This window comes from Pseudomonas sp. NCHU5216 (assembly GCF_052156495.1).
Lineage (GTDB): Bacteria > Pseudomonadota > Gammaproteobacteria > Pseudomonadales > Pseudomonadaceae > Aquipseudomonas.
Genome location: NZ_JBQLIX010000008.1, coordinates 56,483 through 113,619, shown reverse-complemented (window position 1 = coordinate 113,619; position 57,137 = coordinate 56,483). Strand labels below are relative to the sequence as shown.

The 57,137-nt window shown below is 63.3% G+C and carries 52 protein-coding genes (3 of these 52 only partly in view); 34 read left to right on the top strand and 18 right to left on the bottom strand.

What is annotated here, in order from left to right; translation table 11 throughout:
• The 18 genes from ACSVIK_RS08830 to ACSVIK_RS08745 all read left to right on the top strand — a co-directional run.
• On the top strand, window positions 1-93 hold the end of the coding sequence (locus ACSVIK_RS08830; RefSeq protein WP_442443967.1) for a phosphopantetheine-binding protein. The gene continues 168 nt to the left of window position 1, outside the view; 93 of the gene's 261 nt are visible here — the last part of the coding sequence; the start codon falls outside the window, past its left edge; its stop codon occupies window positions 91-93.
• A 12-nt stretch (window positions 94-105) separates the two neighbouring features.
• Entirely contained in the window at window positions 106-372 is a 267-nt protein-coding gene (locus ACSVIK_RS08825) for an acyl carrier protein (RefSeq protein ID WP_442443966.1), read from the top strand.
• Between the two features lie 4 nt (window positions 373-376).
• On the top strand, window positions 377-922 hold the full coding sequence (locus ACSVIK_RS08820) for a hypothetical protein (protein ID WP_442443965.1): 546 nt from the start codon (window positions 377-379) through the stop codon (window positions 920-922).
• Window positions 919-2,583, top strand: coding sequence for an AMP-binding protein (locus ACSVIK_RS08815; protein ID WP_442443964.1), 1,665 nt, complete (start codon window positions 919-921; stop codon window positions 2,581-2,583). The genes ACSVIK_RS08820 and ACSVIK_RS08815 overlap by 4 nt, the downstream gene beginning before the upstream one ends.
• Window positions 2,576-3,322 carry a glycosyltransferase family 2 protein gene (locus tag ACSVIK_RS08810; protein WP_442443963.1) on the top strand — a complete coding sequence of 249 codons (747 nt, stop codon included), beginning with the start codon at window positions 2,576-2,578 and terminating at the stop codon, window positions 3,320-3,322. The genes ACSVIK_RS08815 and ACSVIK_RS08810 overlap by 8 nt, the downstream gene beginning before the upstream one ends.
• Window positions 3,319-4,266: an LpxL/LpxP family acyltransferase gene (locus tag ACSVIK_RS08805; RefSeq protein ID WP_442443962.1), complete on the top strand. Its 948-nt coding sequence runs from the start codon at window positions 3,319-3,321 to the stop codon at window positions 4,264-4,266. The genes ACSVIK_RS08810 and ACSVIK_RS08805 overlap by 4 nt, the downstream gene beginning before the upstream one ends.
• Complete coding sequence (locus ACSVIK_RS08800; RefSeq protein ID WP_442443961.1) at window positions 4,247-5,788, top strand: HAL/PAL/TAL family ammonia-lyase; 1,542 nt, start codon at window positions 4,247-4,249, stop codon at window positions 5,786-5,788. The genes ACSVIK_RS08805 and ACSVIK_RS08800 overlap by 20 nt, the downstream gene beginning before the upstream one ends.
• Complete coding sequence (locus ACSVIK_RS08795; RefSeq protein WP_442443960.1) at window positions 5,781-6,206, top strand: acyl-CoA thioesterase; 426 nt, start codon at window positions 5,781-5,783, stop codon at window positions 6,204-6,206. Before ACSVIK_RS08800 ends, ACSVIK_RS08795 begins: the two co-directional genes overlap by 8 nt.
• A 41-nt stretch (window positions 6,207-6,247) precedes the next feature.
• Complete coding sequence (locus ACSVIK_RS08790; RefSeq protein ID WP_442444016.1) at window positions 6,248-6,805, top strand: outer membrane lipoprotein carrier protein LolA; 558 nt, start codon at window positions 6,248-6,250, stop codon at window positions 6,803-6,805.
• Entirely contained in the window at window positions 6,789-9,116 is a 2,328-nt protein-coding gene (locus tag ACSVIK_RS08785; protein ID WP_442443959.1) for an MMPL family transporter, read from the top strand. Before ACSVIK_RS08790 ends, ACSVIK_RS08785 begins: the two co-directional genes overlap by 17 nt.
• 83 nt (window positions 9,117-9,199) lie before the next feature.
• Window positions 9,200-10,465, top strand: a complete 1,266-nt coding sequence (locus ACSVIK_RS08780; RefSeq protein ID WP_442443958.1) for an NAD(P)/FAD-dependent oxidoreductase — start codon at window positions 9,200-9,202, stop codon at window positions 10,463-10,465.
• The gene (locus tag ACSVIK_RS08775; protein ID WP_442443957.1) at window positions 10,462-11,184 is read left to right on the top strand and encodes a class I SAM-dependent methyltransferase; all 723 of its coding nucleotides are present in this window, start codon (window positions 10,462-10,464) and stop codon (window positions 11,182-11,184) included. Before ACSVIK_RS08780 ends, ACSVIK_RS08775 begins: the two co-directional genes overlap by 4 nt.
• Window positions 11,181-11,678, top strand: a complete 498-nt coding sequence (locus ACSVIK_RS08770; protein ID WP_442443956.1) for a hypothetical protein — start codon at window positions 11,181-11,183, stop codon at window positions 11,676-11,678. Before ACSVIK_RS08775 ends, ACSVIK_RS08770 begins: the two co-directional genes overlap by 4 nt.
• The gene (locus ACSVIK_RS08765; protein WP_442444015.1) at window positions 11,678-12,865 is read left to right on the top strand and encodes a beta-ketoacyl-[acyl-carrier-protein] synthase family protein; all 1,188 of its coding nucleotides are present in this window, start codon (window positions 11,678-11,680) and stop codon (window positions 12,863-12,865) included. Before ACSVIK_RS08770 ends, ACSVIK_RS08765 begins: the two co-directional genes overlap by 1 nt.
• Window positions 12,862-13,326: a hotdog family protein gene (locus ACSVIK_RS08760; RefSeq protein ID WP_442443955.1), complete on the top strand. Its 465-nt coding sequence runs from the start codon at window positions 12,862-12,864 to the stop codon at window positions 13,324-13,326. The genes ACSVIK_RS08765 and ACSVIK_RS08760 overlap by 4 nt, the downstream gene beginning before the upstream one ends.
• Window positions 13,319-14,047 (top strand): 3-oxoacyl-ACP reductase FabG, encoded by a 729-nt coding sequence (fabG, locus tag ACSVIK_RS08755; RefSeq protein WP_442443954.1) that lies wholly within the window; start codon window positions 13,319-13,321, stop codon window positions 14,045-14,047. Before ACSVIK_RS08760 ends, fabG begins: the two co-directional genes overlap by 8 nt.
• Window positions 14,047-15,273: a beta-ketoacyl-ACP synthase gene (locus ACSVIK_RS08750; protein WP_442443953.1), complete on the top strand. Its 1,227-nt coding sequence runs from the start codon at window positions 14,047-14,049 to the stop codon at window positions 15,271-15,273. The genes fabG and ACSVIK_RS08750 overlap by 1 nt, the downstream gene beginning before the upstream one ends.
• A gap of 29 nt (window positions 15,274-15,302) precedes the next feature.
• On the top strand, window positions 15,303-16,106 hold the full coding sequence (locus tag ACSVIK_RS08745) for a hypothetical protein (RefSeq protein ID WP_442443952.1): 804 nt from the start codon (window positions 15,303-15,305) through the stop codon (window positions 16,104-16,106).
• A 50-nt stretch (window positions 16,107-16,156) separates the two neighbouring features.
• Here the strand turns inward: ACSVIK_RS08745 and hemE are convergent, their stop codons facing one another.
• The 11 genes from hemE to ACSVIK_RS08690 form a co-directional block, all read right to left on the bottom strand.
• Window positions 16,157-17,224 (bottom strand): uroporphyrinogen decarboxylase, encoded by a 1,068-nt coding sequence (hemE, locus tag ACSVIK_RS08740; protein ID WP_442443951.1) that lies wholly within the window; start codon window positions 17,222-17,224, stop codon window positions 16,157-16,159.
• Between the two features lie 119 nt (window positions 17,225-17,343).
• Entirely contained in the window at window positions 17,344-18,762 is a 1,419-nt protein-coding gene (locus ACSVIK_RS08735; protein WP_442443950.1) for an FAD-dependent oxidoreductase, read from the bottom strand.
• Window positions 18,763-18,880: 118 nt separating this feature from the next.
• Window positions 18,881-23,329, bottom strand: a complete 4,449-nt coding sequence (gltB, locus tag ACSVIK_RS08730; protein ID WP_442443949.1) for a glutamate synthase large subunit — start codon at window positions 23,327-23,329, stop codon at window positions 18,881-18,883.
• A 342-nt stretch (window positions 23,330-23,671) separates the two neighbouring features.
• Window positions 23,672-25,243 (bottom strand): SPOR domain-containing protein, encoded by a 1,572-nt coding sequence (locus tag ACSVIK_RS08725; protein WP_442443948.1) that lies wholly within the window; start codon window positions 25,241-25,243, stop codon window positions 23,672-23,674.
• A 10-nt stretch (window positions 25,244-25,253) separates the two neighbouring features.
• Window positions 25,254-26,357, bottom strand: coding sequence for a 3-dehydroquinate synthase (gene aroB / locus ACSVIK_RS08720; protein WP_442443947.1), 1,104 nt, complete (start codon window positions 26,355-26,357; stop codon window positions 25,254-25,256).
• Window positions 26,358-26,408: 51 nt separating this feature from the next.
• Window positions 26,409-26,927, bottom strand: coding sequence for a shikimate kinase AroK (aroK, locus tag ACSVIK_RS08715; RefSeq protein ID WP_442443946.1), 519 nt, complete (start codon window positions 26,925-26,927; stop codon window positions 26,409-26,411).
• A gap of 5 nt (window positions 26,928-26,932) precedes the next feature.
• Entirely contained in the window at window positions 26,933-29,053 is a 2,121-nt protein-coding gene (gene pilQ / locus ACSVIK_RS08710; protein WP_442443945.1) for a type IV pilus secretin PilQ, read from the bottom strand.
• 56 nt (window positions 29,054-29,109) lie between these two features.
• Entirely contained in the window at window positions 29,110-29,634 is a 525-nt protein-coding gene (gene pilP / locus ACSVIK_RS08705; protein WP_442443944.1) for a type 4a pilus biogenesis lipoprotein PilP, read from the bottom strand.
• Window positions 29,634-30,254, bottom strand: a complete 621-nt coding sequence (gene pilO / locus ACSVIK_RS08700) for a type 4a pilus biogenesis protein PilO (RefSeq protein ID WP_442443943.1) — start codon at window positions 30,252-30,254, stop codon at window positions 29,634-29,636. The genes pilP and pilO overlap by 1 nt, the downstream gene beginning before the upstream one ends.
• Window positions 30,251-30,823 carry a type 4a pilus biogenesis protein PilN gene (gene pilN, locus ACSVIK_RS08695; protein ID WP_268180921.1) on the bottom strand — a complete coding sequence of 191 codons (573 nt, stop codon included), beginning with the start codon at window positions 30,821-30,823 and terminating at the stop codon, window positions 30,251-30,253. The genes pilO and pilN overlap by 4 nt, the downstream gene beginning before the upstream one ends.
• Window positions 30,823-31,887: a pilus assembly protein PilM gene (locus ACSVIK_RS08690; protein WP_268180919.1), complete on the bottom strand. Its 1,065-nt coding sequence runs from the start codon at window positions 31,885-31,887 to the stop codon at window positions 30,823-30,825. The genes pilN and ACSVIK_RS08690 overlap by 1 nt, the downstream gene beginning before the upstream one ends.
• 184 nt (window positions 31,888-32,071) lie before the next feature.
• Between ACSVIK_RS08690 and ACSVIK_RS08685 the strand changes: the two genes are divergently transcribed.
• Complete coding sequence (locus ACSVIK_RS08685; protein ID WP_442443942.1) at window positions 32,072-34,480, top strand: penicillin-binding protein 1A; 2,409 nt, start codon at window positions 32,072-32,074, stop codon at window positions 34,478-34,480.
• A 176-nt stretch (window positions 34,481-34,656) separates the two neighbouring features.
• Here the strand turns inward: ACSVIK_RS08685 and ACSVIK_RS08680 are convergent, their stop codons facing one another.
• The 4 genes from ACSVIK_RS08680 to rpmE all read right to left on the bottom strand — a co-directional run bounded on the left by ACSVIK_RS08680 (window position 34,657) and on the right by rpmE (window position 38,500).
• The gene (locus ACSVIK_RS08680) at window positions 34,657-35,925 is read right to left on the bottom strand and encodes a malic enzyme-like NAD(P)-binding protein (protein ID WP_442443941.1); all 1,269 of its coding nucleotides are present in this window, start codon (window positions 35,923-35,925) and stop codon (window positions 34,657-34,659) included.
• Between the two features lie 102 nt (window positions 35,926-36,027).
• Window positions 36,028-37,461, bottom strand: a complete 1,434-nt coding sequence (locus ACSVIK_RS08675; protein ID WP_442444014.1) for a M48 family metalloprotease — start codon at window positions 37,459-37,461, stop codon at window positions 36,028-36,030.
• A complete protein-coding gene (locus ACSVIK_RS08670) occupies window positions 37,461-38,261 on the bottom strand; it encodes a thermonuclease family protein (protein WP_442443940.1) in 801 nt (266 codons plus the stop codon). Before ACSVIK_RS08670 ends, ACSVIK_RS08675 begins: the two co-directional genes overlap by 1 nt.
• 26 nt (window positions 38,262-38,287) lie before the next feature.
• Entirely contained in the window at window positions 38,288-38,500 is a 213-nt protein-coding gene (gene rpmE, locus ACSVIK_RS08665; protein WP_003459015.1) for a 50S ribosomal protein L31, read from the bottom strand.
• A 158-nt stretch (window positions 38,501-38,658) separates the two neighbouring features.
• On the opposite strand from rpmE, the gene ACSVIK_RS08660 reads away from it, so the two are divergent.
• The 10 genes from ACSVIK_RS08660 to ACSVIK_RS08615 all read left to right on the top strand — a co-directional run bounded on the left by ACSVIK_RS08660 (window position 38,659) and on the right by ACSVIK_RS08615 (window position 51,513).
• Complete coding sequence (locus tag ACSVIK_RS08660; protein WP_442443939.1) at window positions 38,659-40,878, top strand: primosomal protein N'; 2,220 nt, start codon at window positions 38,659-38,661, stop codon at window positions 40,876-40,878.
• Between the two features lie 118 nt (window positions 40,879-40,996).
• Complete coding sequence (gene argS, locus ACSVIK_RS08655) at window positions 40,997-42,736, top strand: arginine--tRNA ligase (protein ID WP_442443938.1); 1,740 nt, start codon at window positions 40,997-40,999, stop codon at window positions 42,734-42,736.
• A complete protein-coding gene (locus ACSVIK_RS08650; RefSeq protein ID WP_442443937.1) occupies window positions 42,737-43,420 on the top strand; it encodes an SPOR domain-containing protein in 684 nt (227 codons plus the stop codon).
• Window positions 43,421-43,575: 155 nt separating this feature from the next.
• Window positions 43,576-44,106: an ATP-dependent protease subunit HslV gene (hslV, locus tag ACSVIK_RS08645; protein WP_442443936.1), complete on the top strand. Its 531-nt coding sequence runs from the start codon at window positions 43,576-43,578 to the stop codon at window positions 44,104-44,106.
• A gap of 48 nt (window positions 44,107-44,154) precedes the next feature.
• Window positions 44,155-45,495 (top strand): HslU--HslV peptidase ATPase subunit, encoded by a 1,341-nt coding sequence (gene hslU, locus ACSVIK_RS08640; protein WP_442443935.1) that lies wholly within the window; start codon window positions 44,155-44,157, stop codon window positions 45,493-45,495.
• Window positions 45,496-45,578: 83 nt separating this feature from the next.
• Entirely contained in the window at window positions 45,579-45,950 is a 372-nt protein-coding gene (locus ACSVIK_RS08635; protein ID WP_442443934.1) for a gamma-butyrobetaine hydroxylase-like domain-containing protein, read from the top strand.
• Window positions 45,951-46,242: 292 nt separating this feature from the next.
• Entirely contained in the window at window positions 46,243-47,922 is a 1,680-nt protein-coding gene (gene phaC / locus ACSVIK_RS08630) for a class II poly(R)-hydroxyalkanoic acid synthase (RefSeq protein ID WP_442443933.1), read from the top strand.
• 153 nt (window positions 47,923-48,075) lie between these two features.
• Entirely contained in the window at window positions 48,076-48,930 is an 855-nt protein-coding gene (phaZ, locus tag ACSVIK_RS08625) for a poly(3-hydroxyalkanoate) depolymerase (RefSeq protein WP_442443932.1), read from the top strand.
• A 216-nt stretch (window positions 48,931-49,146) separates the two neighbouring features.
• Window positions 49,147-50,829 (top strand): class II poly(R)-hydroxyalkanoic acid synthase, encoded by a 1,683-nt coding sequence (gene phaC, locus ACSVIK_RS08620; RefSeq protein WP_442443931.1) that lies wholly within the window; start codon window positions 49,147-49,149, stop codon window positions 50,827-50,829.
• A 69-nt stretch (window positions 50,830-50,898) separates the two neighbouring features.
• Entirely contained in the window at window positions 50,899-51,513 is a 615-nt protein-coding gene (locus ACSVIK_RS08615) for a TetR/AcrR family transcriptional regulator (RefSeq protein WP_442443930.1), read from the top strand.
• A 91-nt stretch (window positions 51,514-51,604) separates the two neighbouring features.
• Here ACSVIK_RS08615 and ACSVIK_RS08610 read toward each other — a convergent pair whose 3' ends face one another.
• The 3 genes from ACSVIK_RS08610 to ACSVIK_RS08600 form a co-directional block, all read right to left on the bottom strand.
• Window positions 51,605-52,399: a phasin family protein gene (locus ACSVIK_RS08610; protein WP_442443929.1), complete on the bottom strand. Its 795-nt coding sequence runs from the start codon at window positions 52,397-52,399 to the stop codon at window positions 51,605-51,607.
• 10 nt (window positions 52,400-52,409) lie between these two features.
• Entirely contained in the window at window positions 52,410-52,856 is a 447-nt protein-coding gene (locus ACSVIK_RS08605) for a phasin family protein (protein ID WP_442443928.1), read from the bottom strand.
• Between the two features lie 228 nt (window positions 52,857-53,084).
• Window positions 53,085-53,360: a polyhydroxyalkanoic acid system family protein gene (locus ACSVIK_RS08600; protein ID WP_442443927.1), complete on the bottom strand. Its 276-nt coding sequence runs from the start codon at window positions 53,358-53,360 to the stop codon at window positions 53,085-53,087.
• 347 nt (window positions 53,361-53,707) lie between these two features.
• Here ACSVIK_RS08600 and ubiE point away from each other — a divergent pair, with 347 nt between their 5' ends.
• Window positions 53,708-54,478, top strand: a complete 771-nt coding sequence (gene ubiE / locus ACSVIK_RS08595; protein ID WP_442443926.1) for a bifunctional demethylmenaquinone methyltransferase/2-methoxy-6-polyprenyl-1,4-benzoquinol methylase UbiE — start codon at window positions 53,708-53,710, stop codon at window positions 54,476-54,478.
• Window positions 54,478-55,095, top strand: a complete 618-nt coding sequence (locus ACSVIK_RS08590; RefSeq protein WP_442443925.1) for a ubiquinone biosynthesis accessory factor UbiJ — start codon at window positions 54,478-54,480, stop codon at window positions 55,093-55,095. Before ubiE ends, ACSVIK_RS08590 begins: the two co-directional genes overlap by 1 nt.
• The gene (gene ubiB, locus ACSVIK_RS08585) at window positions 55,092-56,675 is read left to right on the top strand and encodes a ubiquinone biosynthesis regulatory protein kinase UbiB (RefSeq protein WP_442443924.1); all 1,584 of its coding nucleotides are present in this window, start codon (window positions 55,092-55,094) and stop codon (window positions 56,673-56,675) included. Before ACSVIK_RS08590 ends, ubiB begins: the two co-directional genes overlap by 4 nt.
• A gap of 70 nt (window positions 56,676-56,745) precedes the next feature.
• Window positions 56,746-57,137, top strand: the 5' portion of a protein-coding gene (hisI, locus tag ACSVIK_RS08580) for a phosphoribosyl-AMP cyclohydrolase (protein WP_442443923.1). The gene runs 7 nt beyond the window's last position; only the first 392 of its 399 coding nucleotides appear in the window; it begins with the start codon at window positions 56,746-56,748; its stop codon lies beyond the right edge, outside the window.
• Window position 57,137, top strand: partial view of a phosphoribosyl-ATP diphosphatase gene (locus tag ACSVIK_RS08575; protein ID WP_442443922.1) — a 1-nt sliver only. It continues 335 nt past the right edge of the window; only 1 of the gene's 336 nt is visible here; the start codon is cut by the window's right edge — 1 of its three bases falls inside, at window position 57,137; its stop codon lies beyond the right edge, outside the window. The genes hisI and ACSVIK_RS08575 overlap by 8 nt, the downstream gene beginning before the upstream one ends.

The following is a 57,137-nucleotide window of genomic DNA, read 5'->3' as shown; positions in this document are numbered from 1 at the left end:
ATCAAGATCGACGCCGAAGCCAAGGACACCCGCAAGCACTTCGCCAATGTCGCCAGCCTGGCCGAGTTCATCTCCGCCCGCCAGGCCGCCTGAGGATTACCGCCCATGCAAACCCGCGATGAAATCTTCGCCACCTTGCGCAGCGCACTGGTGGAGTTGTTCGAATTGGATGCCGAGCGCGTAACCCTGGATGCGAACCTCTACGAAGACCTGGAGATCGACAGCATCGATGCCGTCGACCTGATCGACCATATCAAGCGCCAGACCGGGCGCAAGCTGGCGGCCGAGGAGTTCAAGAGCGTACGTAGCGTCGGCGACGTGGTGGAAGCCGTATACCGCCTGATCAACGACACGCCCCAGGCCCAAGCCTGACCCCATGGCGCGCCTGTTTGGCCTGCTGCTGCTGATCGCCGGCATCCTCTATCCCTTCGCCGTCTACTACGGCATGGAACACTGGTCGCCACGAGTGTTCGCTGCGTTGCTCGGCGGGCTCTGGCTGGCCCGTGCGTTGACGGCACGTCGCCGCCCCGGAGGTCTGTGGCTGGCCGTGGCGGCGCTGGCGTTCTGCCTGCTGCTCGCAGTTGCGGACGAGCCGGCCCTGCTGCGCTGGTACCCGGTATTGCTCAACCTGATGCTGCTGGCGCTGTTCGGCCTCAGCCTGAAGTTCGGCCCGCCGCTGGTGGAGCGCCTGGCACGTCTGCGTGAGCCGCAGCTGCCGGACGTCGCGGTGCGCTACACCCGCACCGTCACCAAGGTCTGGGCCCTGTTCTTCCTCGGTAATACCGTGCTGCTGATGGCACTGGCGATGTGGGCACCGCTTTCCTGGTGGACGCTCTACACCGGATTTATCTCTTACGGCCTGATCGGCCTGTTGTTCGCTGGCGAATGGTTGATCCGTCAGCAGGTAAGGAAGCACGAATGACCTGGTTACCTATCACCGACCTGCTGCTGGAAGCTGACCCCGAGCGCCAGGTTGCCCTGGAACCGGCCCTGCATCATCCGCAGTTGCGCGAACGCGCCTTGCGCCTGGCTGCCGCTCTGCAGGCGCGAAGCGTGGAGCGCGTGGCGCTGTATCTGGAGGATGCCGGCGAGCTAGCCATCGCCCTGCTCGGCGCCTGGCGCGCCGGGGTGCAGGTGTTGCTGCCCGCCGACGCCCAGACGCAGACACGCCAGCGCCTGACAGATCAGGTTGACCTGTGGCTGGACGACCTGAGCGAGCTGGATGCCGAGCCTCTGCCTGGCGCCCACCTGCTGCCCGAGCACTGCCACCTGACGCTGTGCACCTCAGGTTCCAGCGGCGAGCCCAAACTGATCGACAAGAGCCTGGAGCAACTGAGCAACGAGGTCGAAGCCCTGGAGCATTTGTGGGGTGAGAACCTGGGCCAGGCCACTATCCTCGGCAGTGTCGCCTGTCAGCATATCTACGGCCTGCTGTTCCGCCTGCTCTGGCCACTGTGCGCCGGTCGCCCGCTGTACCGCCGCACGCTGCCCTTTCCTGAAGACCTGCAGCAGGCCAGTCTTGGCCAGAGCGACTTTGCCTGGGTAGCCAGCCCGGCCTTGCTCAAGCGCATGGGCGACAACCTCGACTGGCCGGCGCTGAGCCGCGTCAAACAGGTGTTTTCCTCCGGCGGCTCCCTGCCGGCGGAAGCGGCCCAAGCACTGCAGCAGTGCCTGGGTCAGTGGCCGACGGAAATCTACGGAAGCTCGGAGACGGGCGGCATCGGCTGGCGCCAGGGCGACACAGCCTGGCAGCCATTCTCAGGCGTCCAGCTAAGCCTGGATGAGGCCGGCGCCCTGCGCATCACCTCGCCCTATCTAGCAGTCGGGCATATTGAGCAGAGTGCGGACGCCGCCGAGCTGGGCACGGATGGTCGCTTCGTCCTGCGCGGACGGCTCGATCGCATCGTCAAACTGGAGGAGAAACGTATCTCCCTGCCCATGATCGAGCAGGCATTGATCCACCATGATTGGGTTGCCGATGCGCGCCTGGGTGTCATTCAGGAAGGCCGCGCCTTCCTAGGTGCCGTGCTGGCGCTGAGCCCTGAAGGCCTGCACGCACTGCGCAACCAGGGCCGCCGTACACTGACCGAGACCCTGCGTAAACATCTGGCCGAGCATTGCGAAGTCATTGCCTTGCCGCGCCGCTGGCGCCTGTTACCGGAACTCCCTTACAGCAGCCAGGGCAAGCTGCCACAGAGCCAGATCGACGCCCTGCTGGCTGCGCCACGGCCTACACGGGTTGAACCCATCAGCATCAAAGAACGCGATGGCGAGTGGCTGCTGCAACTGTCCGTGCCACTGGATCTTGCCCACTTTACCGGCCACTTCCCCAAGACTCCGGTGCTACCGGGTGTGGTGCAGGTCGATTGGGCTCAGCATCTGGCGCGCCAACTGATCACCGACCTGCCGCCAAGCTTCGCCGGTATGGAAGTGCTCAAGTTCCAGCAGTTGGTGCGCCCCGGCGACACCCTGCAGCTATCCCTGCGTTTCGATGCAGAGCGCGGCAAGCTTTATTTCGCCTACCACAATGGCGAAGCAGCCTGCTCCTCCGGACGCATCCTACTGGAGCAGGCCCATGTCTGAGTCAGGCTTCCTGCCCTGCGCGGTTATCCCGGTCTACAACCACGAGCAGCCTCTGCCTGGGGTTGTCGAGGCACTGCGCAAGGCTGGCCTGCCCTGCCTGCTGGTGGACGATGGCTCGCATGCGGCCTGCGCAGCAGTCATGGACGAATTGGTTCGACAACCGCAGGTTCACCTGCTGCGTCTGCCGATCAACCAGGGCAAGGGCGGCGCGGTGACGGCCGGCCTGCGCGAAGCAGCGCGGCTTGGCTACAGCCATGCACTGCAGGTGGATGCCGACGCTCAGCATGACCTGAGCAAGCTCGAGACTTTTCTGGACACAGCGCGGCAGCATCCTCAGGCAATGATCTGCGGCTACCCGGAATATGATGCGAGCATACCAAGGGGTCGCCTCTACGCCCGCTACCTGACCCACATCTGGGTGTGGATCAACTGCTTGTCGTTGCAGATTCGCGACTCCATGTGTGGCTTTCGCGTCTACCCACTGCGCGCGACCCTGGCGCTGCTCGATACGGTCAAGCTTGGCCGCCGCATGGACTTCGACACCGAGATTCTGGTGCGTATGGCCTGGCGCGAGCAGCCCATGCTCTGGCTACCGACCCGTGTTCACTACCCGGAGGACGGCCTCTCGCACTTTCGCCTGTGGCATGACAACCTGCTGATTTCCTGCATGCACGCCAGACTATTCTTCGGCATGCTGGTGCGTGCACCACGGATCATCTGGCGCAGGTTGACCGCATGAGCGCGACAGGGGCAAAAGGTCACTGGGCCAAGCAGGGCGAGCGCGGCAGCTTCCTGCTGATGCGCTTTACCGCTGCCGCCGTGCGCCTTCTGGGCCGCCGCCCACTGACGCCACTTTTGTACCTGATCGTCCTGTACTTCTTCGTCTTTGGCCGGCGCGCGCGCGCCAGTATCGCCGAGTACCAGAACAACCTCGCGACCTGGGGCCGACGCCCCGAGCTGCGCCCCACATCCGGCTCCGTGCTGCGCCAGTTCCTCGCCTTCGCCGACAGCCTGCTGGACAAGCTGGATGTGTGGAACGGCCGCTTGCCGCTACAGCAACTGCAGCTCGTCGACCCTGACGATATGCGCGCCAGCCTGCACGACGGCAGCCGTGGGCAATTGCTGGTCGGTGCCCATCTGGGCAACCTGGAAGTCTGCCGCGCCCTGGCCGAACTGGGCGAGCGCGTACGCATGAACGTGCTGGTGCATACCAAGCATGCCGAGCGCTTCAACCGTCTGCTCGGCGAGTCAGGCGCCAGCCATCTGCGCCTGATCCAGGTCAGCGAGCTGGACCCGGCGATCATGCTGCAACTGGCCGAACGCCTCGAACGCGGCGAATGGCTGGCCATCGCCGGTGATCGCGTACCGCTGCATGGCGCCCGCCATGCCGTGGTCGACTTCCTCGGCCATCCCGCTGCATTCCCGCAAGGCCCCTGGCTGCTGGCCGGGCTGCTGCAGTGCCCGGTGAGCCTGGTGCACTGCCTGAAGATCGATGGCCACTATCAGGTACGCCTCGAACATTTTGCCGACAGCGTGCAATGGACGCGTCGCGACCGCGAGCGAGTCATTACCGAGTGGGCGCAACGCTATGCACAGCGCCTGGGCGAGCATTGCCTGGACGCGCCACAACAATGGTTCAACTTCTACCCCTTCTGGAAGCGAGATGACGACATACCAGCCTGAGCCGGTGATCTTCGGCGAGCGCGCCCTGACCATCGAGAACATCGTAGCCCTGTCCCAGCGCCAGGCCCGCGCCCAGTTGCAGGGCGATCCGGCCTACCGCGAGAAGATCGCCAAGGGCGCGCGTTTTCTCGACACCCTGCTGGACAAGGAAGGCGTGATCTATGGCGTCACCACCGGCTACGGCGACTCCTGCGTGGTCGCGGTGCCGCTGCATCAGGTCGAGGCATTGCCCCAACATCTGTTCACTTTCCACGGTTGTGGCCTGGGCAAAGTGCTTGACGCCCCCAGCACTCGTGCGGTGCTCGCCGCCCGCTTGCAGTCGCTGTGCCATGGTGTGTCAGGGGTACGCGTGGAATTGCTGGAGCGCTTGCAGGCGTTCATCGAGCACGACGTGCTGCCCTTGATCCCGGAAGAAGGCTCGGTCGGCGCCAGCGGCGATCTGACCCCGCTGTCCTACGTCGCCGCCACTCTCAGTGGCGAGCGCGACGTGCTGTACAAGGGCGAGCGCTGCAGCGCCGCCGACGTGCACCGCGAACTGGGTTGGACGCCGCTGACCCTGCGTCCGAAGGAAGCCCTGGCGCTGATGAACGGCACCGCTGTGATGACCGCCCTGGCCTGCCTGGCCTATGCCCGTGCCGACTATCTGCTGAAACTGGCGACACGCACCACCGCGCTCAACGTGATCGCCCTGGAAGGCAACCCGGAGCACTTCGACGAGCGTCTGTTCGCCGCCAAGCCGCACCCCGGGCAGACCCAGGTCGCCGCCTGGATTCGCCAGGACCTGGCTGTCGAGGCGCCGCTGCCGCCGCTGCATCGCCTGCAGGATCGCTACTCGATCCGCTGCGCGCCACACGTGCTCGGGGTACTGGCCGACAGCCTGGGGCTGCTGCGCCAGTTCATCGAGATCGAACTCAACAGCGCCAACGACAACCCGCTGTTCGACGCCGAAACCGAGCGCACTCTACATGGTGGCCACTTCTACGGCGGGCATATCGCCTTCGCCATGGACAGCCTGAAGAACCTGGTCGGCAACGTCGCCGATCTACTCGACCGCCAGCTCGCCCTGCTGGTCGATACCCGCTACAACCATGGTCTGCCGAGCAACCTGTCCGGTGCCCCGGCCGCCACGACGATGATCAACCACGGTTTCAAAGCCGTGCAAATCGGCGCCAGCGCCTGGACCGCCGAAGCCTTGAAGAACACCCTCCCGGCCAGCGTGTTCTCGCGCTCCACCGAATGCCACAACCAGGACAAGGTGAGCATGGGCACCATCGCCGCGCGCGATGCGCTACGCAGCCTGGAGCTGACCGAACAGGTCGCCGCCGCCACCCTGCTGGCCGCCAACCAGGGCGTGTGGCTGCGCGAGCGCGCCGGCAAGCGCGACATCCCCGCACCGCTGGCGGTTATGCGCACTCAGTTGGCCGAGGATTTCCCGCCGGTGATCGAAGACCGTGCCCTGGAAGGCGAGCTGCGCCTGTGCCTGGAGCGCATCCGCACCCAGCACTGGAGGCTGTATGCGTAAAGCCGGTGTGCTGCAGGCGGAAATCGAACTGCAGGTACAGTTCTACGACGTCGACATGATGGAAGTCGTCTGGCATGGGCACTACGTCAAATACTTCGAGCAGGCGCGCTGTGCCCTGCTCGACAAGCTCGGTCACAACTACCAGCAGATGCGCGACTCCGGCTACGCCTGGCCGGTGATCGACCTGCAGGTGCGCTATGTTCGTGGCGCTCAGTTCGCTCAACGCATCATCGTGCGTGCCGACCTGGTGGAGTGGGAAAGCCGCCTGAAGATCAACTACCTGATCAGTGATGCCGAGACGGGCGAGCGCATGACCCGTGGCAGTACCGTGCAAGTGGCCGTGGAAATCGCCACACGAGAAATGCAATTCAACTCGCCGCAGGTCTTTCTCGATGCCGTGCAGAGGGCCATCGCGTGACACGCCTTCTCTCTGCGGCGCTGGGTTTGACCCTCGCCACCATGGCCCAGCTTGCGCAGGCTTTCGACCTCAACCAGCTCAGCGCCCAGCTCGGTCAGCCGGAGGTGGTGCGCGGCCAGTTCATTCAGGAAAAGCACCTGCGCGCCCTGCCGCAACCACTGGTCAGCCGTGGCCGCTTCGTCCTCGCCAAGAACCATGGCCTGCTCTGGCTGCTCGAGCACCCATTGCAGCAAGACTACCGCATCGCCAAGCAAGGCATCGCCCGGCGTAGCGAGCAGGGCTGGCAGCTCGTCGCCCAACAGAGCGCCAGCGCTCGGCAGAATCGCCTGTTCCTTGCCGTGCTCAAGGGCGACACCAGCGGCCTGCGCCAGGACTTCGATCTGAGCCTGAGCGGCAGCGCCGAAGCCTGGCAGCTCGACCTGGCCCCGCGCAGCGTGCTGCTCAAGCAGATTTTCAAAGGTATCCACATCAACGGCGGCGCCCTGGTACAGCGTATCGAGCTGCAGGAAACCCAGGGCGACAGCACCGTGCTACGCCTGGAGAACAGCCAGGCTGACAACGCCCTGAGCGACTCGGAGCGACATGACTTCCAGAATTGAATACTGGGGGTCACGGCTCTTCCCGCTCGCCCTGCTTCTGCTGTGCGCCGTCGCCGCCTGGCAATGGCGCGCCGGCGCCCCCGTCTCGGCCAACCTGCTGGAGCTGGTACCCAGCGGCAAGCCGAACGCACTGCAAGAACAAGCCGTACAGCGCATGCAGGAGCCGCTCAACCGCGAACTGCTGGTGCTGATCAGCCACCCGCAGCGCGAACGAGCGCTGGCACTGGCTGCCGAGCTGGGTAAGCGCTGGCAGCAACAGGCGCTATTCGAGAAAGTGCAGTGGGATGTTCAGGCAGACCTGTCCAGCCTGCGCCAGCAACTGCTGGATCAACGCCTGGCGCTTCTGCCGGCAGCCGAGCGCCAGTTGTTGATCGACAAACCGGAAGCTTTCGTCGCAAGGCGCATGCAGGATCTGTTCGACCCGTTCGGTAGCCATGGCGCGGTCACCAGCAACGACGACCTGCTCGGTCTGAGTAGCCTGGTCGAGAACAATCTCCCACATCACAACAATATTCAGGTCGACCTCAGCGGTGCCCTGATCGCCGAAAGCGCAGGCACCACCTGGGCGCTGCTGCGCGCCCGCACCAAGGCTGACGCCTTCGATGGCAACCTGGCACTGGCGGTAGACGATCTGGTCAGCCAAACCCGCCAGGAAGTGCAGGCGCGCGGCGGCCAACTGCTCGCCGGCAGCGGGCTGCTGTACTCCGCCCACGGTCAGCGCGAGGCCACTCGCGAGATCAGCCTGATGGGCAGCATCGCCAGCACAGGCGCCCTGTTGATGATGCTGCTGGTGTTTCGCCGGGTGCGCGTCTTGCTGGCGTTCGTTCCCGTCGCCATCGGCGTGCTTGCCGGGCTCACGGCCTGCGTCGCGGTGTTCGGCCATATCCACGTCATGACCCTGGTGCTAGGCGCCAGCCTGATCGGCGTGGCCATCGACTACCCCCTGCACCTGCTGTCGAAGAGCTGGACGCTGCAGCCCTGGGATAGCTGGCGGGCGCTGCGCGTCACCCTGCTCGGCCTGAGCCTCGGCCTGGTGACCAACGTCATCGGCTATCTGGCTCTGGCTTTCACCCCCTTTCCAGCCCTCAAGCAGGTGGCGATCTTCTCCGCAGCCGGCCTGCTCGGCGCCTACCTGAGCACCCTGTTCTTGCTGCCCCCCCTGCTAGGCAAGGTCGAGATTCGCCCCTGGCAGCCGCCACTGGCGCAAGCGCAACGCCTGCTCAGATGGCGTGAGGCCCTGCTACGCCGACTGTCTACCCCCTGGCTGCTGGCGATCTTCGCGCTGTTCTGCATCGGCGGTCTGCTGCAGCTTTCGCACAAGGACGACCTGCGCCAGTGGGCCAGCGTGCCGCCACAGTTACCGGAACAATCGAAAGCCATCAGCCAGATCATCGGCATGCAGCCCACCAGCCAGTTCTTCCTGGTACGCGGTCAGGACGAAGAGCAGTTGCTGCAGCGTCAACAGCAGTTGAGCCAGCGCCTCGACGAACTGGAGCAGCGAGGTCAGTTGACGAGCTACCAGGCCCTGAGCCAACTGATCGCGTCCCAGACACAACAGGAAGCCTTGCGACAAGCACTGACAAAGCTTCCACTTGCCAGTGCCCCGCTCACCGAACTGGGTATTCCGGCTCAAGCCATCGAGCAGGAAGTGAAGCACCTGCAAACCTTGCCCATAGCTGGGATCGCACAGGTGCTGGCAGGCCCACTGGGCGAACCGTGGCGACCGCTCTGGCTAGGGCCGACGGATGACGGCCAAGTCGCTGGACTGGTCAGCCTGCAAGGTCTGAGTGACAGCGATCTTCTGGCGCCCCTGGCCGAGGGGCTCGCCGGAGTGAAACTGGTTGACCGCCTCGGCGAGCTCAATCGCCTGTTCGCCGCCACCCAAGTCAGTACAGCGGAACTCAAGCTGGCCTCCTGTCTGTTGATCTTCGCCATCCTGTGCATCCCATTCGGCGCACGCGGTGCCGCTCGTGTGCTGGCCGTCTCGCTGCTGGCGGCATTGGCCAGCCTGGCCTGCCTGGGCTGGCTGGGACAGCCTTTGACGCTGTTCAGCCTGTTCGGCCTCTTGCTGGTCACCGCCATCGGCGTCGACTACGCCATCCTGATCCGCGAAAGGGTTGGCGGAGCGGCCACCAGCCTGCTCGGCACAGTGCTGTCGGCCATGACCACCTGGCTGTCTTTTGGCCTGCTGGCCTTATCGAGCACACCGGCGGTGAGCAATTTCGGTCTGACCATCAGCATCGGCCTGATCTTCAGCTTCCTCCTGGCTCCCTGGGCGGGTGACAGACAGGCCGAGGCGCAACCGGCATGACCCAACCTACGTTAGTCGTTACCCATCCAATTCAGCGCACGATGCGCCAGGCCTGCCCACAACCTTGAGGCGAAGAAATCGTCATGCAATCTCCTGAAATCGAACAGCGTCAGATCGTCGTTATCGGTGCAGGCCCGTCCGGAGCAATCGCGGCAGCCATTCTCAAACGCCAGGGGCATGACGTACTGGTGCTGGAGCGTCAGCGCTTCCCACGCTTTTCCATTGGTGAGAGCCTGCTCTCGCACTGCCTGGATTTCGTCGAGGAAGCCGGGATGCTCGAAGCCGTCCAGGCCGTAGGCTTCCAGACCAAGCATGGAGCCGCGTTCGCCTGGGGCGAGCGTTACACCAGCTTCGATTTTCGCGACAAATTCACCGAGGGCAAGGGCTCGACCTACCAGGTGACCCGCGCCGACTTCGACAAGCTCTTGGCCGACGAAGCCGCGCGTCAGGGTGTGGAGATTCGTTATGAAGAGGAAATCTTCGCTGCCGACTTCTCGGGTGACTGCCCGCGCCTGTGCGTACGCCGCCTCATCGATGCGCATGAGTACCAAGTCGAATGTGCCTTCGTCCTCGATGCCAGTGGCTACGGCCGAGTTCTGCCCCGCCTGCTCGACCTCGATACGCCATCGACATTCCCGGTGCGCCGCGCGGTGTTCACCCACATTGAGGACAATATCGACCCAGCCTCGGGCTTCAACCGCGAGATGATCCTCATCACCACCCATCCGACCTTGCGCGACGTGTGGTTCTGGACGATTCCGTTCAGCAACGGCCACTGCTCGCTGGGCGTGGTCGCTGCAGCCGAGCACTATGAAAACTATCCTCAGGATCTCGACGCCTGCCTTAAACAGTTCGTCGCCGAGACACCGTCACTGAGCAAGGTGCTGGCCAACTCCGTGTGGGATACCCCAGCACGCGAGATCGACGGTTACTCGGCCAACGTCAAGAGCCTGCACGGGCCGGGCTTCGCCCTGTTGGGCAATGCCGCCGAGTTCCTCGACCCGGTATTCAGCTCCGGTGTGACCATCGCCATGCGCTCGGCGAGCATGGCTGCAGGCTTGCTACATCGCCAGCTGAGCGGCGAGAGGGTGGACTGGGAGCAGGAATTCGCCCTGCCGCTCAAGCGCGGCGTGGATACGTTCCGTGTCTACGTGCAGGGTTGGTACGATGGCTCCTTCCAGGACGTGATCTACTACGAAAACGCATCACCGGATATCCGCCGCATGATCAGCTCGATTCTCGCCGGTTACGCCTGGGATACCCAGAACCCCTACGTGGCAGAACCCAAGCGCCGGCTCGGCGTGCTGGCAGAGTTCTGCGCCCCCGAACTGACAAAGGAGTGTCGATGAACAGCGACCACCCCGTAGCGGCCACCTATGTCGAAGAAACCCGCTTCGGCTTCTGGTTCCTGCAAAGCCACGTGTGGCAACACCATGTGCTGCGCGTGGCCATCAACGACCTGCAGCGCCTGCTTGGTGCGTCTCAGCCGCAAGCACCAGTGTTGCTCGATGCAGGTTGCGGCCAGGGGCGCTCATTCCGTCTGCTGCAGCAAGCCTTCGCTCCAGCCCGCCTGATCGGTCTCGATGCCGATCCACACAGCCTCGATTGCTCACGCCACGAAGCCGAGCGCCTGGGCCTCGAGGTCGAGCTGGTGGCAAGCGATTGCGCCGCCATCGACCTGCCCGACGCCAGCGTCGACCTGTTGTTCTGCCACCAGACGCTGCACCATCTGGTGGAGCAAGAGAAGGCGCTAGCCGAGTTCTGGCGCGTGCTCAAGCCCGGCGGCCGACTACTGCTGGCCGAGTCGACCAAGTACTACATCGACACCTGGGTGATTCGCTGGTTGTTCCGTCACCCGATGCACGTCCAGCGTAGCGCCCAGCAATACCTGGACATGCTCAGCGCTCAGGGCTTCGAGTTCGCCGCCGACGGCATCTCCTACCCCTACCTGTGGTGGAGCCGGGCCAAGGACTTCGGGCTGCTCGAACGCTGGGGTCTGATGCGGCCGAAGCCCGTCGGCCAGCGCAACGAAACCCTGCTCAACGTGGTGGCCCGCAAACCGCTATGAGCCGCCTTGTTCTGCTTCTCGCCAGCCTTCTGCTCGCGGCCTGTGCCGCGCGCACGCCGCTGCCCGAGAGAATGCCGGCGCTCGTCGCCCAATTGCCGCTGAGCCTGCAGATCCAGCGCCAGCAAGGCGCGAGCCGAGAGGACTGGCTGCTGGTGATCCAGCGTGAAGATCAGGCTCTGCGCTGGTCATTGCTCGACCCGCTGGGGATGCCGCTGGCCCGCCAGCGCCTGCAAGCCGGCACCTGGCACAATGACGGCCTGCTACCACCCAACCCCGAGGCCCGGGAGTTGTTCGCCGCCCTGCTGTTCGCCCTCAGCGAAGAAACTGCCCTGCCACACAGCTACCCTGCCGACACCTGGCGACGGCGAGCCGACGGGAGCCGCGAGCTGGCACCGCACTGGCAGGTAAACTACCGCACCGCACTGAGCTTCAGCCTCGCAGAACCTCGGCTGAGCTACCGGATAAGCGTATTGAATCAGGAAGACCGCAATTGATACCTAGCTACCTCAACGCACTCGGAGTTGTCTGCGCCCTCGGTGCCGGCAAACAGGCCGTTGCCGATGCGCTGTTCGCTGGCGATAGCAGTGGTATGCGCGCAGAGAATGGCTGGGTCAGCGGGCGCCAAGTGACCGTGGGTGCCGTACACGCCGAATTGCCAGCGATGCCCGCAGGCTTCGAGGCCGCGCACAGCCGCAACAACCAGTTGCTCCTGGCGGCGGCACTGCAGATCGAGCCCGAGCTGCGCCAGGCTATCCGTCAGCACGGTACGTTGCGTGTCGGTCTGGTGCTGGGTACCAGTACCTCGGGCATTCGCGAAGCCAGTGAGCACATCGCCCGCTACGTTCAGGACGGCCAATTGCCACGCGAATATACCTACGCCCAACAGGAAATGGCCGCACCGGCCACCTTTCTCGCCGAATGGCTGGGCCTGACGGGGCCCGTCTATTGTCAGTCCACAGCCTGTACCTCCAGCGCTCGTGCCCTGCTCAGCGCTCATCGCCTGCTTCAGCAAGGCATTTGCGACGCGGTGATCTGTGGCGGCGTGGACAGCCTGTGCCGCCTCACCCTCAACGGTTTCTCCGCGCTGGAAGCGGTTTCGCCCGCGCCGTGCAATCCGTTCTCGGTGAACCGCAACGGTATCAACATCGGCGAAGCGGCGGCACTCTTCCTGATGACCCGCGAGCAGGCCCCCATCGCCTTTTTCGGCGGTGGCGCCAGCTCAGACGCCCACCACATTTCCGCCCCGCACCCGGACGGCCTCGGCGCCCGTAGCGCGATGGAGAAAGCCTTGGCCAGCGCCAGGCTGGAGCCCGCCCAGATCGACTACCTCAACCTGCACGGCACCGCCACCCGGCACAACGACGCAATGGAAAGCAAAGCTGTCCACAACCTGTTTCCTGGTGGCGTGGCCTGCTCCTCGAGCAAACCCATGACCGGGCATACCCTAGGTGCAGCCGGCGCGCTGGAAGCCGCCTTCTGCTGGCTGACCCTGAGCGAGCACAACCCCCTTGCGCTGCTGCCACCGCACCTATGGGACGGGCAATGCGACCCGCAGTTGCAGCCGCTGCAACTGACCCAGCCGGGAGAGCGCCTGCAGCGCCAACAAGACCGCCACCTGATGAGCAACTCCTTCGCCTTTGGCGGTAACAACATCGCACTGATTATCGGAGATGCGCCATGAGCCTATGGCCCGTAGCCGAACTGGTACCCCACGCCGGCGATATGGTGCTGCTCGATGAAGTGCTGAGCTGCGACACGGAAGCGATAGAGGTGCGCCTCAGGGTACGCCCCGACGGTCTGCTCAGCGACAGCGACGGCAGCCTGCCGGCCTGGATCGGCATCGAGCTGATGGCGCAGGCCATCGCCGCTTTCGCCGGTATCCAGGCCAAGCGCGCCGGTTTGCCGGTGGAGCTGGGCTTTCTGCTCGGCACGCGCAAATACAGTTGCAACGTCGAGCGTTTCCCGGCTGGCAGCGAATTGCGCATCCGCGCCCTGTGTTCACTACAGGACGAAAGCGGCATGGGCGTGTTCGAGTGTCATATCGAAGGCCACGAGATACATGCCGAAGCCCGCCTCAATGTATTCCGCCCGCCGCAACCGGCGGTCTATCTACAAGAACCGCAAGAACCCTCCCATGACTGAAACCATCCTCGTCACTGGCTCCAGCCGCGGCATCGGCCGCGCCATCGCCTTGCGCCTGGCCCACTCGGGTCATGACATCGTCCTGCACTGCCGTTCGCGCCGCGATGAAGCCGAAGCCGTTCAGGTGCAGATCGCCGAAATGGGACGCCAAGTGCGCATCCTGCAATTCGACGTCTCCGACCGTGCTGCCTGCCGCGAAGCACTGGAAGCCGATATCCAAGCCCACGGCGCCTACTACGGCGTGGTCTGCAACGCCGGCCTGACCCGCGACGGTGCCTTCCCGGCGCTCTCCGAAGACGACTGGGATCAGGTGCTGCGCACCAACCTGGACGGCTTCTACAACGTGCTGCACCCGCTGACCATGCCGATGATCCGCCGTCGCGCAGCGGGACGCATCGTCTGCATCACCTCGGTATCGGGGCTGGTCGGTAACCGCGGCCAGGTCAACTACAGTGCCTCCAAGGCCGGTGTGATCGGTGCCGCCAAGGCTCTGGCCATCGAGCTGGCCAAACGCAAGATCACCGTCAACTGCGTGGCTCCAGGCCTGATCGATACCGAGATTCTCGACGAACAGGTGCCAGTGGACGAGATCCTCAAGATGATTCCGACCGGCCGCATGGGCACACCGGAGGAAGTCGCCGGTGCGGTGAACTTCCTGATGTCCAGCGAGGCGGCGTACATTACCCGCCAGGTTCTCGCAGTCAATGGCGGTTTGTGCTGATGAAGCGTGTAGTCGTCACCGGCATGGCCGGCATCACCTCGCTAGGCAGCGACTGGCCGACCATTTCGGCCAACTTCAAGGCTGGCAAGAGTGGCATCCGCCGTATGCACGAGTGGGATCGCTTCACCGAGCTGAACACCCGCCTGGGCGGACCGGTGGACGATTTCGTCCAGCCCAAGCACTGGAGCCGCAAGCAGGCCCGCAGCATGGGCCGGGTGTCCAAGCTGGCAGTGTTCGCCGCCGAGCGCGCGCTGGAGCACGCCGGCCTGCTCGGGGATCCGTGCATCACCGATGGACGCATGGGTGTAGCCTGCGGCTCGTCTACAGGTAGCACCGAAGAGGTCAAGGCCTTCGGCAATATGCTGCTGAACTCGGTAGCCGACGGCCTCAACGCCAACTCCTATATCCGCATGATGCCGCATACCACAGCGGCCAATATCAGCATCTTCTTCGGCCTCAAGGGCCGCCTGATCCCCACCTCCAGCGCCTGCACCAGCGGCAGCCAGGGTATCGGCTATGCCTACGAGGCGATCAAGTTCGGCCGTCTGAAGATGATGCTCGCCGGTGGCGCCGAAGAACTGTGCCCCACCGAGGCCATGGTCTTCGATGCGCTCTATGCCACCAGTCTGAAGAACGACGCGCCCCACACCAGCCCGCGTCCCTACGACACCGGCCGCGACGGCCTGGTGATCGGCGAAGGTGCCGGCATTCTGGTGCTCGAAGAGCTGGAGCACGCCCTCGCCCGTGGCGCCACCATCCATGCCGAGGTCGCCGGCTTCGGCTGCAACTCCGATGGCCAGCATGCGACCAAACCTGTGCAGGAAACCATGCGCGGGGCGATGCAACTGGCGCTGGACGACGCCGGCCTGGAGCCCTCGGCGATCGGCTACGTCAACGGTCATGGCACCGCCACCGAACAGGGCGATGTGGCTGAGACCCTGGCCACCAGCAGCCTGTTCGGCCCACGTATGCCGATCAGCTCGCAAAAGAGCTACTTCGGCCACACCCTCGGTGCCTGCGGCGCTCTGGAGTCCTGGTTCAGCATCGAGATGATGAACTCCGACAGCTATGCGCACACCCTGAACCTCGACCATATCGACCCGGCGTGCGGGGAACTGGACTACCTGCGTAGCGAGTTCCGCGAAATGAGCCACGAGTACGTGATGAACAACAACTTCGCCTTCGGTGGGGTCAACACATCGTTGATCTTCCGCCGCTGGCGCTGAGCTCTACCACCCAAAAGGAGTTACAAGGAATGACGCGGATCTACCGAATCCTGTCGCTGCTGGCCATGGCTCTGCTGCTAGGCGCCTGCACCAGCAAGCCCATCTACAACGCGGAGGAACATTTCTCACCGGAGATGGCAATCAGCGATAGTCAGATGCAGCGGGCGATCATCACGGCGCTGCACGATCGCCAGTGGGACGTGCAATCGGCCAAGCCCGGGCTGGTTCAGGCGGCAATCACCATTCGCGGCAGACACCACGCAGAAGTGGACATCCCCTACACACCTACGTCTTTTCAGATCATCTACCGCAGCAGTTGGGGGCTGGACTACAAGGACGGCAAGATCCATGGCAACTACAACCGCTGGGTCAACAAGCTGCGTGACAATATCCTTAAAGAGCTGAACGTTGACCCGCTCATCGAGTCAGTGAACGAGCTGGGAGCCGTCAACCAGGGCGTCGAAGGGGCCACTTATCTAGACTTTCAAGAGGGCGTCACCCGTGCAACCCAGGCAGGCCTTCTCGATGGCAGCGTGAAGTTCTATCTCGCCGGCCAGGCGGTGCAGGGCGAGGTTCGCAAGATCCGCACCGTGACCAGCAGCCGCAAGACCAACGGCTCCAACAAATCCGATGAAGAAGCCTGCGTGTGGGCGCTGCAGTCGGCGTTGGTGTCCTTGCAGAACGCGGCAAAAAAGGCTGGGGCCAATGCGGTGATCGACATTGCCAGCATCTACAAGCGCGACGTTTACAAAGACACCCAGAAATATCAGTGCCGTGCCGGCATGCTGATTGCCAGCGTGGCACTGCGGGGAGAGCTGGCTATCGTCAAGTAAACCGCTCCCAACCATGAACAAGGCCGCATCAGCGGCCTTGTTCATGGTCGTCAGTCATGGTATCGCACGGACAACTCATGCACCGCCTCGAAGAAGGCGCCAGCGTGCGCCGGGTTGACCTCCGGGGTGATGCCATGGCCGAGGTTGAAGACATGGCCGCTGCCAGCGCCGTAGGCCGCCAGGATGCGCGCTACCTCGGCACGGATCGCCGCCGGTTTGGCGTAGAGCACCGCCGGATCCATATTGCCCTGCAGGGCGACCTTGGCACCGACACGGGTGCGGGCGCTGCCGATGTCACAGGTCCAGTCCAGGCCTAGCGCTTCGGCGCCGGCCTCAGCCAGGGATTCGAGCCACAGGCCTCCGCCCTTGGTGAACAGAATCACCGGCACACGGCGACCGTCATGCTCGCGAATCAGACCGTCGACGATCTGCTTCATGTAGCGCAGGGAGAACTCCTGATAGGCCGCAGCCGACAGCGCACCGCCCCAGGAATCGAAGATCTGTACCGCCTGCGCCCCGGCCAGGACCTGCCCGTTAAGGTATGCCGTGACCGACTGCGCCAGCTTGTCGAGCAGCGCATGCAAGGCCTGCGGGTTGTCGTAGAGCATGGCTTTGGTCTTGCGGAAGTCCTTCGACGAACCGCCTTCGACCATGTAGGTGGCCAGTGTCCAGGGGCTGCCGGAGAAACCGATCAGCGGCACGCGGCCATTGAGTTCACGGCGAATGGTTCGCACGGCGTCCATCACGTAGCCCAGATCCTTCTCGGCATCGGTAACCGGCAACGCCTCGATGTCGGCCAGGCTGCTGATCACCTTCTTGAAGCGCGGGCCTTCGCCGGTCTCGAAGTACAGGCCCTGGCCCATGGCATCGGGAATGGTGAGGATGTCGGAGAAGAGGATCGCCGCATCCAGTTGCGGGTAGCGATCCAGCGGCTGGATGGTGACCTCGCAGGCCAGCGTGGGGTTCTTCATCAGGCTCACGAAGTCGCCAGCCTTGGCCCGGGTCGCGCGGTATTCCGGCAGATAGCGACCGGCCTGGCGCATCATCCAGACTGGCGTGACATCCACGGGTTGCTTGAGCAGGGCACGAAGGAAACGGTCGTTCTTCAGGGCGGTCATGGCAGCATCCAGCGAAAAAAGTGCGGGCATTTTCGCAGAGCGCAAAACAAAAGGCACGGAGGGAGCCGTGCCTTTTGTCCATCGTGACGATTTATCTCGCCTCTACTTGCCTTGCATCATCAGACGCCCAGGTAGTCGAGGATGCCTTCGGCGGCGTTCCTACCCTCGAAGATCGCCGTCACCACCAGGTCGGAACCGCGCACCATGTCGCCACCGGCGAAGATCTTCGGGTTGCTGGTCTGGTGCTTGAAGGTGTTCTTCTCCGGCGCCACGACGCGGCCCTGGCTGTCGGTCTGGATCTCGAACTGCTCGAACCAGGGCGCCGGGCTCGGACGGAAACCGAAAGCAATCAGCACGGCCTCGGCCGGGATGACTTCCTCGGAGCCTGGGATCGGCTCGGGGCTGCGACGGCCACGGGCGTCCGGCTCGCCGAGACGGGTCTCGACCACCTTGATGCCTTCCACCTTGCCGTCGCCGACGATGGCGATGGGCTGGCGGTTGAAGAGGAACTTAACGCCCTCTTCCTTGGCATTCTTCACTTCCTTGCGCGAGCCCGGCATGTTCTCTTCGTCACGGCGGTAGGCGCAGGTCACGGCCTTGGCGCCCTGACGGATGGAGGTGCGGTTGCAATCCATCGCGGTGTCGCCACCGCCGAGCACCACGACGCGCTTGCCCTTCATGTCGATGAAGTCTTCCGGCGACTTCTCGAAACCCAGGTTGCGATTGACGTTGGCGATGAGGAAGTCCAGCGCGTCATAGACGCCCGGCAGGTCTTCCCCCGGGAAACCGCCCTTCATGTAGGTGTAGGTGCCCATGCCCATGAACACGGCATCGTACTCATCCAGCAGTTGCTGCATGGTCACGTCCTTGCCGATCTCGGTGTTCAGACGGAACTCGATGCCCATGCCGCTGAAGACTTCACGGCGGCGGCTGAGCACGGTCTTTTCCAACTTGAACTCGGGGATGCCGAAGGTCAGCAGGCCACCGATTTCCGGGTTCTTGTCGAATACCACCGGGGTCACGCCGTTGCGTACCAGCACATCGGCACAGCCCAGGCCGGCAGGGCCTGCGCCAATCACCGCGACACGCTTGCCGGTCGGCTTGACCTTGGACATGTCCGGGCGCCAGCCCATGGCGAAGGCGGTGTCGGTGATGTACTTCTCCACCGAACCGATGGTCACCGCGCCGAAGCCGTCATTGAGGGTGCAGGCACCTTCGCAGAGGCGATCCTGCGGACACACTCGGCCGCAGACTTCCGGCAGGGTGTTGGTCTGGTGCGAGAGTTCGGCGGCGGCCAGGATGTTGCCTTCCGACACCAGCTTCAGCCAGTTGGGAATGAAGTTGTGCACCGGGCACTTCCACTCGCAATAGGGGTTGCCGCAGCCCAGGCAGCGATGCGCCTGGTCGGCAGCTTGCGCCGGCTTGAAGTTGTCGTAGATCTCGACGAATTCCTTCTTGCGCTGACGCAGCAGTTTCTTCTTCGGGTCTTTGCGCCCGACTTCGATGAACTGGAAGTCGTTGTTCAGACGTTCAGTCATTGCATTACCTCATAACAGCAGCGGCAAGCATCAAGCTGCAAGCTGCAAGACAATCACGTTGGATCGGCAAGCCCGGCGCTGCATCTGACTTGCAGCTTGGGGCTTGCCGCTTGCGGCTTTACTGTGGGTTGGCACGGGTGCTGGACAGCAGCGACTTCAGGCTGGCCGCTTTCGGTTTCACCAGCCAGAACTTGCGCAGGTAATCGTCCAGGTTTTCCAGCAGGTTCTGCCCCCACTCGCTACCGGTTTCCTCGACATACTCGGCGAGCACGCTTTCCAGGTGGCTGCGGTAGGCCTCCATCGCTTCATTGTTGATGCGTTGGATCTCCACCAGCTCGTGGTTGACGCGGTCGTAGAAGCCGTTGTCCATGTCCAGCACGTAGGCGAAGCCGCCGGTCATGCCCGAGCCGAAGTTGTAGCCAGTCTTGCCCAGTACGCAGACGAAACCACCCGTCATGTACTCGCAGCAGTGATCGCCAGTGCCTTCCACCACGGCATGGGCGCCGGAGTTGCGCACGGCGAAACGCTCACCCGCGGTGCCGGTAGCGAACAGCTTGCCGCCGGTGGCGCCGTACAGGCAGGTGTTGCCGATGATGGCGCTGTCCTCGGTGGCGAAGGGGCTGCCGGCAGGCGGGGTGATGACGATCTTGCCGCCGGTCATGCCCTTGCCCACGTAGTCGTTGGCGTCACCTTCCAGGCGCAGGTGCAAGCCACCGGCGTTCCACACGCCGAAGCTCTGCCCGGCAGTGCCCTTGAAGCGGAAGGTGATCGGCGCGCCGCTCATGCCCTGGTTGCCATGCACACGGGCGATCTCACCGGAAACACGCGCGCCGATGGAGCGGTCGCAGTTGCCGATGTTCAGCTCGTACTCACCACCAGTCTTGCCGGCGATGGCATCCTTGGCCATGTCCACCATCTGCTCGGCCAGGCGACCTTCGTCGAACGGCGGGTTCTTCGGCATCTGGCAGAACTGCGGTTTATCGGCCGGGATATGCGCGCTGGCCAGCAGCGGCGACAGATCCAGATTGCCCTGCTTGGCGGTTTCGCCCGGCAGCACATCGAGCAGGTCGGTACGCCCGATCAGCTCTTCCAGGCTGCGCACGCCCAGCTTGGCCAGCCACTCGCGGGTTTCCTCGGCGACGTAGGTGAAGAAGTTCATCACCATATCGACGGTGCCGATGAAGTGATCCTTGCGCAGCTTGTCGTTCTGCGTGGCTACGCCGGTGGCGCAGTTGTTCAGGTGGCAGATGCGCAAGTATTTGCAGCCCAGAGCCACCATCGGCGCGGTGCCGAAGCCGAAGCTTTCGGCGCCGAGGATGGCCGCCTTGATCACGTCCAGGCCAGTCTTCAGACCACCGTCGGTCTGCACCCGCACCTTGCCGCGCAGGTCGTTGCCGCGCAGGGTCTGGTGGGTTTCGGCCAGACCCAGTTCCCAGGGCGCGCCGGCATAACGGATGGAGGTCAGCGGCGATGCGCCAGTACCACCGTCATAACCGGAAATGGTGATCAGGTCGGCATAGGCCTTGGCCACACCGGCGGCGATGGTGCCGACACCGGCCTCGGCCACCAGCTTGACCGACACCAGCGCCTTGGGGTTGACCTGCTTGAGGTCATAGATCAGCTGCGCCAGGTCTTCGATGGAATAGATGTCGTGGTGCGGTGGCGGCGAGATCAGGGTCACGCCCGGCACGGCGTAGCGCAGCTTGGCGATCAGACCGTTGACCTTGCCGCCCGGCAGTTGGCCGCCCTCACCAGGCTTGGCGCCCTGGGCCACCTTGATCTGCAGCACTTCGGCGTTGACCAGGTATTCCGGGGTCACACCAAAGCGGCCGGTAGCCACCTGCTTGATCTTGGAGCTCTTGATGGTGCCGTAGCGGGCCGGGTCTTCGCCGCCCTCACCGGAGTTGGAGCGACCACCCAGGCGGTTCATCGCCTCGGCCAGCGCCTCGTGCGCCTCCGGCGACAGCGCGCCGAGGGAGATGCCGGCAGCGTCGAAACGCTTGAAGATCGACTGCAGCGGCTCGACTTCGTCCAGGGAAATCGGCGTGGCGGATTCCTTGACCTTGAGCAGGTCGCGGATCATCGACACCGGGCGGGTGTCGACCAGCGTCGAGTATTCCTTGTACTTGGCGTAGTTGCCCTGCTGCACGGCTTCCTGCAGGGTGCGCACCACATCCGGGTTGTAGGCGTGGTACTCGCCGCCGTAGACGAACTTGAGCAGGCCGCCCTGCTGGATCGGCTTGCGGTTGTTCCAGGCCTCGAAGGACAGCAGCTTCTGCTCGTTTTCGATATCGACGAAACGCGCGCCCTGGATGCGGCTAGCCACACCCCGGAAGCACAACTCGGTGACTTCGTCGGCCAGGCCGACCGCCTCGAACAGTTGCGCACCGCGATAGGACGCGACCGTGGAGATGCCCATCTTCGACAGGATCTTCAGCAGGCCCTTGGAGATGCCCTTGCGGTAGTACTTGAAGACTTCGTACAGATCACCCAGCACTTCGCCGGTGCGGATCAGGTCACCCAGCACTTCGTAGGCCAGGAACGGATACACCGCCGAAGCACCGAAGCCCAGCAGCACAGCGTAGTGGTGCGGGTCACGGGCGGTGGCGGTTTCCACCAGGATGTTGCAGTCGCAACGCAGGCCCTTCTCCACCAGGCGGTGATGCACGGCGCCAGTGACCAGCGATGCATGCGCCGGTAGCTTGCCCGGGGCGATGTGGCGGTCGCTCAGTACCAGCAGCACCTTGCCGGCGCGCACGGCTTCCTCGGCCTGGTCGGCCATGTTGCGCACGGCGGCTTCCAGGCCCAGCGACTCGTCGTAGTTCATGTCGATGACATGACGGTCGAAGCCGGGGCGATCCAGGTTCATCAGCGCGCGCCACTTGGCCGGCGAGATCACCGGGCTGCTGAGGATCACGCGGGTGGCGTGCTCCGGCGACTCGCTGAAGATGTTGCGCTCGGCGCCCAGGCAGATTTCCAGGGACATGACGATCGCTTCACGCAGCGGGTCGATCGGCGGGTTGGTGACCTGGGCGAACTGCTGGCGGAAGTAGTCGTAGGGCGAACGCACGCGCTGGCTGAGCACCGCCATCGGCGTGTCGTCGCCCATGGAGCCCACGGCTTCCTGGCCCTGCTCGCCGAGCGGGCGCAGCACTTGGTCACGTTCCTCGAAGGTGACCTGGAACATCTTCATGTACTGCTTGAGCTGATCCGGGTCGTAGAAGGCCGAACCATGGTCGCGGTCTTCCAGCGTCGCCTTGATGCGCTGGGCATGCTTGCGCAGCCACAGCTTGTAGGGGTGACGCGACTTCAGGCGGCTGTCGATGGACTCGGTGTCGAGCACCTGGCCGGTCTCGGTGTCGACGGCGAGAATCTGCCCCGGGCCGACACGGCCCTTGGCGATGACGTCCTCGGGCTGGTAGTCCCACACGCCGATTTCCGAGGCCAGGGTGATGTAGCCGTTCTTGGTGGTGACCCAGCGCGCCGGGCGCAGACCGTTACGGTCGAGCAGGCACACGGCATGGCGGCCATCGGTCAGCACCACGCCGGCCGGGCCATCCCAGGGCTCCATATGCATGGAGTTGTATTCGTAAAACGCGCGCAGGTCGGCATCCATGGTCTCGACGTTCTGCCAGGCCGGCGGAATGATCATGCGCAGGCCGCGGAACAGGTCGATGCCGCCGGTGACCATCAGCTCGAGCATGTTGTCCATGCTCGAGGAGTCGGAGCCGACACGGTTGACCAGCGGGCCCAACTCGTCGAGATCGGGGATCAGCTCGTTGGCAAACTTGGTGCGACGGGCCTGCGCCCAGTTGCGGTTACCGGTGATGGTGTTGATCTCGCCATTGTGCGCGAGATAACGGAAGGGCTGCGCCAGCGGCCACTTCGGCAGGGTGTTGGTGGAGAAGCGCTGGTGGAAGACCGCGATGGCAGTCTGCAGGCGCTCGTCGCCCAGATCCGGGTAGAACTGCTGCAGATCCGCCGGCATCATCAGGCCTTTGTAGATGATGGTCTTGTGCGAGAAGCTGCAGATGTAGTGATCGGCGTCGTCGGCATTGGCCACCGACGAGCGGCGACGGGCGCTGAACAACTTGATGGCGAATTCCTGGTCAGACAGACCTTCGCCGCCGATGAACACCTGCTCGATCTGCGGCAGACGCTCCAGCGCCAGCCGGCCGAGCACGCTGGTGTCGATCGGCACCTTGCGCCAGCCTACCAGTTGCAGACCGGCGGCCAGGATTTCGCGGTTCATGTTCTCGCGCGCGGCCTCGGCCTTGGCCGAATCCTGATTGAGGAACACCATGCCCACGGCATATTGCCCAGGCAGTTCGACGCCGAATTGCTCCTGGGCGACAGCACGCAGGAATTGATCGGGCTTCTGGATCAGCAGGCCGCAGCCATCACCGGTCTTGCCGTCGGCGTTGATACCGCCGCGGTGAGTCATGCAGGTGAGGGCCTCAATAGCGGTCTTGAGCAGGTGATGACTAGCCTCACCTTGCATATGGGCGATCAAGCCGAAGCCGCAGTTATCCTTGAACTCATCAGGACGGTACAAACCTGCTTTCATAGGGGAAACTCTCACCAGGCTGCCTGTATTCCAGGCAAATTACTTTCTAATTCAATCGCTTAAGCCCGAATCGCGGGCACGAGCCAGCTTTGCGTAGGCAAAAGGGAGGTCATTGTACATATCCACCCATTACGTCACAAATTTTCGTGACGAGGGGCTGAATATTTATGTCGCAAAAACGAAGGATAAGAGCGCAAAGCCATGATAACGACCAGCAAGTCATATCATGGCTCAGGCTTGAAGGCGACCGCCGCGCAGACATGCGCAGTAGCAGCAGGCCAGTAGATTGAAAGCGTTACGCCGCCGCCATGCAAGCGCGACGAAAGCTCGCAGCCAATCGGCCTAGCGACTCATTTCCTGCTGAATACTGCCGATGGTGCGCGGCCAGGGTTTGCCAGCCTGGAGCTTGGCCGGCAGGTTCTTCACCGCCGCCTGAGCGGCCGCCCGGCTGGCGAAGCTGCCATAGGTCAGCACGTATAGCGGCTGGCCCTGGTGAATCTTCTTGAAGTAACGGTACTCCCTGCCGCCTTCACGCACCATGGCCTGGATATTCGCCTCGGAACGCGACCCCAGCACCTGCAGAGCATAACGAGAGGCAGGCTGCTGGGCGTACCAATTGCCGCTCGTCGAACTGGTTGCGGGCTTGGCAGGCGCAGGTGCTGAAGCCGGTTTGGTCGCCACACTGGGCTCTGCCGGCTTCGGCGCCTGGACGGCCGGTTTCGGCGCGACAGGTGCAGGTGCAGGTGCAGGTGCAGGTGCAGGTGCAGGTGCAGGTGCAGGTGCAGCAGCGATTGGCGCAGAGGGCGCAGTGACAGTCGAGGGTTCAGGACTGGCCGGCGGCTCGAAATCGTCCAGTTCCTCGCCCGCAGCCTCGGCCAGAGGCTGGCGAATCACGGCTTGCGACTCACCAACCAAGGGCAAGGGCAATGGCTGACTGCTGCCGGCGAACTCGATGGCCGGCGCGCCAGTGGTGGCCGGCGGCTCTGCTGCAGCCTCTTCGGCAGGCGCAGCAGAAGGCTGCAGGGGCAGCGTGGTACTGAGCGCCGGCTCGTCGGCTGGCTGGCTTTGGCGCCCCTGCATCACCCAGGCAGCAGCGATACCGAGCAGCACCACGGCCAGCGCCAGCACATGCTTCTTCGGCAGGGAGAAGGAGAAACCGCCTCGGCGCGCGCCGGAACGTTGCGCCAGCATCTGCTCGATCAGCAGCTCGCGCGCCTCGCTGTTGATAGCCCCCGGCCAGCCGCCGGAGCGCTGGTGGATCTCTTCGACCTGCTCCTCGTTCAATACCTCGATACCCTGCCCCGCCCCTTCCAGGCGCTGAGCGAGGTAATCACGGGTCTCGTCCTCAGCGTACGGCTGCAACTCGATGGCGTGATAGCACTCTTCACCGCCGGCCAATGCTTCGAGGCGCTCCAACAGCGTCTGCTCGGCGAACAGGAAAACATGTGGACGTCCTTCGCCGTCGCCGGCCGCCAGGGTCAGCACCACTTGCAGCGCCGCGTCATCTAGCTGGTCGGCATCGTCGATCAACAGATAGACTTCCTGCCCGGTCAACGCCAATTGCGCAACCTGAGCGAGAACCGAGCGAGGATCGGCTGTCGTCAGCGATAGCCCCTGCGCTATCTGACGCAACAGCGCCTCACCGCCGGTAATGCCCTGGGCGATGACCACGCTCTGCACGGCCTGTTTGTTGGTGCTGGCAACCAGCGCCTGACGCAACAGCGTTTTGCCACTCCCCTCGGGCCCGGTCACCACCAACAGCAACTGGCTGTATCGCGCCAGATGATGCAATTGCCCCAGCACGGGCTTGCGCTGCGCGGGGAAGAACTTGAAGCCCGGCACCCTGGGCGCGAAGGGGTCGTGACTGAACTGGTAGTGCGCCAGAAACGCTTCGTCAGCATGCAAACTGGTCATGAATCACTCTTCAAGCGTTGATCGAGCGAGCCAGCGCTGCATAGTCACTACGCAGTGTGGCCTCGAGAATTTCACGCGGATAGTCGGCCGTCACCACGGCCTCGCCCAGGCGCTTGAGCAGCACCAGACGCAACTGACCATCCAGCACCTTCTTGTCTACCGCCATGTGTTGCAGGAACTGCTCAGGGGTCATGTCCTGCGGCGGCACTACCGGCAATCCGGCAGCCTGCAGCAGGCGCACACCCCGATCGCGATCAGCGCTCGATAGCCAGCCGAGGCGATGGGACATTTCCAGCGCCATCACAGTGCCTGCCGCCACCGCCTCGCCATGCAGCCAGACGCCATAGCCCTGCTCGGTCTCGATGGCATGGCCGAAAGTGTGTCCGAGGTTCAGGGTGGCGCGCACCCCAGCCTCGCGCTCATCAGCCCCGACCACACGCGCCTTGGCCGCACAGGAGCGCTCGATGGCCTCAGTCAGCGCCTGCTGATCGAGCGCACGCAAGGCTGGCATATTCTGCTCCAACCAAGCCAGGAAAGGCTCGTCGCAGATCAGGCCATACTTGATCACCTCGGCCAACCCCGCCGACAACTCGCGCGCCGGCAAGGTATTCAGGCTGCCGGTATCGATCAACACGGCCTTGGGCTGGTAGAACGCCCCCACCATGTTCTTGCCCAGGGGATGGTTGATACCGGTCTTGCCGCCCACCGAGGAATCCACCTGGGAGAGCAGGGTGGTCGGCACCTGGATGAAGTCGACGCCGCGCTGATAGCAGGCGGCGGCGAAGCCAGCCATATCGCCGATCACGCCACCGCCCAGGGCAACGACCGTGGTACGACGGTCATGCCGGGCGCTCAGCAGTCCGTCGAAGATCAGTTGCAGGGTTTCCCAGTTCTTGAAGGCTTCGCCGTCCGGCAATACCACCGAGGCAATGCTGTAACCCTCGAGCACCTGCAGCAGCGTTTGCAGGTACAAGGGTGCGACGGTCTCGTTGGTCACCACCGCCACCTGCCGCCCGGCGATATGCTGCGCCAGCAATTCGGGACCAGACAGCAGCCCCTGACCGATATAAATGGGATAGCTGCGCTCGCCGAGATCAACGTGAAGTGTCTGCATGAGGCCCCCAGGATAAAAAGGCGACTAGGATAGCGCAGTTCGCCCTGGGCTTTAACGGGGCGGCAGCATATCCAGCCGGGCCAGAATCTCCTGCACGACCATCCGCGGCGGGCGCTCATCCGTCTCGATGACGATATCGGCGAGTTCACGATACAGCGGGTCGCGCAGCGCCATCAGATCACGCAGCACCTGTGCCGGATTGGCGTTGCGCAACAGGGGGCGATTGCGGTCACGCGCCGTGCGCTCGATCTGTTGCTCCACCGAAGCATGCAAATAGACGACACGCCCTCCGGCATGCAACGCCTGGCGATTCTCGACACGCATCACCGCGCCGCCGCCCGTGGCCAGCACCAGGCCGTCCTGCTGGCAAAGCTCGGCGATGACCGATTGTTCGCGCTCACGAAACCCCTGCTCACCTTCCACATCGAAGATCCAGGGGATATTGGCACCGGTGCGCTGTTCGATCTCCTTGTCGGAGTCCTTGAAGGGCAAACGCAGTTCTTTGGCGAGCAAACGCCCGATGGTGCTCTTTCCAGCGCCCATCGGGCCAACAAGGATTACATTCCGCACTTAGGTCATCGATTCACGGCAATGGCTTGGTTGTTCATGATGCGCGGAGTGATGAAAACCAGCAACTCGGCTTTGTTGTCGGTAATCATGTCGCGACGGAAGACACGACCGATGAATGGCAGATCCCCCAAGAAAGGCACCTTCTCGGTTGCCTTGGTTTGAGTATTTTCAAATACCCCACCGATCACGATGGTTTCACCATCATTGACTAATACCTTGGCATTAACCTCGTTCTTATTGATCGGCGGCACACCATTGAGCTGACGACCAAAATCTGGAGCATCCTTAGTAACTTTGACCTCCATGATGATGCGGTTATCCGGGGTGATCTGCGGAGTCACCTCCAGAGACAGGGCAGCCTCCTTGAAGGACGTACTCGTGGCACCGCTGGAGCTGGCCTCCTGATACGGAACCTCCTGACCTTTCAAAATCTTCGCCGTCTCCTTGTCGGACGTCACGACCTTGGGCTGGGAGATCACCTCACCGTTACCAGTGGCCTCCATCGCAGACAGCTGCAAGTCCAGTACAACACTGCTCCCCAGATAACCAATGGCAATACCCGAGGTGCTATTTCCGACGCCCATGTCAACGAAGGGCAGACGCGCTAGACCATCATCAAGTGTAGTGGTACCAATCTTATCCGTACCGACAAAACCAGCTCGTTGACCAGTATCTTCATCGAACGCCTGAACGCCGTCCTTTCCACTCACGTCCCAACGACCATTGCGAGCGCTCCCTCCCCAACGAACCCCCAGCGCTTTGTTGTAATCGACATTAGCCTCAACAATACGAGCCTCGATCATCACCTGACGCACCGGGATATCAAGCTGAGCGATGATGCGCCGCAGCTCATCCAGACGCTCCTGAGTCTGGTAGGCAATGATGCTGTTGGTTCGGTCATCGACCGTAATGGAACCGCGATCATCCGCCGTACCGTCAGCACTGGTCACCGACTGGAACAGCTTGGCCATATCGGTCGCCTTGGCATAGTTGACCTGAATCAACTCACGACGCAGCGGCGCCAGTTCGGCAATCTGCTTCTGCGCCTCCAACTCCTGACGTTCGCGCGCTGCGATTTCCTCCGCAGGCGCCACCAGCAGCACGTTACCGACCTGACGCTTGTCCAGCCCCTTGGTCTTGAGCACCAGATCCAGGGCCTGATCCCAGGGCACGTTCTGCAGACGCAGGGTGATGTTGCCGGAGACGGTATCACTGGCAACCAGGTTCAGGTTGGTAAAGTCCGCGATCAACTGCAGCACGGAACGCACGTCGATATCCTGGAAGTTCAGCGACAGCTTTTCGCCCTTGTAGACGAAACGCTCGGCACTGCGACGCTCGGAATCTTCCTGAGTCAGCGGCTTGACGCTCAGAGTGAGCTTGTCGTCCGTCTGATAGGCGAGATAATCGTACTGCCCCACCGGCTCGATCAGGATGCTGGTCTTGTCAGCCGTACCGGTCGCGCTGACGAACTGCACCGGCGTGGCGAAGTCCTTCACATCGAGCCTTACGCGCAAGGACTCAGGTAGTTCGGTCTTGGCGAAGTCCAGACGAATCTTGCCACCCTGCTCCTGGATATCGGGGCTGACGGAGGGGTCGGAAAGCGTGATGACGACGTTGCCCTCACCCTGCTCGCCGCGCTGGAAATCGATGTTCTTGACGGCCCTGGTCGGCGCGCCATAAACCTTCTTGCTCGGTGCCGGAGCAACCGGAGTGGCCGCCACAGCCGGGCGACTGGCCGGCGCAGCGGAGGACTCACCAACCAGTACGTAGAGATCGTTACCCTCCACACGCGTGCTGTAGGGCGCCAGGGTACTGAGGTTGACGATCAATCGCGTGCGATCCTTGGCTTCGACTATGGTCACGCTACGGGCATTGCCAGCGCCAAGCTCACGGTTCTTCGCCCCGAGCTTGTTGGCAACGCCTGGCAAGTCCAGAGCGATGCGCGCAGGCTGCTCGATGGTGTAGCCGCGCGGCGCTGCTACAGGCTCGTCGAAGGACAGCTTCAGCTCGACCCGATCACCCGGCAAGCTCGCAACATCCATACCTTGAAGATTAGCCGCCAAAGCCGAGGACGATAAGAACGCCATCAATAAGGCGGCACTCAAGCAAGAAAGAGAGCCATTCATGTTAGTACCCTGTTTGGCAGACCGATTAGTTATATTCATCTTTTCACTTCGCCCCGTCAGGAGCGCTCCTTCAAGGGAAGGCTGCGCGGCCGCTCAAGCCAGCCACCTTCGCCATCCGGAACAATTTCCATGACCTCGATCTTGGAATCGTCGATCGCGATTATCTTGCCGTTATTACGCCCCAGATAATCACCCACCTTCACACGGTGAACGCCGCCCGCCCCACTGACCAGTGCGAAGAGCTCATGGTCATTACGCAGGGTTCCCACCATCTCGAAGGTTTCGATATTGAAGCCTTCGAGGAACTGCTTGACCCGACTCTCATCAGGCTTGATTTCCTTGGAGCCCTTCTGCCGGGCCACCACATCGATCTTGATCGGCGGCTGGAACGGGCTGCGCAGCGAAGCAGCTCGATAGGTGAAGCTTTCATAAGGCTGAAAGGTCGGCAACGGCTCGATGGAGCCCTTGGGTCTGGCACGTACCTCATCCATATAGGCGCGTAGATCGGAGAAGTCGCTACTGGCACCGCAACCTGCAAGTACGGAGAAACCCACTAACAAAGCCAGGCGAGAGAATTTCATCACTGCGCCCCCTTGTCGTTGTAGCGATAGGTCTTGGCCATGATCTGCATGCTCAAGCGACTGGAGTTTCCAGCACTCGCTGGCGCTAGCTGAAAGTCATGCAAGGTGACGATGCGTGGCAAGCTCGCCACGCCACTGACGAAGGTGGCCAGATCGTGATAGCCACCGGTGACCTTTATCTGAATCGGCAACTCGACATAGAACTGTTGAGTGACCTCCGGCAGGAGCTTGATTTCCTCGAACTCCAGCCCGCTGCCCAGACCAGTGCGGGTGATATCCTCGAGCAATCCAGGCACCTCGGTATCACTGGGCAATTGGCGGAGCAGTTCGCCGAAGGAAACTTCCATCTCCTTCATCTGCTCCTTGTAGGCCTCGAGATTCGCCGCCTGGAATGCTTTGTTGGAGAACTGATCCTTGAGCGTCACCTCTTCGCCCTGCTGCTGTTCCAGCTGCGCCTGCAGATCCTTGAGATGGAAGTTATAGCCCAGGAACAGCACAGCGATGAGCAGCAACAGCCCCGCGATGAACTTGACAGGCGCCGGCCAGGAACCCAAGTTGTTCAGATCAAGCTCATTGAGGTCGACGCTACGCAGACTTTCCAACGATTCACGCAAACTCATTTCGCAGCCTCCACTTGATCCGCTTGAGGCTGGGTCTGCTGCACCGTCAACTGAAACACGTTAGCCTGATCGACGGCACCTGCGGTAACCGCCTTGACCTCGGTCAGATTGGGTGCGGTCAGCCATTCAGAGGCGTCGAGATTACGCATCAGATTGGAGACGCGGTTGTTCGATTCGGCAGCACCGACTATGGCGATCTCCTTGCCCGTCATCTTCACACTGGTGTAATACACGCCGTCCGGCAGCGTTCTCACCAGTTGATCGAAGATACGCCCAATGATCGGACGATTGCCCTGCAAATCCTGAATGATCTTCATCCGCTCCAGCAATTGCTGGCGGCGAGTCTTCAGCTCACTGATTTCCTTGATACGCGAATCGAGCACGGCAATTTCGCTCTTGATGAAGTTGTTGCGCGCGTTCTGAGTGTCGATAGCCGCCGTCAGCATCTGATCACCCAAGAAGACGCAACCCGCGCCGATGACCAGAACACCAAGCAGACTGACCAGAAAGCGCTGCTTGCGCTCTTCGCGCAATTGCTCACGCCAGGGTAATAGGTTGATACGCGCCATCAGTCGAAACTCCTCAACGCCAGACCGCAGGCAATCATCAGTGCCGGCGCATCACTGGCCAACGCACCCGCATTGACCTTGCTACCCAGAGCCATATCGGCAAAAGGGTTGGCCACTAGAGTTTGCGTACCGATTTTCTGCTGGATGAGACGGTCAAGATCGGGAATGGAGGCCGTTCCGCCTGCCAGCAGGACGTAATCGACATCACTGAACTGACCGGCAGCGAAGAAGAACTGCAGCGAGCGCGACACCTGCTGCACCACCGCTTCCTTGAATGGCTGCAGGACTTCGGCATCGTAGTCGTCCGGCAGGCCACCCTGCTTCTTGGCCAGCCCGGCTTCTTCGACGGACAGCCCGTAGCGTCGCTGGATTTCTTCGGTGAGCTGCTTGCCACCGAACAACTGCTCGCGGGTATAGATGGTGCGGCCATTGTGCAGCACGCTCAGCGTGGTCATGGTGGCACCGATATCGACGATGGCTACTGTGAGCTCGTCATGACCGGCGCCCAACTGACTCTCCAGCAGCGCGTAAGCACGCTCGAGGGCATAGGCTTCGACATCCACCACCTTGGCGGTCAGCCCGGCCAGGGCGAGGGCGGCCTCGCGAACTTCGACGTTCTCCTTGCGGCAGGCGGCCAGCAGCACTTCGACCCGTTCAGGATTGCGTGCAGCCGGCCCCTGAACCTCGAAATCGATCGCCACTTCCTCGAGCGGATAAGGAATGTACTGATCGGCTTCGATCTTGAGCTGGTTCTCCAACTCGTCGTCCGACAGTCCCGCCTCCATCTCGATGCTCTTGGTGATCACGGCGGAGCCGGCAACGGCCACCGCGGCTGATTTGACGCTCGTCTTGGCCTTGCTCAACACTCGCGACAGCGCCTGCCCCACCCCCTCCAGCTCGGCGATGTTCTTTTCCACGACAGCATTTGGCGGGAGCGGCTCGACTGCGTAAGCCTCTACCTTGTAGCGGCTTCCCGAGCGACTCAGTTCGAGGAGCTTGACCGAGGTCGAGCTGATATCGATCCCCAGCAGCGTATTCGCTTTCTTAGTGAAGAGCCCTAGCACGACCGTTTTCCTATTGGCATCCGCGACTTACGGACTATTTATGTTTTTCCACATTAAATATCAGTCTTGACAGAAGCGCAAATGGCTACCCCGAGGAAAAAACGCTTATAATGTGATCGATTTTTCCCTTTTAGCCTCGGCTACTGCTTAACTCATTCTTTTACTTGGAATTCCGAACATTTTGATGCGCCTGCTGAAGTTCTTGTGCTGGTCTTGCCTTGCCGTATTTTGTGGACTGTTGCTCAGTTTCAGCGGCGCATACCTTTATCTTAGCCCGACCCTTCCCTCCGTCGAATCGCTGCGCCAGGTGCAGCTACAGATCCCGCTACGGGTCTATAGCAGCGACGCCAAGCTGATTGCCGAATTCGGCGAAATGCGCCGCTCCCCCATTCGCTTCGACGAAATCCCCAAGGATTTCATCAGCGCCCTCCTGGCGGCGGAAGACGATAATTTCGCCAACCATTATGGCGTCGATGTGACGAGCCTGATGCGCGCTGCCACGCAATTATTGAAAACGGGTCAGATTCAGAGTGGCGGCAGCACCATCACCATGCAGGTGGCGAAGAACTTCTTCCTCACCAACGAGCGCAGTTTTTCGCGCAAGGCCACGGAAATCCTTCTGGCCCTGCAGATCGAACGCGAGCTGAGCAAGGACGAGATTCTCGAGCTCTACGTCAACAAGATTTATCTGGGCAACCGCGCCTATGGCATCGAAGCGGCAGCCCAGGTCTACTACGGCAAATCCATCCGCGACCTGACCCTGGCGCAGATGGCCATGATCGCCGGCTTGCCAAAAGCGCCTTCGCGCTACAACCCTCTGGTCAATCCAACCCGCGCCAAGGAACGCCGCGACTGGATTCTTGGCCGCCTCTACCGCCTCGGGCGCATCGACCAGGCGCGCTACGAAGCGGCCCTGGCCGAAGAAGTGGACGCGCGCTACCACGTACCCACGCCCGAACTGAACGCTCCCTACATCGCCGAAATGGCCCGCGCCGAAATGGTCGGCCGCTATGGCAGCGAGGCCTACACCGAGGGCTACAACGTCACCACCACCGTGCCCAGCCACCTGCAGGAAATCGCCAATGACGCACTGCGCCAGGGCCTGATCAGCTACGACCAGCGTCATGGTTACCGAGGCCCGGAAAGCCGCCTGCCCGGCATGACGCGTGAAGCCTGGCTGGCCGAGTTGAGCAAGTACCGCAGCATCGGCGGCCTGGAGCCAGCGATCGTCACCCAGGTGGAAAAGAGCGGCATTCTGGTACTCAGACGCAATGGCGAGGAACAGGCCGTGCCCTGGGACAGCATGAAATGGGCACGCCCCTTCCTCAATACCAACAGCCTCGGCCCACGCCCCCAGCAACCGGCGGATGTCGCTGCGGTTGGCGATGTGGTGCGCGTGCAGCAACAACAAGACGGCAGCCTGAGCTTCGTGCAGATCCCGGCCGCCCAGAGCGCGCTGGTCTCCCTCGATCCCTACAGCGGCGCCATCGAGGCATTGGTGGGCGGCTTCTCCTTCGAGCAGAGCAACTACAACCGCGCCGTGCAAGCCAAGCGCCAGCCCGGCTCCAGCTTCAAACCCTTCATCTATAGCGCGGCCCTAGACAGTGGCTATACCGCCGCCACTTTGGTCAACGACGCGCCGATCATCCTCTCGGACGACTACCTCTCGCAGAAGTGGCGACCAAAGAATGACAACAACACCTTCCTCGGCCCGATTCGCCTGCGCGAGGCGCTGTACAGGTCGCGCAACCTGGTATCGATCCGCTTGCTGCAGGACATGGGCGTGTCACGAACCCTGGACTACATCCAGCGCTTCGGTTTCGAGGAACAGGATCTGCCACGCAACCTCTCCCTGGCGCTGGGCACCGCCAGCCTGACCCCCATGGAAATCGCCGAGGGCTGGGCGACCTTCGCCAACGGCGGCTACAAGATCGAGCCCTACCTGATCCAACGCATCGAGGATCGCAACGGCAAGACCCTGTTCCGCGCCAATCCGGCGCGGGTACCCGGCAGCGAGCCGAGCGAGGAAAACGCCAATCTGGCCGTGAACGCGGCGGACGACCTGCCGCCGCAGGAGCCCAAGGTCGCGGAACGGATCATCGACGAACGCACCGCCTACATCATGACCAGCATGTTGCAGGACGTGATCAAGCGCGGCACCGGCCGTCGCGCACTGGCCCTCGGTCGCAGCGATCTGGCGGGCAAGACCGGCACCACCAACGAGTCCAAGGACAGTTGGTTCTCCGGCTACAACGCCGACTACGTGACCACCGTATGGGCCGGCTTCGACCAGCCGGAAAGCCTCGGTCGCAACGAATACGGCGGCACCGTCGCCCTGCCGATATGGATGAACTACATGGGCCCGGCCCTCAAGGATCGCCCCAGCCACGCCCCCAAGGAACCCAAGGGCATCCTCACCCTGCGCGTCGACCCGGTCAGCGGCCGCGCCGCTTCGCCCGGCACGCCGGATGCCTACTTCGAGGTGTTCAAGAGCGAAGACTCGCCGCCACCGATGAACGAGTTCGAGCCAGGCATGGGCGCCCCTGGCAGCCCGCTACCGGCCGACGAGATGGCGCCGATCGATCTGTTCTAGAGGAGCAGCTACAAGCTGCAAGCCTCAAGCGCCAAGTAGAAGCGGCGCGGGGAGCATGAGAAACCGGAGCTACGATTATGCTCCGGGGGCGATTTTTCTCTTACTTGCAGCTTGTGGCTTGCAGCTTGCCGCTCAATAAAAAACCCGCCGAAGCGGGTTTTTTATTGAGCGGCTGCTTAGCCGTTGAACACTTCGTCCACCGACTTCAGCGGATAGTGCTTCGGATAAGGCAAGGTCGCCACGCCGGTTTCGATGGCGGCTTTGGCCACGGCATCGGAAACCACGGTGATCAGGCGCTTGTCCATCGGCTTGGGAATGATGTACTCACGGCCGAATTCCAGCGACGGCACGCCATAGGCATCGCAGACGTCCTGCGGCACCGGCTGCTTGGCCAGGTCGCGCAGGGCCAGGGCGGCGGCGATCTTCATCTCTTCGTTGATGCGCGTGGCACGCACGTCCAGGGCACCACGGAAGATGAAGGGGAAGCCCAGCACGTTGTTGACCTGGTTCGGGTAGTCGGAGCGACCGGTGGCCATGATCACGTCGTTACGGGTGGCGTGAGCCAGCTCAGGCTTGATTTCCGGATCCGGGTTGGAGCAGGCGAAGACGATCGGGTTCGCCGCCATGTGCGCCAGATCCTCTGCGCTGAGCAGGTTGGCACCGGACAGGCCGACGAACACGTCAGCGCCATCGAGCGCCTCGGACAGGGTGCGCTTGGCGGTTTCGGTGGCGAACACCGCCTTGTACTGGTTCAGGTCGTCACGGCCGGCATGGATCACGCCCTTGCGGTCGATCATGAAGATGTTCTCGACCTTGGCACCCATGCTCACCAGCAGCTTCATGCAAGAGATGGCAGCAGCACCGGCACCCAGGCAGACGATCTTCGCCTCGGGCAGGGTCTTGCCGGCGATTTCCAGGGCATTGAGCATGCCGGCGGCGGTGACGATGGCAGTGCCATGCTGGTCATCATGGAACACCGGGATATCGCACTGTTCGATCAGCGCGCGCTCGATCTCGAAGCACTCGGGGGCCTTGATATCTTCCAAGTTGATGCCGCCGAAGGTGATGGAGATGCGCTTGACGGTGTCGATGAAGGCCTGCGGGCTTTCGGCATCGACTTCGATGTCGAACACGTCGACGCCGGCGAAACGCTTGAACAGCACGCCCTTGCCTTCCATGACCGGCTTGGAGGCCAGCGGGCCGAGGTCACCCAGACCCAGGATGGCGGTGCCGTCGGAAATCACCGCAACCAGGTTGCCCTTGCCGGTGTAGCGATAGGCGAGTTCCGGGTCGCGCGCGATTTCGCGCACCGGCTCGGCGACACCAGGGCTATAGGCCAGCGACAGGTCGCGGGCAGTGGAAGTGGCCTTGGTCAACTCGACGCTGAGCTTACCGGGACGGGGCTGAGCGTGATATTCGAGAGCGGCAGTTTTTAGATCTGACATAGTGGCGTTCCGCTTTTGTTGCTGTTGAATGGGCAGGCGGCCGAGGATACGCAAGTTGTATACAGCTCGACAAGACTGTTCGGTCGCGCTGCAACCGCCGCTTCAGCGTAGCGTCTTCACCCAGTCACCGGCACGCGGCTCACCGCTTGGGTAGAGGTCGTTGAGCAGGCGCAGGCGGGCCTCGCCCCCCTCGCCTGCCGGCGCCTGCCGGGCCAGGTCGGCGAGACGCTGTCCGGCCTTGGCACGCACCAGCTTCAGCCGTACCGGCTCGGCCAGCTTGCGCTCCTGCGCCGTCAGGCCGCGGAAACTGCGAATCACGCTGAGAAAGCGTGCATCCTCGGTTTCCAGCGATGCCCGGCCCTTGACTGCCGCCACGAACAGAAAGGCGTTGGCGCCGCGATAGAGCACCGCCACTCGGCGCGCCGACTGCCCGGGCAGCACGGCGGTATAACCTTGCAGCGAACCGACCCGCAGATCCTCACCCGCCAACAGACGCTGACCACCCACGCGCTGACGCAGGAATTCGGCGGGCGTCAGGCGCTTGTCCGCCGGCTCGAGGGTCATGGCGATGAATGCCTGCTCGTCCGCGGCGTGCCCGATCAGCACGTCCGGACGATTGTCCAGTTGCCAGCCCTGCGGATAACTCAGGGTGAAATCCAGTGGGCCATGGTAGAAATGCTGGCCGCGCCGAATGCCATTGGCCGCCGAGTCACCGAACACCAGACCATCGAGCATCTGCAGGAAGCGCTCACGGCCCACCTCCTGATCGCTGCTGGCCAGGGCTCGGGCCGGGCCAAGCACCTGCTGCAGGCGCCGATCATTGTCGGGATGGGTATCGAACAGTCCGTGGTAACCCCCGACAGCAGGCGCCTCGCCGCGCTTGGCCGCCTCGTCACGGGCGAAGGTTTCCTGATTCTTCAGCACCTTGACCACTTCGATCATGGCCTGCGGGTCATAGCCGCTGCGCGCCAGGTACTGCGCCCCGAGGCCGTCGGCCTCCAGCTCCATATCGCGGCCATAGCCACGCACGAAGGCGTTGCCCATGACATTGGTCAGATCCCCCACCGCGCCGATGCCGGTACCGATGGCAGCCGCCTGGCCGAGCAGCCCCCAGGCTGTGGACTGGCTCTGCTGACGCACGCTGTGGCGCGCCGTCACGTGGCCGACCTCATGGCCGAGCACGGCGGCCAGCTCCGCCTCGGAGTTGAGATAGGCGAGCAGACCGCGATGAATATAGATGTAGCCCCCAGGCAGAGCAAAGGCGTTGACGTCCGGGCTGTCGACCAGGGTGAACACGTATTTGAGCTGGCTGCGGTGGCTGTTGCGCGCCACCCGCTCGCCGACGCGCTGGATATAGGCCTGCAGCCTGGCATCGTCATAACGGGGATATTGCTTGAGGATTTCCTGGTTGTAGCGCGCGCCCATTTCCAGCTCCTGACGCTCGCTCATCATCACGAAATCGTTGCGTCCGGTGGCCGGGTTCACCGCGCAGCCGGCGAGCCAGATACACAGCAGGCACAACCCCAGAGTACGCATCATGGCAACACCTCCAACATCGCCGGGTGGGTCAGTGGCAACATCCAGCGCGCCTGTCCGGATTTCAGGCCACCGCGGCTCTGCCGGTCGATCACCCAGCCACGAGCCTCGACATTTCGCCCCTGCAGGCGCATCAGGGCATGCTCGTCGAACGCAGCGAGCAATTCGGGGGCCACGCGCAGTACACGGTTGCCGTCCAGCTCCAGCCACAGGCCACCACGATTGCGCTGCACATCGGCGACGTGCCCGGTTATCAAGGCAAAACCGCCGCTGCGCAACTGACCGGCCTGCTTCGCCTGCACCTGCCGCCACAACCCCAGACGCTGCTGGCGCGCTTCGCGCTCGGCCTCGCCCTGGCAGCGCACCAGTTGCGTATTGGGCGCGACGGCGACCATGAAACCCAACCCCTCGCTGAGCAGTTGCGCCTCGATATTGTGCCCGTCACGCCCATACAGATGCGCCAGAGTGCGCCCGTAATGATCCTTGCCCTGCTTGCCGATCTGCACACCCAGCTTGCCGCCACTGGCCTCGACCAGTGCCTGCAGACGGCGCCTGGCCTGCACGGCATAGGGCTCGTCGCTGCGCCCTTTGCGCCCCAGCTCCGGGGTATTGATGCCGATCAGGCGCACACTGCGCCCGTCGGCCAGGCGCAGGGTATCGCCATCCACCACCTGGCGCACGGCAGCCTGCGGCAGGTCGGTACGCAGCGGACAGAAGGCCTGGGCAAATTCCAGCCATAGCAGAGAAACGAAAAAGGCGCCCACCAGGGACGCCTTTTTCAGATTCACGGAGAGGTGCATGGCACGTTCCGTTATCGCTCGGCCGCTTACTTGGCGCCGAACACGCCGAAGCGCTGCTTGAAGCGGTCGATACGACCACCGGTGTCCAGCACCTTCTGCTTGCCGGTGTAGAACGGGTGGCACTCGGAGCAGACGTCCAGGCTCAGGTTCTTGCCCAGGGTGGAGCGAGTCTTGATCACGTTGCCGCAGGAGCAGGTGGCGTCGATCTCGACGTAATTCGGATGGATATCGGCTTTCATGGTGCTTTCCTCGGGGTAGTCGTGCCGCCACCCGACCCAACGTCAGGCACCGCACGGAAATAGGCCGCGCATCTTACCAGACGCTGAGGGCTATGCAAGTCGCGCAAGGCGCCGGTCGTCGCGTGCTAAGATCGCTCGCCAGCCCATGGAGCCCTTGCGTGCCCGATCCGATCCTGCGTCTCGCCCTGCCTTCGCCCTTGCGCCGCCTGTTCGACTACCTGCCGCCCGCCGGCGTGTCGCGCAGCGCCCTGCAACCGGGCGTGCGCCTGCGCGTGCCCTTCGGCCGGCGCGAGATGATCGGCATTCTGGTGGAAGTCGACAGCCACAGCGAAGTGCCTGCCGACAAGCTCAAACCTGCCCTGGAGCTGCTCGATGTACGCCCACCACTGCCAGCCGCGCTGTTCAAGCTGTGCCTGTGGACGGCACAGTATTACCAGCACAGCCTCGGCGACACCCTGAGCTGGGCGCTGCCGGTGCTGCTGCGCCAGGGCGAACCGGCGCAGGTGCGCCAGGAACGTTACTGGCTGGCCAAAACGGGCGCCAGCATCGACGACCCACGCCTGGCCCGCGCGCCACGCCAACGCGAAGCCCTCAAGGCCTTGGCGCAGCACACGCATGGCGTCGCCCACAGCCTGCTCAGCCAGTTGCAACTCAACCGCGACAGCCTGCAATTGCTGCACGAGAAGGGCCTGGTCACGGTCGAACTGCGGCGCAACCTGCCGCACGCCAAACCCGGGCACTGGCTGGCTCAGCCGGAACTGCCGCTTAATACCGAGCAGCGCGCCGCCGTCAATGCCGTGGCCTCGGGCTGGAGCCAGTTCAACGCCTATCTGCTAGCCGGCGTGACCGGCAGCGGCAAGACCGAGGTCTATCTGCAACTGATCCACCAGTGCCTGCAAGCCGGCAAACAGGCCCTGGTGCTGATCCCGGAGATCAACCTCGGGCCGCAGACCTTTGACCGCTTCGCCCGCCGCTTCAATGCCCGCATCGCCCTGCTGCACTCGGCGGTGAACGACCGCGACCGCCTCGATGCCTGGCTGGCGGCACGCGATGGCGAGGCCGACGTCATCATCGGCACCCGCTCGGCGCTGTTCACGCCGATGAAGAACCCGGGCCTGATCATCGTCGACGAAGAACACGACGCCTCCTATAAACAGCAGGAAGGCCTGCGCTATCACGCTCGCGACCTGGCCCTGGTGCGTGCCCACCAGGAAGAGGTGCCCATCGTGCTCGGCTCGGCCACGCCCTCGCTGGAAAGCCTGCATAACGCCCATAGCGGCCGCTACGCCCTGCTCAAGCTGACCCAGCGCGCTGGCGGCGCCAGCCAGCCACGCTTCCTGCGCCTGGACGTGAAGAGCCGACCGCTGGATTCGGGCATCTCCGGGCCGATGCAACAGGCCATCACCCAGACTCTGGCAGCCGGCCAGCAGGTGCTGGTGTTCCTCAATCGCCGCGGTTTCGCCCCGACCCTGCTCTGCCATGACTGCGGCTGGCTGTCGGAATGCCCACGCTGCGATGCGCGCATGACCGTGCACCAGCGCTACCAGGAGCTGCGCTGCCACCACTGCGGCCATGTCGAACGCCAGCCGAGCAACTGCCCGAAGTGCCAGCACGTCGACCTGCGCCCGGTCGGCGCCGGCACCGAGCGCGCCGAAGAGCGCCTGGCCGTACTGTTCCCCGATCATCCGGTGCTGCGCATCGACCGCGACAGCACTGCACGCAAGGGCGCCATGGATCGCCTGTTCACCACCATCAACAAGGGCGAACCATGCATCCTGGTGGGCACCCAGATGCTCGCCAAGGGCCATCACTTTCCGCGCGTCACCCTGGTGGCCATCCTCGATGCCGATGGCGGCCTGTTCTCCGCCGATTTCCGCGCCAGCGAGCGCATGGCCCAGTTGATCGTGCAGGTGGCCGGGCGCGCCGGGCGTGCCGAGGAGCCGGGCAAGGTGATCATCCAGAGCCACCTGGCCGACCATCCGCTGCTGGTGCAACTCACCGAACAGGGCTACTTCGCCTTCGCCGAGCAGGCCTTGAGCGAACGTCGTGCCGCCGGCCTGCCGCCCTTCTGCCACCTGGCGCTGCTGCGTGCCGAAGCGCATAAACCCGGCCAGGCCGAGAGCTTTCTCGATGAAGCCTGCAGCGAAGCCGAACACCTGCTGGGGGAGCTGGGCCTGAGCGGCATCGAACTGCTCGGCCCGGTGCCTGCGCCGATGGAGCGCCGCGCCGGGCGCTTCCGCGCGCAACTGCTGCTGCAAGGCAATGCCCGCGCGCCCTTGCATCGCCTGCTCACTCCCTGGTCCCTGGCACTGGAGCAGATGCCCAGCGGCCGCGCTGTGCGCTGGTCGCTGGACGTCGACCCGATCGATCTTTTCTAAGCCACAAGCTTCAAGTAAGAGCGGCGGCGTGCTTTTCCTTGTCGCTTGTGGCTTGCAGCTTGTCGCTGCTCTTATAATGCACAGTTTTCGACCAAACCCAAGGCAACCCGAGCCGACCATGAAAGACAGCATTCGCCACCTGATCCAGCAAGCCCTTGACCGCCTCACCGCCGACGGCGTGCTGCCGGCGGGCCTGACGCCGGCCATCCAGGTGGAGAACACCAAGGACAAGAGCCACGGCGACTTCGCCAGCAATATCGCCATGATGCTGGCCAAGCCGGCCGGCATGAAGCCACGCGACCTGGCCGAAAAGCTGATCGCCGCGCTGCCGGTCGATGAGCAGATCGCCAAGGTGGAAATCGCCGGCCCGGGCTTCCTCAATTTCTTCCAGAACAGCGACGCCCTGGCGCAGCGCCTGGAAGCGGCGCTGGCCGACGCCAAGCTCGGCGTACGCAAGAACGGCCCGACGCAACGGGTGGTGGTCGACCTGTCGGCGCCCAACCTGGCCAAGGAAATGCACGTCGGCCACCTGCGCTCGACCATCATCGGCGACGGCGTGGCCCGTGTACTGGAGTTCCTCGGTGACAGCGTGATCCGCCAGAACCACGTCGGCGACTGGGGTACCCAGTTCGGCATGCTGTTGGCCTACATGCAGGAAAACCCCGCCGCCGCCGAAAGCGAGTTGGCCGACCTGGAAGGTTTCTACCGTGCGGCCAAGAAGCGCTTCGACGAATCGCCCGAGTTCGCCGACCGCGCCCGCGAGCTGGTGGTCAAGCTGCAGGCCGGCGACGCCGAGTGCCTGCGCCTGTGGAATCGCTTCAACGACATCTCCCTGAGCCACTGCCAGGCGCTGTACGACCGCCTCGGCGTCAAACTGAGCATGGCCGACGTCAAGGGCGAAAGCGCCTACAACGACGACCTGCCGCAGGTGGTCGCCGACCTGGCCGCCAAGGGCCTGCTCACCGAGGACAACGGCGCGAAGTGCGTGTTCATGGACGAGTTCAAGAACGCCGAAGGCAACCCGCTGCCGCTGATCGTGCAGAAGGCTGGCGGCGGTTACCTGTACGCCACCACCGATCTGGCCGCCACCCGCTACCGCGCCGGCACCCTCAAGGCCGACCGCGTGCTGTACTTCGTCGACCAGCGTCAGGCCCTGCACTTCCAGATGGTCTTCGCCTGCGCCCGCCTCGCCGGCTTCGTGCCGGACAGCATGGCCATGGAGCACATGGGCTTCGGCACCATGAACGGCCCGGACGGTCGCCCGTTCAAGACCCGCGACGGCGGTACGGTGAAGCTGGTGCACCTGCTCGATGAAGCCGAGCAACGCGCCTATGAACTGGTCAAGAGCAAGAACCCGGAGCTGGGCGACGACGAGCTGCGTCAGATCGCCCGCGTGGTCGGTATCGCCTCGGTGAAATATGCCGACCTGTCCAAGCACCGCACCAGCGACTACAGCTTCAACTTCGACCTGATGCTCAGCTTCGAGGGCAACACCGCGCCCTACCTGCTGTATGCCTATACCCGCGTGGCTGGCGTGTTCCGCAAGCTGGGCAAAGGTGCGGACGAGATCGGTGGGCAGATCACCCTGGTCGCCGAGCAGGAGCAGGCCCTGGCCGCCAAGCTGGCACAGTTCAACGAGCTGCTGGCCAGCGTCGCCGACAAAGGTACGCCGCACATGCTCTGTGCCTATCTGTATGACCTCGCCGGGCTGTTCTCCAGCTTCTACGAGAACTGCCCGATCCTCAATGCCGAAGACGAGTCCACTCGCGACAGCCGCCTGCGCCTGACCGCCCTGACTGGCCGTACCCTCAAGCAGGGCCTGGAGCTGCTCGGCCTGGAAACCCTGGAGCGCATGTAAATGGCAGCGCGCAAGAAGCCTGCGCCGAAACGCGGCGCGAGCCGTTACCAGGCACCGGCGAAGAAGCCGGTGCCGGGCTGGATCTGGCTGGCCTGCGGCCTGGTGGTCGGCGGCTTCTTCATGTTCCTGTTCAGCCTCGAACCGGGGCGTGACGAAGTGCGCCGCGACAAGGGCGAGCAAGCTGCCAAGACCAGCAAGCCGCAGCCCAAGCCAAAGGCGGACGAGCCAGCCAAGCCCAAGTACGACTTCTATACCCTGCTGCCAGAGTCCGAGGTGATCCTGCCGCAGGCGCTGGAGGAAACCCCGCCGCCCGCGCCAACGCCGGAGCAGAAGCCGGTGACCCCGGAAGAAGCGGCGAAGATCGACGCGGCCCGCGCCGAAGCCGCGCTCAAGGGTGAGGTGCCGCCGCCCGCGCCGCAGGTGATCGCCAGCGCCCCCGTCACCACCCAGTTCTTCCTCCAGGCCGGCTCGTTCCGCCGCCGTGAGGACGCCGACGCCCTGCGCGCGCAGATCATCCTGCTCGGGCAGAACGTCAAGGTGGAAACCGGCAAGGTGCGCGAGGAAACCTGGCACCGCGTACTGGTTGGCCCCTACGCCACCCGCGAACAACTGGCCGGCGCGCAAAAAGCCCTCGCCGCCAGCGGCTTCAGCAACCTGCTGTTACAACAACGCCAAGTCCGCTGAAGCGGCTGCAAGCTGCAAGCTGCAAGCTGCAAGCTGCAAAAGGATGGATCGGTACGCTGATCGCCTATTCACCCGCTGCTGGTTGAAAAGCCGCGGCGGGCACCCCATCTGATTCTTCATCCGGGCAATTGGCCCCGCAGCGTGGAGATTCACCCTTGACCACCATCGTTTCAGTACGCCGCCACGGCAAGGTCGTGATGGCTGGCGACGGCCAGGTATCCCTGGGCAACACCGTGATGAAAGGCAACGCCAAGAAGGTGCGCCGCCTCTACCACGGTCAGGTGCTGGCCGGTTTCGCCGGTGCCACCGCCGATGCCTTCACCCTGTTCGAGCGCTTCGAGGGCCAGCTGGAAAAGCACCAGGGCCACCTGGTACGCGCCGCCGTCGAACTGGCCAAGGACTGGCGTACCGACCGCAGCCTGAGCCGTCTGGAGGCCATGCTGGCAGTGGCCAACAAGGATGCCTCCCTGATCATCACCGGCAACGGCGATGTGGTCGAGCCCGAGGAAGGCCTGATCGCCATGGGTTCCGGCGGCAATTTCGCCCAGGCCGCTGCCCGTGCCCTGCTGATGAAGACCGACCTGTCCGCCCGTGAAGTGGTCGAGACGGCGCTGGGCATCGCCGGCGATATCTGCGTCTTCACCAATCATCACCAGACCATCGAGGAACTGGACGCGCCCGAGTGAGGCCCAAGCGTCCAACTCCTTCATAGATTCGATAGCGAGCCCGATTCCATGTCCATGACGCCCCGCGAGATCGTCCACGAACTCAACCGCCACATCATCGGCCAGGACGACGCCAAGCGCGCCGTGGCCATTGCCCTGCGCAACCGCTGGCGGCGCATGCAACTGCCGGCCGACCTGCGCCAGGAAGTCACGCCGAAGAACATCCTGATGATCGGCCCGACCGGCGTCGGCAAAACCGAAATCGCTCGGCGCCTGGCCAAGCTGGCCAATGCGCCGTTCCTCAAAGTCGAAGCGACCAAGTTCACCGAGGTCGGCTATGTCGGCCGCGATGTCGAGTCGATCATCCGCGACCTGGCCGATGCCGCCGTGAAAATGCTGCGTGAGCAGGAAATGGTCAAAGTCCGCCACCGCGCCGAGGACGCCGCCGAGGAGCGTATCCTCGACGCCCTGTTGCCACCGGCGCGCCAGGGCTTCGGTGACGAGCCGCCGCGCAACGAGGACTCCAACACCCGCCAACTGTTCCGCAAGCGCCTGCGTGAAGGCCAGCTCGACGACAAGGAAATCGACATCGAGGTGACCGAGGCGCCCATGGGCGTGGAGATCATGACCCCGCCGGGCATGGAAGAAATGACCAACCAGTTGCAGAACCTCTTCTCCGGCCTCGGCAAGGGCAAGAAGAAGAACCGCAAGCTCAAGGTCGCCGATGCCCTGAAACTGGTACGCGACGAGGAAGCCGCGCGTCTGGTCAACGAGGAAGAACTCAAGGCCCGCGCCCTGGAAGCCGTGGAGCAGCACGGCATCGTCTTCATCGACGAGATCGACAAGGTGGCCAAGCGCGCCAACGCTGGCGGCGCCGACGTCTCCCGTGAAGGGGTGCAGCGCGACCTGCTGCCGCTGATCGAGGGCTGCACGGTCAACACCAAGCTGGGCATGGTCAAGACCGACCATATCCTGTTCATCGCCTCGGGCGCCTTCCACTTGTCCAAGCCCAGCGACCTGGTGCCGGAACTGCAGGGTCGCTTGCCGATTCGCGTCGAACTCAAGGCATTGAGCCCGCAGGACTTCGAGCGCATCCTCAGCGAACCGCACGCCTCGCTGACCGAGCAGTACAGCGCGCTGCTCAAGACCGAGGGGCTGGACATCGAGTTCGCCGAGGACGGCATCAAGCGCCTGGCCAAAATCGCCTGGCAGGTCAACGAGAAGACCGAGAACATCGGCGCGCGGCGCCTGCACACCCTGCTCGAACGCCTGTTGGAAGAGGTTTCCTTCACCGCCTCCGACCTGGCCGCCCAGCACGATGGCCAGCCTATCCGCATCGACGCTGCCTACGTCAACGGCCACCTCGGCGAGCTGGCTCAAGACGAAGACCTGTCGCGTTATATCCTCTGAAAACAGCCGCAAGCTGCAAGCTACAAGCCGCAAGCCGATCCGCTTGAACTTGTAGCTTGAGGCTTGCAGCTTGGAGCTGCCCCATGCCCATCCCCAGCGCGATCAAACTGCACAAGGCGTCGAAGACCCTGGAGCTGCGTTACGGCGAAAAGAGCTATTCGCTCAGCGCCGAGTTCCTCCGCGTGCACTCCCCTTCGGCCGAGGTGCAGGGGCATGGCAAGCCGATCCTGCAGACCGGCAAGCTCAAGGTCGGCCTCGAGCGCATCGAGCCGGCCGGCAACTATGCACTGAAACTGTGCTTCGACGATGGCCATGACAGCGGCCTGTTCACCTGGGACTACCTCTTTGAGCTGGCCACCCGCCAGGATCAGCTCTGGGCCGACTACCTGGCGCAACTGGCCGCCGCCGGCAAGTCGCGCGACCCTGACGAATCCGTCGTCCGTATGATGCTCTGAACGCACCGCGCAAAGCCCCGCCACAGAGCCTTCGCGCCCTCCGGCGACGAGTCGAACGCGTGAGTTAGGGCGAATTTTCTAATCCATCACGGCACACTTCCGCTCCATTGACCGGCTTGCCTAACGGCACAAACTCGGGTAACCAAGGAACTGGCAGGTTCCCTGCATTTGGCTGAGCCAGATGCAACGAAAGACGCGGACTCGATCCGCCCCCGGCAACCCGAGCAGTACCTGGCCATTGCTTCGCCGAGCGCACGGCCAGTACGCGCCTCAGGACATTGGAGCGTCGTAGATGAGTGACAAGAACAACGAAGACCTGAAGCGCCAGGCTTCGGAAAACACACTGGGACTCAACCCGGTGATCGGTATTCGCGGTAAGGATCTTCTGACCTCTGCCCGCATGGTACTCGCCCAAGCACTCAAACAACCCTTCCACAGCGTCAAGCATGTCGCCCATTTCGGCCTCGAACTGAAGAACGTGCTGCTCGGCCAGTCCGAGCTCACACCCGAGGAAGGCGACCGCCGTTTCAGTGATCCGGCCTGGAGCCAAAACCCCCTGTACCGCCGTTATCTGCAGACCTACCTGGCCTGGCGCAAGGAGCTGCACGACTGGATCGAGCACAGCTCGCTGTCGGAGCAGGACGCCAGCCGCGGCCACTTCGTCATCAATCTGATGACCGAAGCCATGGCCCCGAGCAACAGCATGGCCAACCCGGCGGCGGTCAAGCGCTTCTTCGAGACCGGCGGCAAGAGCCTGCTCGACGGCCTCTCGCACCTGGCCAAGGATCTGGTGCACAACGGTGGCATGCCCAGCCAGGTGAACATGGAGGCCTTCGAGGTCGGCAAGAACCTGGCCACCACCGACGGCGCTGTGGTCTTTCGCAACGACGTGCTGGAGCTGATCCAGTACCAGCCGATCACCGAGAGCGTGCACGAACGCCCGCTGCTGGTGGTACCACCGCAGATCAACAAGTTCTACGTCTTCGACCTGTCGCCGGAGAAGAGCCTGGCGCGCTTCCTCCTGCGCAGCCAGGTGCAGACCTTCATCGTCAGTTGGCGCAACCCGACCAAGGCCCAGCGCGAATGGGGCCTGTCCACCTACATCGAGGCCCTCAAGGAGGTCATCGACGTGGTCTGCGCCATCACCGGCAGCAAGGACGTCAACATGCTCGGCGCCTGCTCCGGTGGCCTGACCACCGCTTCCCTGCTCGGCCATTACGCAGCCCTCGGCGAGCAGAAGGTCAATGCACTGACCCTGCTGGTCAGCGTGCTCGACACCCAGCTCGACACTCAGGTCGCGCTGTTCGCCGATGAAAAGACCCTGGAAGTCGCCAAGCGCCGCTCCTATCAAAGCGGCGTGCTGGAAGGCAGCGACATGGCCAAGGTGTTCGCCTGGATGCGCCCCAACGACCTGATCTGGAATTACTGGGTCAATAACTACCTGCTCGGCAACGAACCGCCGGTGTTCGACATCCTCTACTGGAACAACGACACCACGCGCCTGCCCGCCGCCCTGCACGGCGAATTCATCGAGATGTTCAAGACCAACCCGCTGACCCGAGGCGGCGCCCTGGAGGTCTGCGGCACGCCCATCGACCTCAAGCAGGTCACCTGCGATTTCTTCTGCGTGGCCGGCACCAGCGACCACATCACGCCCTGGAAGTCCTGCTACAAGTCGGCACTGCTGTTCGGCGGCAAGTGCGAGTTCGTCCTGTCCAACAGCGGCCATATCCAGAGCATCCTCAACCCGCCCGGCAACCCCAAGGCGCGTTACCTGACCAACAGTGAAATGCCTTACGACCCGGCGGCCTGGCAGGAGAACGCGACCAAGAATGCCGACTCCTGGTGGCTGCACTGGCAGAAGTGGCTGGCCGAGCGCTCGGGCAAGATCAAGGGCAGCCCCAGCAGCCTGGGCAACAAGAAATACCCGGCCGGCGAAGCCTCGCCGGGCACCTACGTGCATGAGCGCTGATCGCTCGCGCCCGGTGCAACCTTGCACGCAGCACAGGGAGGTGCTGCACGCCACGACGGCCTGGCCGGGCGCGGCGAACCAGGCCTGGCCTGGTCATTCTGGGAACGGCCAGGACGGTCGGTTCCAGCGCTCAACTCGATAGGGGCTGCGCCCATGCCGCAACCATTCGTCTTCCGCACCATCGACCTCGATGGGCAGACCATCCGCACCGCGGTGCGTCCCGGTAACGGGCAACTGGTGCCGCTGCTGATCTTCAATGGCATCGGTGCCAACCTGGAGCTGGTCATGCCCTTCGTCCGAGCACTCGACCCGGACATGGAAGTGATCGCCTTCGACGTGCCCGGTGTCGGCGGCTCCTCCACGCCGACCACGCCCTATCGTTTCCCGGGCCTGGCCAAGCTGGCGGCGCGCATGCTCGATTACCTCGACTATGGCCAGGTCAACGCCATCGGCGTGTCCTGGGGCGGAGCCCTGGCGCAGCAGTTCGCTCACGACTACCCGGAACGCTGCAAGAAGCTGATCCTCGCCGCCACCTCGGCTGGCGCGGTGATGGTGCCGGGCAAGCCCAAGGTGCTCTGGCGCATGGCCAGCCCACGCCGTTATGTGCAGCCCTCCTACGGCGTACGCATCGCCCCGGACATCTACGGCGGAGCCTTCCGTCGTGACCCCAAGCTGGCCATGGCGCATGCCAGCAAGGTGCGCTCGGGCGGCAAGATGGGCTACTACTGGCAACTGTTCGCCGGCCTCGGCTGGACCAGCATCCACTGGCTGCACAAGATCCGCCAACCCACCCTGGTGATGGCCGGCGACGACGACCCCTTGATCCCGCTGATCAACATGCGTCTGCTGGCCTGGCGCATCCCCAACGCCGAACTGCACGTGATCGACGATGGCCACCTGTTCCTGGTGACCCGCGCCGAAGCCGTGGCACCGATCATCATGAAGTTCCTCGAAGAGGAGCGTCACCGCGCGGTGATGCACCCGCAACCTACGCCCGTCCGCCAATGAGCGACGGGCGCAGCGGGACGACTTGACCGCACCACCGGAGTGCGCGATGGTCGGACAGCTCGACGCAGAGGCCGCTAGCGGCCTTTCGCATTTTCGACGCGGCCGTCTGGAATGCACTTCCTGCGCGTCTGGTACAAGGCTTGCTGTGCCCGAGGTGAGCATTTGCCCCTGGCACCCTGAAGGTCTCTAGACGGTTTGACGACGGAGTGTTGCCCCATGCGAGACAAAACCAGTACTGGTGGTCTACCCGCCCCCGCCAGTTTCATCAACGCCCAGAGCGCAGTGGTCGGCATACGCGGCCGCGACCTGCTGTCCACCGTGCGCCTGCTGGCCGGCCACAGCCTGCGCAACCCGTTGCACAACGCCCGCCACCTGCTGGCCTTCGGCAGCCAGCTAGGCCGCGTGCTGCTCGGCGACACCCTGCACAAGCCCAATCCGCACGATGCCCGTTTCGCCGACCCCACCTGGCACCTCAACCCCTTCTACAAGCGCGGCCTGCAGGCCTACCTGGCCTGGCAGAAGCAGCTCAATGCCTGGATCGAGGAAAGCGACCTGCCCGCCGATGACCGCGCCCGGGCGCGCTTTCTCGCCGCCCTGCTCAGCGATGCCCTGTCACCCTCCAACAGCCTGCTCAACCCTTTGGCCCTCAAGGAGCTGTTCAACAGCGGTGGCAGCAGCCTGTTCAGTGGCCTGCGCCACCTGTTCGAGGATCTGCTGCACAACGATGGCATGCCCAGCCAGGTCAGCAAGCATGCCTTCGAGGTGGGCCGAAACCTGGCCACCACACCGGGCGCCGTGGTGTTTCGCAACGAACTGCTGGAGCTGATCCAGTACAAGCCGATGAGCGAGAAGCAGTACCTGCGCCCGCTGCTGATCGTGCCGCCGCAGATCAACAAGTACTACATCTTCGATCTTTCCAGCGACAAGAGCTTCGTCCAGTACGCACTGAAAAATGGCCTGCAGACCTTCATGATCAGTTGGCGCAACCCCGATCCACGTCATCGCGAGTGGGGGCTGTCGAGCTACGTACAGGCCGTCGAGGAAGCCATCGACGTTTGCCGCACCATCACCGGCAGCAAGGACGTCAACCTGCTCGGTGCCTGCGCCGGCGGCCTGACCATCGCCGCCCTGCAAGGCCACCTGCAGGCACGCCGGCAACTGCGCAAGGTCAGCAGCGCCACCTATTTGGTCAGCCTGATGGACAGCCAGATCGACAGCCCGGCCATGCTCTTCGCCGACGAAGAAACCCTGGAATCGGCCAAGCGCCGCTCCTACCAGAACGGCGTGCTCGACGGCCGCGACATGGCCCGCGTGTTCGCCTGGATGCGCCCCAACGACCTGATCTGGAACTACTGGATCAACAACTACCTGCTCGGCAAGCAGCCGCCAGCCTTCGACATCCTCTACTGGAACAACGACAGCACACGCCTGCCGGCGGCCCTGCACGGCGACCTGATCGACTTCTTCAAGCACAACCCGCTGACCCGTGCCGGTGCTCTGGAGGTGTGCGGCACGCCGGTGGATCTGAGCAAGGTCAACCTCGACAGCTTCAGCGTGGCCGGCATCAACGACCACATCACGCCGTGGGACGCGGTCTATCGCTCGACGTTGCTGCTCGGCGGCAATCGCCGCTTCATCCTCTCCAACAGCGGCCATATCCAGAGCATTCTCAACCCGCCGGGCAATCCCAAAGCCAACTACTACGAAAACCCTAAGCTCAGTTCGGATCCGCGTGCCTGGCTCCATGAGGCCCAGCACCAGCAAGGCAGTTGGTGGCCGCAGTGGCTGGAATGGATCCAGGCGCGTTCCGGCGAACAGCGCGATACCTTGCTGATGCTAGGCAGCGCCAAGTACCCGCCCATGGAAGCGGCCCCTGGCAACTACGTGCATATACGCTGAAACTCAAGGTCGGCGTCAGGCCGACCAGGCTAGCGTCAGCCTCCAGACGCGCAGAACAAGAAGAGACGGATGAAAACCCGCGAGCGCATCCTGCACACCGCCCTGCAGTTGTTCAACGAGCAGGGCGAACCCAATGTCTCCACCCTGGAAATCGCCAACGAACTGGAGATCAGCCCCGGCAACCTCTACTACCACTTCCACGGCAAGGAACCGCTGATACTGGAGCTGTTCGAGCGCTTCCAGGCCGAGATGGCGCCGCTGCTCGACCCGCCGGCCGATGCCCGCCTGGATGTGGAGGACTACTGGCTGTTCCTGCACCTGATCGTCGAACGCCTGGCGCAGTACCGCTTTCTCTTCCAGGATCTGTCCAACCTGGCCGGGCGCCTGCCGAAACTGGCACGCGGCATTCGTCACTGGTTGAACGCCCTCAAACGCACCCTGGCGGCGCTGCTGGCCCGCTTGATGGCCGAAGGCCAACTGGTCAGCGATACCCGTGCCCTGGGGCAACTGGTGGAGCAGATCACCCTGACCCTGCTGTTCTCGCTGGATTACCAACGCATCCTCGCCCAGGAAGGTGAAGTGCGCCTGGTGGTCTACCAGATCATGATGCTGGTCGCCCCACACCTCATGCAGCCTGCACGCAGCACAGTCGAACAACTGGCGCAGCGTTATCTGGAAGCCTGAGACGCCTTGCTAGCTGGTGCGCATGGCGCAGCCTACAAATAGAAACGCAAACGCCCGGCGCTAGGCCGGGCGTTCGTGATGCCTGAGAAACTCAGGACGATGTGGCTGGGGTTGCCGGGGTGGCAGCCGGAGCCGGTGCTGCTGCCGGGGTAGCAGCGGCGGCAGGCGCCGGTGTAGCTGGCTTCGCAGCAGCCTTGGGCGCAGCGGGTTTCTTCGCAGCCGGCTTCTTCGCTGCGGCCGGTTTGGCGGCTGCAGGTTTGGCAGCCGGCTTCGCAGCAGGCTTGGCCGCAGCCGCTTTGGCCGGAGCCTTGGCAGCGGGTTTGGCGGCGGCGGTCTTGGCTGGTGCCTTCGCCGCAGGCTTGGCGGCCGCCTTCGGAGCGGCCTTGGCAGTGGCTTTCGGGGCCGCTTTGGCAGCCGGTTTGGCGGCAGCTTTCGGCGCAGGCTTGGCCACCGACTTGGCGGAAACGCCGGTCAGCTTCTCCAGTTGCTTGGTCAGGCTGTCGACCTTTTCGTTGAGCGCCTTGACTTCGTTGCGGCTGGGCACGCCCAGGCGCGAGATGGCGTTGTTCAGACGCTTGTCGAACGCCTCCTCCAGCTCGCTCCACTTGCCGAACGCCTTGCCCTTGACCTCGTCGACCTTGGACTTGGCAGTGTCGACACGGGTGCCGACGCTGGTTTTCACCGCATCCACCTGCTTGTCGACTTCGGTCTTGGCCTGCTTCTCGGCCTTCTCGCCGTCCTTGACCAGCGTGTCGAACAGCTTGGTGCCGTCCTTGCTGATCTTGGAATAGGCGCCCAGGCCTGCCAACCAGATCTGGCGCGAGTATTTCTCGACCTCGCCGATCCAGGAGCTGGTCTGTTTTTCGGTTTTCTTCTTGACAGCCATCCTGATCTCCTTACTTGGTACGCGCGACGTGTTCGAGCAACGCACTCAGCTCGTCCAACTTAGCAGAGAGCAGCTCGACATCCTGCTTGGAGGGAATGCCGATGCGATTGAGCGCAGCAGCCACCCGAGTATCGAAAGCCTTCTCGATCTTGTCGAGCTGAACTTCGACCTTACCCTTGACGCTGGTCACGTTACTGTTGACCGACTGCTTGACCGACTCGATCTGGCTGTTGGCCGCTTCGACTTGATCGTCGACCAGTTTCTTGCCCTTGGTCTCGACGCTTTCGCCGGCTTTGACCAGTTCCTTGAAGTACTCGGCACCCTCGCTACCGGCCTTGGCGTAGGCCCCCAGGCCGGCGAGGTAGATCTTGCGGGCATAGCCCTTCACGTCGTCGAACAGACCCGGCTTGTCCTCGACCACGGCTTCGGTTTTTTTCTTCACGGCAACTTTCGACATGGTGCACCTCACGCGCTGTGACAGTTAGCGGAAACGCCCACGGAGTGCAGGCTTGAGCACAGCCTATGAAGAAAAATTAGAAATCGCATACTAAGAGCAGCGGCAAGCTTCAAGCCGCAAGCTTCAAGTTAAAAGCCAAAATAGCTGCAAGCCGCCCGAAGCCTACCAACAACTCCGTATCGCTTTTGCTCTTACTTGAAGCTTGTGGCTTGCAGCTTGTAGCTGCTGCTAAGCCAGGGATTTGTCCAGTGCCTGTTCGATCTCGCGCTGGATCATCCCGCCCATGGCCGACAGCAACAGGCCCAGTTTGACCTCGACGCGCACGCTGTCTTCGCCCACCTCGATCTGGCCATCGGCGCCACTGCGTTTGAACTCCAGTGTGTCGCCGTTCCAGCGGTAGCGCACGTCGTACTCGCTGGCCAGACGTTCAGCCAGGCGCTCGGCCTTTGCGCGGGCGGCCTCGCGGCCGAGGGAATGGGATCGTTCGACACGAATGCGGGACATGACAACTCCTTGAAACAGGCAGGCGCCGCAACTCTGCGGCATGAAGTCACAGCACTCTAACAGGCTGTTGAAAAACTACCTACGTTGCCATTGCTGCGTTAAAAACAGGCTCACAGCCGAAGGCTGAACGCGCTTTAGCGCGGCCCCGAAGGGGTGAGCGAAGCGAATCAAGTGCTCATTTACAGCTCGTAAACTCCGCTTTTTCGCCTGTTTTTGCCTTGCACTGGCTGCCTCGCCTACGTTTTTCAACGGCCTGCTAACAGCCCGCCAACCCACCTGGCACCCAGGCAAGACAAAGGCGGCAGGCGGCTTTAGAATGGGACGGTTTTCTACCCGGTGAGAGCGACATGAGCGATCCACGCAAGGCCCAGGAGCATGAACCCACCACCCACTTCGGCTTCCAGGACGTACCGGAAAGCCAGAAGGCGGAAAAAGTGGCCGAGGTCTTCCATTCGGTAGCCGCCAAGTACGACCTGATGAACGACGTGCTCTCCGGCGGCCTGCATCGTCTGTGGAAGCGCTTCACCATCGAGCTCTCCGGCGTGCGCCCGGGCAACCGCGTGCTGGACATCGCCGGCGGCACGGGTGACCTGACCCGCAAGTTTTCCAGCATCGTCGGCCCTACCGGCCAGGTGGTGCTGGCCGATATCAACGACTCCATGCTCAAGGTCGGTCGTGATCGCCTGCTGGACAAGGGTGTGGCCGGCAACGTGCAGTTCGTCCAGGCCGATGCCGAGAAGCTGCCCTTCCCCGACAACCACTTCGACGTGGTCACCATCGCCTTCGGCCTGCGCAACGTCACCCACAAGGAAGATGCCCTGCGCTCCATGCTGCGTGTGCTCAAGCCCGGTGGCCGCCTGCTGGTGCTGGAATTCTCCAAGCCCGGCAACCCGTTGCTGGCGAAGATCTACGACACCTATTCGTTCAGCTTCATGCCGCTGGCCGGCAAGCTGATCACCAACGACTCGGACAGCTACCGTTACCTCGCCGAATCGATCCGCATGCACCCGGATCAGGAAACCCTCAAGGCGATGATGGCCGACGCCGGCTTCGAGCGTGTCACCTACCACAACATGACCGGCGGCATCGTCGCCCTGCACCGCGGCATCAAACCCTGATGCTGATGACTGGCTTGCTGGCCGGCGTCGAAACGGGCCTCAATCGCGTCCTGCGCCTCGATGGCACGGCGCTGCCACGCCTGCACGCCCTGGCCGGCAAGGTCATCGCCGTGCAGTGCCAGAGCCCGGCGCTGGAGCTGTTCATCCTGCCCAGCGGCGAGGGTCTGCAACTGGCATCCCAGTGGCACGCACCCGCCGACTGCACCCTGACGGCACCGGCCGCCAGCCTGGTGCGCCTGGCCCTGAGCCGCGACAAGACCGCCGTGCTGCACGCCCCCGAGGTCACCCTCGACGGCGACAGCGGCGTGCTTATGCAGCTGGCCAGCATCCTCCAGGATCTGGAGCTGGACTGGGAATACGAAGTCTCGCGCTGGCTCGGCCCGGTGGCCACCACCCTGCTCGCCGGCCACCTGCGCAGCCGCGTGAACCTGGCCACGAACGGCGCCGCCAGCCTCAAGCAAGACCTGGCCGATTACCTGGCCGAAGAATCGCGCACCCTGGTCGGCCAGCGTGAGGCCGATGTGCGCTTCGCCGAGCTGGATCAACTCAAACTCGCCCTCGACCGCCTGGAAGCACGCATCGAGCGCCTCACTTGTGCCCATAAGCCTGACGCATGAAGCTGCTCGCCGTTCGCCGCCTGTTCCGTATCCAACGTGTGGTCATCCGCTACCAACTGGACGAATTGCTCCTCGAACTGCCGTTGCCGGTATGGCTACGCGCGCTGTCCTGGCTGCTGCCCTGGCGCTGGCTGCCGCGCAAAGCGCTGGAGCTGTCGCGCGGGACACGCCTGCGCCTGGCGCTGGAGGATCTCGGGCCGATCTTCATCAAGTTCGGCCAGTTGCTCTCCACCCGTCGCGACCTGCTGCCGCCGGATATCGCCGACGAGTTGGCGCACCTGCAGGATCGTGTGCCGCCCTTCCCCGAAGACCAGGCCATCGCCCTGATCGAGCGCCAGCTCGGCGCGCCGGTCAGCGAAGTCTTCGCCCGCTTCGACAGCCAGCCGCTGGCCTCGGCCTCGGTGGCCCAGGTGCATGCCGCACGGCTGAAAAGCGGCGAAGAAGTGGTGGTCAAAGTGGTGCGCCCGGGCCTCAAGCCGGTGATCCGCCAAGATCTGGCCTGGCTGTTCCTGATTGCTCGGATCGCCGAGAAGGCCTCGGCCGATGCGCGCCGCCTGCGCCCGGTGGAAGTGGTCAGCGACTACGAGAAGACCATCTACGACGAACTCGACCTGCTGCGCGAGGCGGCCAACGCCAGCCAGTTGCGGCGCAACTTCGAGGGCTCGCCCCTGCTCTACGTGCCTCAGGTGTACTGGGATCTGTGCCGCCATCAGGTGCTGGTGATGGAGCGTATCTACGGTATCCCGGTCACCGACCTAGCCACCCTGGCCGACCAACGCACCGACATGAAGCTGCTGGCCGAGCGCGGCGTGGAGATCTTCTTCACCCAGGTGTTCCGCGACAGCTTCTTCCATGCCGACATGCACCCCGGCAACATCTTCGTCAGCACCCGCACGCCCTGGAGCCCGCAGTACATCGCCATCGACTGTGGCATCGTCGGCAGCCTCACCGACGAGGATCAGGATTATCTGGCACGCAACCTGGTCGCCTTCTTCAAGCGCGACTACCGCAAGGTGGCGCAACTGCACATCGACTCGGGCTGGGTGCCGGCGCAAACCAAGGTCAACGAGTTCGAGGCGGCGATTCGTACCGTATGCGAGCCGATCTTCGAGAAGCCGCTGAAGGACATCTCCTTCGGTCAGTTGCTGCTGCGTCTGTTCCAGACCGCGCGACGCTTCAACATGGAAGTGCAGCCGCAACTCGTGCTGCTGCAGAAGACCCTGCTCAATATCGAAGGCCTCGGTCGCCAGCTCTACCCGGAGCTCGACCTGTGGAGCACCGCGCAGCCCTTCCTCGAACGCTGGATGCGCGAGCGCGTCAGCCCCCTGCACCTGCTGCGCAACCTGCAGCAACAGGCCGAACAGGTGCCACATCTGTCGCAGATCGCCCGCGACACCCTGGAGCGTCTGCAACAGGCCCCCACTGTCCAGACGCCGGCGCAGAGCGCACAATGGCCACTGCGCCTGCTCGGCGCCGCACTGATCGGTGCCGGTGCCGTGCAGGGCCTGGCACCACTGCTGGCCGCCTGGCCTGCCTGGCTGATGCTTGGTGCGGGTCTCTATCTGGTGCTGCGCCGATAGCCAGTAGGCTGCGGCACTGGCACACTTGGCGAATCGACAGCCCGGCAACGCCGGCAGACTTGGAACACCGATGAACGATTGGCTCGACGAAATCCACTGGAACGAAGACGGCCTGGTGCCGGCCATCGCCCAGGATCACCAGACCGGCCGCATCCTGATGATGGCCTGGATGAACCGCGAATCCCTCGCCCTCACCGTCAATGAACAACGTGCCATCTACTGGTCACGTTCGCGCGGCAAGCTGTGGCGCAAGGGCGAGGAGTCCGGCCATGTGCAGAAACTGCACGAACTGCGTCTGGACTGCGATGCCGACGTCATCGTGCTGATGGTCGAGCAACTGGGCGGTATCGCCTGCCATACAGGGCGTGAAAGCTGCTTCTACCGCGTTTATGAGAACGGCGCCTGGAAGACCGTCGACGCCGTACTCAAAGACCCGCACGCCATCTATGCAGGACACAGCCA

Coding starts and splice junctions, on each gene's coding strand:
- ACSVIK_RS08825 (WP_442443966.1), top strand. CDS start 106: ATGCAAACCCGCGATGAAATCTTCGCCACCTTGCGCAGCGCACTGGTG.
- ACSVIK_RS08820 (WP_442443965.1), top strand. CDS start 377: ATGGCGCGCCTGTTTGGCCTGCTGCTGCTGATCGCCGGCATCCTCTAT.
- ACSVIK_RS08815 (WP_442443964.1), top strand. CDS start 919: ATGACCTGGTTACCTATCACCGACCTGCTGCTGGAAGCTGACCCCGAG.
- ACSVIK_RS08810 (WP_442443963.1), top strand. CDS start 2,576: ATGTCTGAGTCAGGCTTCCTGCCCTGCGCGGTTATCCCGGTCTACAAC.
- ACSVIK_RS08805 (WP_442443962.1), top strand. CDS start 3,319: ATGAGCGCGACAGGGGCAAAAGGTCACTGGGCCAAGCAGGGCGAGCGC.
- ACSVIK_RS08800 (WP_442443961.1), top strand. CDS start 4,247: ATGACGACATACCAGCCTGAGCCGGTGATCTTCGGCGAGCGCGCCCTG.
- ACSVIK_RS08795 (WP_442443960.1), top strand. CDS start 5,781: ATGCGTAAAGCCGGTGTGCTGCAGGCGGAAATCGAACTGCAGGTACAG.
- ACSVIK_RS08790 (WP_442444016.1), top strand. CDS start 6,248: ATGGCCCAGCTTGCGCAGGCTTTCGACCTCAACCAGCTCAGCGCCCAG.
- ACSVIK_RS08785 (WP_442443959.1), top strand. CDS start 6,789: ATGACTTCCAGAATTGAATACTGGGGGTCACGGCTCTTCCCGCTCGCC.
- ACSVIK_RS08780 (WP_442443958.1), top strand. CDS start 9,200: ATGCAATCTCCTGAAATCGAACAGCGTCAGATCGTCGTTATCGGTGCA.
- ACSVIK_RS08775 (WP_442443957.1), top strand. CDS start 10,462: ATGAACAGCGACCACCCCGTAGCGGCCACCTATGTCGAAGAAACCCGC.
- ACSVIK_RS08770 (WP_442443956.1), top strand. CDS start 11,181: ATGAGCCGCCTTGTTCTGCTTCTCGCCAGCCTTCTGCTCGCGGCCTGT.
- ACSVIK_RS08760 (WP_442443955.1), top strand. CDS start 12,862: ATGAGCCTATGGCCCGTAGCCGAACTGGTACCCCACGCCGGCGATATG.
- fabG (WP_442443954.1), top strand. CDS start 13,319: ATGACTGAAACCATCCTCGTCACTGGCTCCAGCCGCGGCATCGGCCGC.
- ACSVIK_RS08750 (WP_442443953.1), top strand. CDS start 14,047: ATGAAGCGTGTAGTCGTCACCGGCATGGCCGGCATCACCTCGCTAGGC.
- ACSVIK_RS08745 (WP_442443952.1), top strand. CDS start 15,303: ATGACGCGGATCTACCGAATCCTGTCGCTGCTGGCCATGGCTCTGCTG.
- hemE (WP_442443951.1), bottom strand. CDS start 17,224: ATGACCGCCCTGAAGAACGACCGTTTCCTTCGTGCCCTGCTCAAGCAA.
- ACSVIK_RS08735 (WP_442443950.1), bottom strand. CDS start 18,762: ATGACTGAACGTCTGAACAACGACTTCCAGTTCATCGAAGTCGGGCGC.
- gltB (WP_442443949.1), bottom strand. CDS start 23,329: ATGAAAGCAGGTTTGTACCGTCCTGATGAGTTCAAGGATAACTGCGGC.
- ACSVIK_RS08725 (WP_442443948.1), bottom strand. CDS start 25,243: ATGACCAGTTTGCATGCTGACGAAGCGTTTCTGGCGCACTACCAGTTC.
- aroB (WP_442443947.1), bottom strand. CDS start 26,357: ATGCAGACACTTCACGTTGATCTCGGCGAGCGCAGCTATCCCATTTAT.
- pilQ (WP_442443945.1), bottom strand. CDS start 29,053: ATGAATGGCTCTCTTTCTTGCTTGAGTGCCGCCTTATTGATGGCGTTC.
- pilP (WP_442443944.1), bottom strand. CDS start 29,634: ATGAAATTCTCTCGCCTGGCTTTGTTAGTGGGTTTCTCCGTACTTGCA.
- pilO (WP_442443943.1), bottom strand. CDS start 30,254: ATGAGTTTGCGTGAATCGTTGGAAAGTCTGCGTAGCGTCGACCTCAAT.
- pilN (WP_268180921.1), bottom strand. CDS start 30,823: ATGGCGCGTATCAACCTATTACCCTGGCGTGAGCAATTGCGCGAAGAG.
- ACSVIK_RS08685 (WP_442443942.1), top strand. CDS start 32,072: ATGCGCCTGCTGAAGTTCTTGTGCTGGTCTTGCCTTGCCGTATTTTGT.
- ACSVIK_RS08680 (WP_442443941.1), bottom strand. CDS start 35,925: ATGTCAGATCTAAAAACTGCCGCTCTCGAATATCACGCTCAGCCCCGT.
- ACSVIK_RS08675 (WP_442444014.1), bottom strand. CDS start 37,461: ATGCGTACTCTGGGGTTGTGCCTGCTGTGTATCTGGCTCGCCGGCTGC.
- ACSVIK_RS08670 (WP_442443940.1), bottom strand. CDS start 38,261: ATGCACCTCTCCGTGAATCTGAAAAAGGCGTCCCTGGTGGGCGCCTTT.
- rpmE (WP_003459015.1), bottom strand. CDS start 38,500: ATGAAAGCCGATATCCATCCGAATTACGTCGAGATCGACGCCACCTGC.
- argS (WP_442443938.1), top strand. CDS start 40,997: ATGAAAGACAGCATTCGCCACCTGATCCAGCAAGCCCTTGACCGCCTC.
- ACSVIK_RS08650 (WP_442443937.1), top strand. CDS start 42,737: ATGGCAGCGCGCAAGAAGCCTGCGCCGAAACGCGGCGCGAGCCGTTAC.
- hslU (WP_442443935.1), top strand. CDS start 44,155: ATGTCCATGACGCCCCGCGAGATCGTCCACGAACTCAACCGCCACATC.
- ACSVIK_RS08635 (WP_442443934.1), top strand. CDS start 45,579: ATGCCCATCCCCAGCGCGATCAAACTGCACAAGGCGTCGAAGACCCTG.
- phaC (WP_442443933.1), top strand. CDS start 46,243: ATGAGTGACAAGAACAACGAAGACCTGAAGCGCCAGGCTTCGGAAAAC.
- phaZ (WP_442443932.1), top strand. CDS start 48,076: ATGCCGCAACCATTCGTCTTCCGCACCATCGACCTCGATGGGCAGACC.
- phaC (WP_442443931.1), top strand. CDS start 49,147: ATGCGAGACAAAACCAGTACTGGTGGTCTACCCGCCCCCGCCAGTTTC.
- ACSVIK_RS08615 (WP_442443930.1), top strand. CDS start 50,899: ATGAAAACCCGCGAGCGCATCCTGCACACCGCCCTGCAGTTGTTCAAC.
- ACSVIK_RS08610 (WP_442443929.1), bottom strand. CDS start 52,399: ATGGCTGTCAAGAAGAAAACCGAAAAACAGACCAGCTCCTGGATCGGC.
- ACSVIK_RS08605 (WP_442443928.1), bottom strand. CDS start 52,856: ATGTCGAAAGTTGCCGTGAAGAAAAAAACCGAAGCCGTGGTCGAGGAC.
- ACSVIK_RS08600 (WP_442443927.1), bottom strand. CDS start 53,360: ATGTCCCGCATTCGTGTCGAACGATCCCATTCCCTCGGCCGCGAGGCC.
- ubiE (WP_442443926.1), top strand. CDS start 53,708: ATGAGCGATCCACGCAAGGCCCAGGAGCATGAACCCACCACCCACTTC.
- ACSVIK_RS08590 (WP_442443925.1), top strand. CDS start 54,478: ATGCTGATGACTGGCTTGCTGGCCGGCGTCGAAACGGGCCTCAATCGC.
- ubiB (WP_442443924.1), top strand. CDS start 55,092: ATGAAGCTGCTCGCCGTTCGCCGCCTGTTCCGTATCCAACGTGTGGTC.